The 55,221-nt window shown below is 73.3% G+C and carries 53 protein-coding genes and 2 pseudogenes (2 of these 55 cut by a window edge); 18 read left to right on the plus strand and 37 right to left on the minus strand.

Annotation, left to right across the window (positions count from 1 at the left end; translation table 11 throughout):
- Together ACZ7LK_RS18480 and ACZ7LK_RS18485 are read right to left on the minus strand one after the other, a co-directional pair.
- Window positions 1-32, minus strand: the beginning of a protein-coding gene (locus ACZ7LK_RS18480; RefSeq protein WP_392274093.1) for a nitrilase-related carbon-nitrogen hydrolase. It extends 811 nt beyond the left edge of the window; the window shows 32 of its 843 coding nt (coding positions 1-32); its start codon is at window positions 30-32; the stop codon falls past the left edge of the window.
- Window positions 33-212: 180 nt separating this feature from the next.
- Window positions 213-602: a PPOX class F420-dependent oxidoreductase gene (locus tag ACZ7LK_RS18485; protein WP_471142230.1), complete on the minus strand. Its 390-nt coding sequence runs from the start codon at window positions 600-602 to the stop codon at window positions 213-215.
- 132 nt (window positions 603-734) lie between these two features.
- Here ACZ7LK_RS18485 and ACZ7LK_RS18490 point away from each other — a divergent pair, with 132 nt between their 5' ends.
- Window positions 735-1,100: a hypothetical protein gene (locus ACZ7LK_RS18490; protein ID WP_471141901.1), complete on the plus strand. Its 366-nt coding sequence runs from the start codon at window positions 735-737 to the stop codon at window positions 1,098-1,100.
- Between the two features lie 163 nt (window positions 1,101-1,263).
- Here the strand turns inward: ACZ7LK_RS18490 and ACZ7LK_RS18495 are convergent, their stop codons facing one another.
- On the minus strand, window positions 1,264-2,121 hold the full coding sequence (locus tag ACZ7LK_RS18495; protein WP_469461502.1) for a GNAT family N-acetyltransferase: 858 nt from the start codon (window positions 2,119-2,121) through the stop codon (window positions 1,264-1,266).
- A 378-nt stretch (window positions 2,122-2,499) separates the two neighbouring features.
- A complete protein-coding gene (gene ggt, locus ACZ7LK_RS18500) occupies window positions 2,500-4,302 on the minus strand; it encodes a gamma-glutamyltransferase (RefSeq protein WP_392274096.1) in 1,803 nt (600 codons plus the stop codon).
- Between the two features lie 104 nt (window positions 4,303-4,406).
- Between ggt and ACZ7LK_RS18505 the strand changes: the two genes are divergently transcribed.
- Window positions 4,407-5,186 carry a hypothetical protein gene (locus tag ACZ7LK_RS18505; protein WP_471141905.1) on the plus strand — a complete coding sequence of 260 codons (780 nt, stop codon included), beginning with the start codon at window positions 4,407-4,409 and terminating at the stop codon, window positions 5,184-5,186.
- Between the two features lie 75 nt (window positions 5,187-5,261).
- On the opposite strand, the gene ACZ7LK_RS18510 is transcribed toward ACZ7LK_RS18505, so the two are convergent.
- Complete coding sequence (locus ACZ7LK_RS18510) at window positions 5,262-5,777, minus strand: DinB family protein (RefSeq protein WP_469461499.1); 516 nt, start codon at window positions 5,775-5,777, stop codon at window positions 5,262-5,264.
- Window positions 5,778-5,947: 170 nt separating this feature from the next.
- On the opposite strand from ACZ7LK_RS18510, the gene ACZ7LK_RS18515 reads away from it, so the two are divergent.
- Both ACZ7LK_RS18515 and ACZ7LK_RS18520 read left to right on the plus strand, forming a co-directional pair.
- Window positions 5,948-7,132, plus strand: coding sequence for a L,D-transpeptidase (locus tag ACZ7LK_RS18515; RefSeq protein WP_392274099.1), 1,185 nt, complete (start codon window positions 5,948-5,950; stop codon window positions 7,130-7,132).
- A 132-nt stretch (window positions 7,133-7,264) separates the two neighbouring features.
- Entirely contained in the window at window positions 7,265-8,902 is a 1,638-nt protein-coding gene (locus tag ACZ7LK_RS18520) for an alpha/beta fold hydrolase (RefSeq protein WP_471141910.1), read from the plus strand.
- Window positions 8,903-9,066: 164 nt separating this feature from the next.
- On the opposite strand, the gene ACZ7LK_RS18525 is transcribed toward ACZ7LK_RS18520, so the two are convergent.
- From ACZ7LK_RS18525 to ACZ7LK_RS18570, 10 genes are all read right to left on the minus strand, one after another.
- Window positions 9,067-9,498, minus strand: coding sequence for a DUF6278 family protein (locus tag ACZ7LK_RS18525; RefSeq protein ID WP_392274101.1), 432 nt, complete (start codon window positions 9,496-9,498; stop codon window positions 9,067-9,069).
- A gap of 48 nt (window positions 9,499-9,546) precedes the next feature.
- Complete coding sequence (locus ACZ7LK_RS18530) at window positions 9,547-10,326, minus strand: exodeoxyribonuclease III (protein ID WP_392274102.1); 780 nt, start codon at window positions 10,324-10,326, stop codon at window positions 9,547-9,549.
- A gap of 80 nt (window positions 10,327-10,406) precedes the next feature.
- A complete protein-coding gene (locus ACZ7LK_RS18535) occupies window positions 10,407-11,039 on the minus strand; it encodes an MBL fold metallo-hydrolase (RefSeq protein ID WP_469461495.1) in 633 nt (210 codons plus the stop codon).
- 78 nt (window positions 11,040-11,117) lie between these two features.
- The gene (gene pcaC / locus ACZ7LK_RS18540; protein ID WP_471142233.1) at window positions 11,118-12,752 is read right to left on the minus strand and encodes a 4-carboxymuconolactone decarboxylase; all 1,635 of its coding nucleotides are present in this window, start codon (window positions 12,750-12,752) and stop codon (window positions 11,118-11,120) included.
- 27 nt (window positions 12,753-12,779) lie between these two features.
- Entirely contained in the window at window positions 12,780-13,343 is a 564-nt protein-coding gene (locus ACZ7LK_RS18545) for a hypothetical protein (RefSeq protein WP_392274373.1), read from the minus strand.
- 11 nt (window positions 13,344-13,354) lie between these two features.
- Complete coding sequence (locus tag ACZ7LK_RS18550) at window positions 13,355-14,527, minus strand: ROK family glucokinase (RefSeq protein ID WP_469461493.1); 1,173 nt, start codon at window positions 14,525-14,527, stop codon at window positions 13,355-13,357.
- 183 nt (window positions 14,528-14,710) lie between these two features.
- A complete protein-coding gene (locus ACZ7LK_RS18555; RefSeq protein WP_392274106.1) occupies window positions 14,711-15,490 on the minus strand; it encodes an ATP-binding cassette domain-containing protein in 780 nt (259 codons plus the stop codon).
- Complete coding sequence (locus ACZ7LK_RS18560; protein ID WP_392274107.1) at window positions 15,487-16,542, minus strand: ABC transporter permease; 1,056 nt, start codon at window positions 16,540-16,542, stop codon at window positions 15,487-15,489. The genes ACZ7LK_RS18555 and ACZ7LK_RS18560 overlap by 4 nt, the downstream gene beginning before the upstream one ends.
- Complete coding sequence (locus ACZ7LK_RS18565) at window positions 16,539-17,564, minus strand: sugar ABC transporter substrate-binding protein (protein ID WP_469461490.1); 1,026 nt, start codon at window positions 17,562-17,564, stop codon at window positions 16,539-16,541. Before ACZ7LK_RS18565 ends, ACZ7LK_RS18560 begins: the two co-directional genes overlap by 4 nt.
- Before the next feature lie 287 nt (window positions 17,565-17,851).
- The gene (locus ACZ7LK_RS18570; protein WP_392274374.1) at window positions 17,852-18,571 is read right to left on the minus strand and encodes a GntR family transcriptional regulator; all 720 of its coding nucleotides are present in this window, start codon (window positions 18,569-18,571) and stop codon (window positions 17,852-17,854) included.
- 165 nt (window positions 18,572-18,736) lie between these two features.
- Between ACZ7LK_RS18570 and ACZ7LK_RS18575 the strand changes: the two genes are divergently transcribed.
- Window positions 18,737-19,744 (plus strand): Gfo/Idh/MocA family protein, encoded by a 1,008-nt coding sequence (locus tag ACZ7LK_RS18575; RefSeq protein WP_392274109.1) that lies wholly within the window; start codon window positions 18,737-18,739, stop codon window positions 19,742-19,744.
- Here the strand turns inward: ACZ7LK_RS18575 and ACZ7LK_RS18580 are convergent.
- From ACZ7LK_RS18580 to ACZ7LK_RS18595, 4 genes are read right to left on the minus strand one after another with little or no spacing between them, the layout of a single operon-like run.
- Complete coding sequence (locus ACZ7LK_RS18580; RefSeq protein WP_471141917.1) at window positions 19,733-20,161, minus strand: PaaI family thioesterase; 429 nt, start codon at window positions 20,159-20,161, stop codon at window positions 19,733-19,735. The two genes, ACZ7LK_RS18575 and ACZ7LK_RS18580, sit on opposite strands and share 12 nt — an antisense overlap.
- Before the next feature lie 4 nt (window positions 20,162-20,165).
- On the minus strand, window positions 20,166-21,344 hold the full coding sequence (locus tag ACZ7LK_RS18585; RefSeq protein ID WP_469461486.1) for a cytochrome P450 family protein: 1,179 nt from the start codon (window positions 21,342-21,344) through the stop codon (window positions 20,166-20,168).
- A 9-nt stretch (window positions 21,345-21,353) separates the two neighbouring features.
- Complete coding sequence (locus ACZ7LK_RS18590; protein WP_392274112.1) at window positions 21,354-22,034, minus strand: response regulator transcription factor; 681 nt, start codon at window positions 22,032-22,034, stop codon at window positions 21,354-21,356.
- Window positions 22,031-23,293: a sensor histidine kinase gene (locus tag ACZ7LK_RS18595; RefSeq protein ID WP_469461484.1), complete on the minus strand. Its 1,263-nt coding sequence runs from the start codon at window positions 23,291-23,293 to the stop codon at window positions 22,031-22,033. The genes ACZ7LK_RS18590 and ACZ7LK_RS18595 overlap by 4 nt, the downstream gene beginning before the upstream one ends.
- A 146-nt stretch (window positions 23,294-23,439) precedes the next feature.
- Here ACZ7LK_RS18595 and ACZ7LK_RS18600 point away from each other — a divergent pair, with 146 nt between their 5' ends.
- Window positions 23,440-23,658, plus strand: a complete 219-nt coding sequence (locus tag ACZ7LK_RS18600) for a hypothetical protein (RefSeq protein WP_392274114.1) — start codon at window positions 23,440-23,442, stop codon at window positions 23,656-23,658.
- Between the two features lie 67 nt (window positions 23,659-23,725).
- Here the strand turns inward: ACZ7LK_RS18600 and ACZ7LK_RS18605 are convergent.
- Window positions 23,726-24,344 (minus strand): annotated as a pseudogene (locus ACZ7LK_RS18605) (dihydrofolate reductase family protein).
- A 203-nt stretch (window positions 24,345-24,547) separates the two neighbouring features.
- On the opposite strand from ACZ7LK_RS18605, the gene ACZ7LK_RS18610 reads away from it, so the two are divergent.
- Entirely contained in the window at window positions 24,548-25,282 is a 735-nt protein-coding gene (locus ACZ7LK_RS18610; RefSeq protein WP_469461479.1) for an SDR family oxidoreductase, read from the plus strand.
- Between the two features lie 99 nt (window positions 25,283-25,381).
- Here the strand turns inward: ACZ7LK_RS18610 and alc are convergent, their stop codons facing one another.
- The gene (alc, locus tag ACZ7LK_RS18615; protein WP_392274117.1) at window positions 25,382-26,494 is read right to left on the minus strand and encodes an allantoicase; all 1,113 of its coding nucleotides are present in this window, start codon (window positions 26,492-26,494) and stop codon (window positions 25,382-25,384) included.
- Between the two features lie 5 nt (window positions 26,495-26,499).
- Complete coding sequence (gene allB, locus ACZ7LK_RS18620) at window positions 26,500-27,828, minus strand: allantoinase AllB (protein WP_471142238.1); 1,329 nt, start codon at window positions 27,826-27,828, stop codon at window positions 26,500-26,502.
- A 420-nt stretch (window positions 27,829-28,248) separates the two neighbouring features.
- Between allB and ACZ7LK_RS18625 the strand changes: the two genes are divergently transcribed.
- The gene (locus tag ACZ7LK_RS18625) at window positions 28,249-29,058 is read left to right on the plus strand and encodes an IclR family transcriptional regulator (protein ID WP_392274118.1); all 810 of its coding nucleotides are present in this window, start codon (window positions 28,249-28,251) and stop codon (window positions 29,056-29,058) included.
- 84 nt (window positions 29,059-29,142) lie between these two features.
- Here ACZ7LK_RS18625 and ACZ7LK_RS18630 read toward each other — a convergent pair whose 3' ends face one another.
- Entirely contained in the window at window positions 29,143-29,820 is a 678-nt protein-coding gene (locus ACZ7LK_RS18630; RefSeq protein WP_471141924.1) for an ABC transporter ATP-binding protein, read from the minus strand.
- Window positions 29,817-30,881, minus strand: a complete 1,065-nt coding sequence (locus tag ACZ7LK_RS18635) for an FtsX-like permease family protein (RefSeq protein ID WP_469461474.1) — start codon at window positions 30,879-30,881, stop codon at window positions 29,817-29,819. The genes ACZ7LK_RS18630 and ACZ7LK_RS18635 overlap by 4 nt, the downstream gene beginning before the upstream one ends.
- Before the next feature lie 111 nt (window positions 30,882-30,992).
- Here ACZ7LK_RS18635 and ACZ7LK_RS18640 point away from each other — a divergent pair, with 111 nt between their 5' ends.
- Both ACZ7LK_RS18640 and ACZ7LK_RS18645 read left to right on the plus strand, forming a co-directional pair.
- Window positions 30,993-32,171, plus strand: a complete 1,179-nt coding sequence (locus tag ACZ7LK_RS18640; protein WP_392274121.1) for a sensor histidine kinase — start codon at window positions 30,993-30,995, stop codon at window positions 32,169-32,171.
- Window positions 32,168-32,788 (plus strand): response regulator, encoded by a 621-nt coding sequence (locus tag ACZ7LK_RS18645; protein ID WP_471141927.1) that lies wholly within the window; start codon window positions 32,168-32,170, stop codon window positions 32,786-32,788. Before ACZ7LK_RS18640 ends, ACZ7LK_RS18645 begins: the two co-directional genes overlap by 4 nt.
- Window positions 32,789-33,025: 237 nt before the next feature.
- Here the strand turns inward: ACZ7LK_RS18645 and ACZ7LK_RS18650 are convergent, their stop codons facing one another.
- Window positions 33,026-33,337 carry a DUF5955 family protein gene (locus tag ACZ7LK_RS18650; RefSeq protein WP_392274123.1) on the minus strand — a complete coding sequence of 104 codons (312 nt, stop codon included), beginning with the start codon at window positions 33,335-33,337 and terminating at the stop codon, window positions 33,026-33,028.
- Between the two features lie 92 nt (window positions 33,338-33,429).
- Window positions 33,430-35,406: a serine/threonine-protein kinase gene (locus tag ACZ7LK_RS18655; protein ID WP_471141930.1), complete on the minus strand. Its 1,977-nt coding sequence runs from the start codon at window positions 35,404-35,406 to the stop codon at window positions 33,430-33,432.
- Between the two features lie 153 nt (window positions 35,407-35,559).
- Between ACZ7LK_RS18655 and ACZ7LK_RS18660 the strand changes: the two genes are divergently transcribed.
- Both ACZ7LK_RS18660 and aceB read left to right on the plus strand, forming a co-directional pair.
- Window positions 35,560-36,186: a nucleotidyltransferase family protein gene (locus ACZ7LK_RS18660; RefSeq protein ID WP_471141933.1), complete on the plus strand. Its 627-nt coding sequence runs from the start codon at window positions 35,560-35,562 to the stop codon at window positions 36,184-36,186.
- Window positions 36,187-36,415: 229 nt separating this feature from the next.
- Window positions 36,416-38,038, plus strand: a complete 1,623-nt coding sequence (aceB, locus tag ACZ7LK_RS18665; RefSeq protein WP_469461465.1) for a malate synthase A — start codon at window positions 36,416-36,418, stop codon at window positions 38,036-38,038.
- 69 nt (window positions 38,039-38,107) lie between these two features.
- Here the strand turns inward: aceB and ACZ7LK_RS18670 are convergent, their stop codons facing one another.
- Together ACZ7LK_RS18670 and ACZ7LK_RS18675 are read right to left on the minus strand one after the other, a co-directional pair.
- Window positions 38,108-39,070: a fibronectin type III domain-containing protein gene (locus tag ACZ7LK_RS18670; protein WP_469461462.1), complete on the minus strand. Its 963-nt coding sequence runs from the start codon at window positions 39,068-39,070 to the stop codon at window positions 38,108-38,110.
- Between the two features lie 66 nt (window positions 39,071-39,136).
- Entirely contained in the window at window positions 39,137-41,329 is a 2,193-nt protein-coding gene (locus tag ACZ7LK_RS18675) for a hypothetical protein (RefSeq protein WP_469461460.1), read from the minus strand.
- Between the two features lie 157 nt (window positions 41,330-41,486).
- Here ACZ7LK_RS18675 and ACZ7LK_RS18680 point away from each other — a divergent pair, with 157 nt between their 5' ends.
- The 3 genes from ACZ7LK_RS18680 to ACZ7LK_RS18690 all read left to right on the plus strand — a co-directional run bounded on the left by ACZ7LK_RS18680 (window position 41,487) and on the right by ACZ7LK_RS18690 (window position 43,524).
- The gene (locus ACZ7LK_RS18680; protein WP_471141937.1) at window positions 41,487-42,239 is read left to right on the plus strand and encodes a hypothetical protein; all 753 of its coding nucleotides are present in this window, start codon (window positions 41,487-41,489) and stop codon (window positions 42,237-42,239) included.
- Between the two features lie 66 nt (window positions 42,240-42,305).
- Window positions 42,306-42,884, plus strand: a complete 579-nt coding sequence (locus ACZ7LK_RS18685; RefSeq protein WP_471141939.1) for a TIGR03086 family metal-binding protein — start codon at window positions 42,306-42,308, stop codon at window positions 42,882-42,884.
- A gap of 52 nt (window positions 42,885-42,936) precedes the next feature.
- Window positions 42,937-43,524, plus strand: coding sequence for a 3'-5' exonuclease (locus ACZ7LK_RS18690; protein WP_471141941.1), 588 nt, complete (start codon window positions 42,937-42,939; stop codon window positions 43,522-43,524).
- A gap of 65 nt (window positions 43,525-43,589) precedes the next feature.
- Here ACZ7LK_RS18690 and ACZ7LK_RS18695 read toward each other — a convergent pair whose 3' ends face one another.
- From ACZ7LK_RS18695 to ACZ7LK_RS18730, 8 genes are all read right to left on the minus strand, one after another.
- On the minus strand, window positions 43,590-45,065 hold the full coding sequence (locus ACZ7LK_RS18695) for a nucleobase:cation symporter-2 family protein (RefSeq protein WP_469461453.1): 1,476 nt from the start codon (window positions 45,063-45,065) through the stop codon (window positions 43,590-43,592).
- 274 nt (window positions 45,066-45,339) lie between these two features.
- Entirely contained in the window at window positions 45,340-46,740 is a 1,401-nt protein-coding gene (locus ACZ7LK_RS18700; protein ID WP_392274133.1) for an 8-oxoguanine deaminase, read from the minus strand.
- A gap of 75 nt (window positions 46,741-46,815) precedes the next feature.
- A complete protein-coding gene (locus ACZ7LK_RS18705; RefSeq protein WP_392274134.1) occupies window positions 46,816-48,216 on the minus strand; it encodes a nucleobase:cation symporter-2 family protein in 1,401 nt (466 codons plus the stop codon).
- A gap of 70 nt (window positions 48,217-48,286) precedes the next feature.
- Window positions 48,287-49,210, minus strand: coding sequence for a factor-independent urate hydroxylase (pucL, locus tag ACZ7LK_RS18710; RefSeq protein WP_392274135.1), 924 nt, complete (start codon window positions 49,208-49,210; stop codon window positions 48,287-48,289).
- Window positions 49,211-49,217: 7 nt separating this feature from the next.
- Complete coding sequence (uraH, locus tag ACZ7LK_RS18715; RefSeq protein WP_392274136.1) at window positions 49,218-49,622, minus strand: hydroxyisourate hydrolase; 405 nt, start codon at window positions 49,620-49,622, stop codon at window positions 49,218-49,220.
- A complete protein-coding gene (gene uraD, locus ACZ7LK_RS18720; RefSeq protein WP_392274137.1) occupies window positions 49,619-50,164 on the minus strand; it encodes a 2-oxo-4-hydroxy-4-carboxy-5-ureidoimidazoline decarboxylase in 546 nt (181 codons plus the stop codon). Before uraD ends, uraH begins: the two co-directional genes overlap by 4 nt.
- Window positions 50,165-50,316: 152 nt before the next feature.
- On the minus strand, window positions 50,317-50,694 hold the full coding sequence (locus ACZ7LK_RS18725; RefSeq protein WP_392274138.1) for a helix-turn-helix domain-containing protein: 378 nt from the start codon (window positions 50,692-50,694) through the stop codon (window positions 50,317-50,319).
- Entirely contained in the window at window positions 50,691-50,972 is a 282-nt protein-coding gene (locus ACZ7LK_RS18730) for a YkoF family thiamine-binding protein (protein WP_471141944.1), read from the minus strand. The genes ACZ7LK_RS18725 and ACZ7LK_RS18730 overlap by 4 nt, the downstream gene beginning before the upstream one ends.
- 394 nt (window positions 50,973-51,366) lie before the next feature.
- Here ACZ7LK_RS18730 and ACZ7LK_RS18735 point away from each other — a divergent pair, with 394 nt between their 5' ends.
- The 3 genes from ACZ7LK_RS18735 to ACZ7LK_RS18745 all read left to right on the plus strand — a co-directional run bounded on the left by ACZ7LK_RS18735 (window position 51,367) and on the right by ACZ7LK_RS18745 (window position 54,769).
- Window positions 51,367-52,206, plus strand: coding sequence for a TIM barrel protein (locus tag ACZ7LK_RS18735; protein WP_471141945.1), 840 nt, complete (start codon window positions 51,367-51,369; stop codon window positions 52,204-52,206).
- Between the two features lie 34 nt (window positions 52,207-52,240).
- On the plus strand, window positions 52,241-53,131 hold the full coding sequence (locus tag ACZ7LK_RS18740; protein ID WP_471141947.1) for a 2-hydroxy-3-oxopropionate reductase: 891 nt from the start codon (window positions 52,241-52,243) through the stop codon (window positions 53,129-53,131).
- 180 nt (window positions 53,132-53,311) lie between these two features.
- A complete protein-coding gene (locus tag ACZ7LK_RS18745) occupies window positions 53,312-54,769 on the plus strand; it encodes a catalase (RefSeq protein WP_471141949.1) in 1,458 nt (485 codons plus the stop codon).
- A gap of 355 nt (window positions 54,770-55,124) precedes the next feature.
- Here ACZ7LK_RS18745 and ACZ7LK_RS18750 read toward each other — a convergent pair.
- Window positions 55,125-55,221, minus strand: a pseudogene (locus ACZ7LK_RS18750) (flavoprotein); its annotated part runs 26 nt beyond the window's last position; the annotation flags it as partial.

A 55,221-nucleotide genomic window follows, 5' to 3' on the forward strand; every position in this document is an offset into this window, starting at 1 on the left:
TGGACGAGGGCGGCGCGCACGATGTGGGACATGAGCTGCTCCTTCGGCACGGCGTCAGAGCCTCTACGCACGTAGACGAGGTGCGTAGAAAGCGAACGTAAGCCTCGTCACACCCCTGGGCAAGACCGCCGCCAGCAACCGCCGGAGTCGATCATGTTTCGTACCCGAGTGGTCCACACCGGGCAGGGAAGCGGCCCGGACCGGACAGCGGATTACCGGGGACTTTCGTCCGGGAACCGCACCGCTATCCCGACGTGCGGCCGCCTGCCCCGCCGCACCAGCGCGGCCGGCAGGTCGACGAGCCAGAACTGCACGCCGTACTTGCGGGCCAGCAGCCTGCGCACGCCTTTGACGTCGTCCAGCAGCCGCGCCGTGCCCTCGGCGCCCGCCGCGCCGTCCGCCACCCGGCCGCGCACGTCGCAGGGGGTGACGACGACCCGGCTGTTCCGGCGCAGCCGTTTGACCTTCCAGGAGTCCTCGCGGGTCCAGACGTACAGTTCACCCCCGTCCACCGCGTACCAGACCGGTGTGGCGACCGGCGTCCCGTCCTTGCGGAAGGTGGTCAGGCTGACGTAGCGGCCGTGCCGCAACCCCTCGGGCATCACGGCCGCGAGCCTACGGGACCGGCGCGCCGCGCCACAGCGGGTCCGGCGAAGAGGCCGGGGCGTCGCCGGGCGCTGTCCACTTCACGACGGGCCGGTTCCCGGACGGCTCCGGGCGGGCACCCCGCGGGCATGACACCACCGTGCCGCATCCCTCCCGACCGGGACCCCGAGGTCACCAGGACGGTGTACGCCGTGGGCCGCGACCTCGGCGTATCGGAGAAGGTCATGCCGGCCGCCTTCGAGGCCGGCTGGGTCGAGTCGCACATGAACAACCTGGACTGCGGCGACAAGGACTCGCTGGGCGTGTTCCAGCAGCGCCCCAGCCAGGGCTGGGGAACCCCCGAGCAGATCATGCGCGTGCCGTACGCGGCGGAGCGGTTCTTCCGGCGGGCGGTCGACGTCGAGCGGCGCGCGCCCCACCTCACCGCGGGCGGCACGGCGGAGGAGGTGCAGCGCTCCGGACACCCGGACCGCTACGACGCGGCGGAGGCGTAGGCGCGGGCCCTGCTGGAGGAGGCGATGGCCCCGCCCGGCGGCCGCTAGGGAGTGTCCGGAAAGTATCGGCGTCCGCCCGGAGGGCGGGGGCCGCGGTGTACGGACGGGGGCCCGCGCGTGCTGACGGCCCTGTGAGCCCGTCGTACGGCGTGGGCGCGGGCCGTCAGTAGAGGATGGACGGCAGGTAGGCCCCGGCCGGCTCGTTGTAGAGGCCGACGGTCATCAGGCTCATGAGCTGCTGGACCTTCAGTCCCTTGCCGAGGCACCACTGCAACAGGGCGCTGTCCCGCGCCGGTACGAGGATGCCGGGACCGCCGAAGGAGGGCGCGGCCGCGATGAGCGCCCGGACGTCCTCGGTGGTCTCGCCGACCGCGTGGGCGAAGAACGACAGGTCCGTGGCGTACCCGGTGATCCGGCCGCCGTGCTCGGTCACCCGTGCCGTGCCCGCCGTGACGGCGTCGGCCAGTTCACCGCCCCGGTCGACGCCGTGGACGCGGCGGCACAGGTCGTCGCAGGCCGCCAGGTCCGCCTCGGTGGCCGCGCGCACCTCGTAGCCGGGCACCACCCCGCCGATCGGCGGGCCCTGGAGGCAGGCCACCGTCTCGCGGAACACGAACCCGAGCCCGGCGTACAGCGCGAACGAGCGGCAGTGGTAGCCGCTCTGCAACAGCCGGATGCCCGGCGCCCGGCGCTCGGCCGCGCGCCGCAGGACGTCCAGCATCAGCAGGCGCCCGATGCCCCCGTCCTGGACGACCGGGTCCACGGTGATCGGCCCGACGCCGGCCACGGGGGACCGTTCGTCGAGGCAGTTGCTGCCGACGATCCGGCCGCCGGACTCGGCGACGACGGTGTAGAAGCCGGGGTGGCCGAGCACCGTACGGAACATGTCGGTGGCCGGTCGGGCGCCCGGCATGTCGGACGCGAAACCGTGCGCGCGGGCGATGCCGTCGAAGGCCTCGAAGCAGATCCTGCCGCACTCCTCGGCGTCGCCCGGCCGTCCGGGCCGCAGTACCACGTCCATGACCACCGCTCCTCCCGCCCGCCGACGGCCCGGTGGGCTCTCCTTCCATCCAACGGGTCCCTCACCGCTCCGGCAAGACGACCATGAGCCGACGAGACGCACGCGGTGCTCCGGGGCGTGGGGGCCGGTGGTCCGGGACACCGCGGACCGGTGGTCCGGGGCGCGGGCCGGCGGAACCGGACCGTACGCCTCGCTCGGCGCGATGGCTTGCTCCCCGCCCACCTCCGCGAGCGGGGCGCCCGGCACCCGGCCTGCTCATCGGCGCCGGATCACGGCACTCGGCCGTCGGCGCCCGCACCTCGCCGCGGCCACGTCGGCGATCGCGGCGAGGCGCGGTGCCGGGCGTCGAGAGCCCGGCAGGATCGGCCGGATCACCCCCTACGGGCGGCCGGCCGGGTGGACGACCATGGCCGAGCCGCCGCCGCGGCGGGTCTTCTCGGCGGCGGCGAGCCACCGGCCGTCGGGGAGGCGCTGGACGCCGGTGGCGGCGCCGATCTCGGGGTTCTCGCGGAAGGCGTGGCCCAGGGCCTCCAGCCGGGCGCGCACCGGGCCGGCGTAGAGCGCCGGTTCGAGTTCCGTGGTCGGCTGGTTGCGCTGGCTGGCGCGCGGGGCGGCGATGGCCTCGACGAGCGGGAGGTCACGGTCCAGGACGCCCGTCAGGGTCTGGAGGACGGTGGTGATGATGGTCGCGCCGCCCGGGGAGCCGAGGGCCAGCACGGGCCGGGCGTGGTCGTCGAGGACGATGGTGGGCGACATGGAGGAGCGGGGCCGCTTGCCGGGACCGGGGAGGTTCGGGTCGTGGACGGCCGGGTTCGCCGGGGCGAAGGAGAAGTCGGTCAGCTCGTTGTTGAGCAGGAAGCCGCGCCCGGGCACGGTGATGCCGCTGCCGCCGGTGGACTCGATGGTCAGGGTGTACGCGACGACGTTGCCCCACTTGTCGGCCACCGTCAGGTGCGTGGTGTTCTCCCCCTCGTACGTCGTCGGCGCCGCCGTCCCGCCCGTGGCGCACGGCTCGGGGTGGCGGGGGTCGCCGGGGGCGAGCGGGCTGGTGAGCGCCGCGTCGTCGCGGACCAGGCAGGCGCGCGAATCGGCGAACCGCTGGGAGAGCAGCCCCTTGACGGGGACGTCCTCGAAGGCGGGGTCGCCGACCCAGCGGCCCCGGTCGGCGAAGGCGATGCGGCTGGCCTCGATGAACCGGTGCAGGTACTGGGCCTCGGTGAGGGACGACAGGTCGGTGCGTTCGAGGATGTTGAGCGCCTCGCCCACGGTCGTGCCGCCCGACGAGGAGGGCGCCATGCCGTACACGTCCAGGCCGCGGTAGGAGAGCTTGGTGGGCTTGCGCCGCACCGTGTCGTACCGGGCGAGGTCACGCTCCGTCAGGTCACCGGGGCGGACCTTGCGGGTGGCGCCCTGCCGGACGGGCGGCTCCTGAACGGTGCGGACGATGGCACGGGCCAGCTCGCCCCGGTACAGCGCCCCGGAGCCCTGGCGGCCGAGCTTCTCGTACGTCCGCGCGAGGTCGGGGTTCTTGAAGACGGAGCCGACGGCGGGCAGCCGGCCGCCCGGCAGGAACAGCTCCGAGGAGGCGGGGAAGTCCCGGAACCGGGCCTCGTTGGCCTGGGTCTGCGCGCGGAAAGTGGCGTCGACGGTGAACCCGTCGCGCGCCAGCCGTTCGGCGGGCTTGAGCAGTTCCCGCAGCGACTTGCTGCCCCAGGCGTCGAGCGCGGCCTCCCATGTCGCGGGCGTGCCCGGGGTGCCGACGGACCGTCCGCTGGTCATGGCCTCGTCGAAGGGGATGGGCTTGCCGTTCTCCACGAAGAGCGAGGCGTCGGCGGACAGCGGGGCCGTCTCGCGGCCGTCGATGGTCCGCACGGTGCGGGTCCTGGCGTCGTAGTGGACGAAGTAGCCACCGCCGCCGATGCCCGCCGAGTAGGGCTCGGTGACGCCGAGGGCCGCCGCGGTGGCGACCGCCGCGTCGACGGCGTTGCCGCCGCGCCGCAGCACCTCGATGCCGGCGGCGGAGGCGTCCGGGTCCACGCTGGAGACGGCCCCTCCGTAACCGGCCGCCACGGGTTGCTTGACGGGAGCGGTGCTCTCCGTCGGCGGTGCCGCGGCACCGACCGACAGGACCGTGGCGGCGACAGTGGCGAGCGAGACGTTACGTACGTGGGACCGACGCATCCGTACCTCCAGTCAACGACCGTCCGGGCAGCCTAACTTCGCGGACAGCCCGTCGCCAGGACCGCCTCGAACGACGTTTCGCTCCCCCGCTACCATGCGCGCCCATGTATGAAGACCTGCTCAACATCCTGCTCGGCGTCATCGCCACCGGGGTCAGCGCGTCGCTCGGCTGGATCGCCCGCACCGCGCTGTGGCGCCGCAAACTCCGCCGTAAGCAGGCCTTCTACGGGCTGCCGGGGAACGCCGAGTGCCTGCTGGTGGTCAACCGCGACTCGGGCAGCGACGGCGCCGTGCGCCGCTTCGACGTGTTCGCGCTGCTGGAGCTGTCGGCCCTCATCAAGGACTGCGGCGCGCACGCGCGGATCGTCCCGCACGACGTGGCGCAGCAGGGCTTCGGCGAGCGCACCGAATTCTGCCTCGGGGGGCCGGCCTCGAACAGACGCATGGCCGCGCACCTGGCGACCCTGCTCCCCGGTGTGCACGTCAACGTGGACGTGGAGCCGAGCCCCGAGCGCGGCGCGTTCAGGATCGGCCCGGACCTGTACCCGGTGGACGGGGGGACGACGGAGTACGCCATCGTGGCCCGGCTCACCGCCGGGGAGGGCGCCCGGCCGGTGTTCCTCTTCTGCGGCCAGCGCGCGATCACCAACCAGGCGGCCAGCCGCTACCTGGTCCGCCACCAGGAGAAGCTGGCCCGGAAGTACGGGACCGACGGCGCCTTCGTCCTGCTGCTGAAGGTCGTCAATTCCGAGGCGTACGGTCCCGACGTCGTCGAGCTGGTCGCCGACGTGACCCGGGCGGCGCGGTCGGCGCCCACGCCCACGGCCACGCCCGCGTCGGCAACGGCACCGCTGCCGGACGCCGGTGAGCGGCGGCGCGGTTAGCGGCGGGCGCGGGCGGCCGACCGACCGGCCGGCCGTCCGGGGCCGAACGGGCGGGGGCGGGGGCGGGGCCGGGGGTCAGACGCCCGTGCGGCCGTCGAGGAGTTCCCGGAGGACGTCGAGGTGGCCGTTGTGGCGGGAGGTCTCCTCGATGAGGTGGAGGAGGATCCAGCGGAGGTTCGGGTGGCGGCCGTCGCGGATGGAGCGCCGGGCCGTCGCGTCCAGGTCGTGTTCGGCCACGAGGCGGCGGTAGCGGGCGCTCTGCTCCTCGTACTCGGCCAGCAGCGTGGGCAGCGGGACGTCGACCGCTGTCCGCATCTCGGGGTCCGGGTCGTCGTCCGTGGCCTCCGTGAGCGGCCCCTCGGGCTCCTCGCCGAGGAACACCACCTGGATCCAGTGGTGCTCCACCCAGCGGAGGTGGCTGATCAGCCCGCACAGCGTCATCAGCGGTGAGCCGGGGAGCGGAGCCTTGCGGGCGTCCTCGGCACGGACGCCCTCGCACTTGGCGAGCGCCGTGGCACGGGCGTAGTCGAGGAAGGTGGCCAGCTGCGTACGCTCGTCCCACGCGGGAGGCGTATCGGTTCGTGGTGTCATCGCGGGAAGTGTCCAGCACCCGCACGGGGGTGTCGAGCGATTAAGCGCGGGAGCGGGCCGGGCGGCGCGCAATACGGCACGAGGGGAAATTTCCGGCACCCTCCGGGCAACCCGCGGCCTCCGATCACCCTCTCAGCAGGGGACGAGCAATCGCATCGGAGGTTTTCCAGGTGACCCGCACACGCCCGCGCAGCCCCTTCCGCACCGCCGCCCTGTCCGGCACCGCGGTCCTCGCCGCGGCCGCCCTGACCGCGTGCTCGGGCGGCTCCGGGACGGCGGAGGCCGACGGCAAGGACGCCCGGCCGGAGACCCGGATCTCGGTGAACCTGTCCGGCAAGCAGGCCAGGGCGGGCGAGCCGGTGAAGGTGACCCTCGCCGAGGGCCGGCTCCAGCAGGTCACCGTCACCGACTCGAAGGGGGCCACGCTCAGCGGCTCGGTCTCCGCCGACGGGCGGACCTGGACCTCTGCCCGCGCGGCCGCGCCCGGCACCGGGTACACGGTGGAGGCGCGGGACGCGGAGGGCGGCAGCGCGAAGGCGGAGTTCGCGACGGCCGCGCCCGCCAAGGTGAACAAGCTGACGCTGGCGCCCGGCAAGAACAGCACGGTCGGCATCGCGCACCCGCTGTCGGTGGTCTTCGACCACCCGGTGAAGAACAAGGCCGAGGTGGAGAAGCACCTCAAGGTGACCACGTCGGACAACACGGCCGGCTCATGGGGCTGGATGGAGGACTGGTCCGGCAAGGACCGGGTCGACTGGCGGCCCCGCGCGTACTGGAAGCCCGGCACCAAGGTGACCCTCCGGGCGGAGCTGAACGGCGTCGACTCGGGGGAGGCGGGCGGCTGGTTCGTCCGCGACTACACGACCACCATGACGATAGGGAAGAACCAGGTGGTCAAGGCCGACCTCGACACGCACCGGCTGACGCTGCTGCGCGACGGCCGGGAGATCAGGGACATCCCGATGTCGGGCGGCACCCCGGGCGGCGACAAGGCCTCCTGGCGCGGGAAGACGGTGCTGATGTCCAAGGAGGGCACGATCAACATGCGCTCCGAGACCGTGGGCCTGGGCGACGCGTACGACAAGATGGTCGACTATTCGATGCGCCTGACCTGGTCCGGGATGTACGCGCACGCCGCGCCCTGGAACGCCCGTTACATGGGCAGCGCCAACAAGAGCTCCGGCTGCCTGGGCATGGACACCCCGGACGCGCGCTGGGTGTACGAGCAGGTGCAGGTGGGCGACCCGTTCGAGGTCACCGGGGGCGACGCCAAGGGCACCCAGGCGCTCAACAACGGCTACGGCGAGTGGAACCTGTCGTGGGCGGAATGGCAGGCGAAGAGCGCGCTCCGCTGACATCTCGTCCCACGACCACGCGACCCACAATCGTTACCGGCGCGTAACTTACCCATGGGTTACCTCCGGTAAGTCCCCTGTGTTTTCCTTCGGTTGACCATTCAAGCGATCACCGCGACGGGGGAACGAACCGTGGGCAAGCAGCGCGCATTCCTGCGTACGACGACGACCGGCGCCGTTTCGGCCGCCCTGCTGGCCGGGACGGCCCTGGGGTTCGCCCCCGCCGCCGCGGCCGGAGAGTCCGGCGCCACGACGGCGACGGGCGCCACGACGGGCGGCGCCACGGTGGCCGGCGCCACCGGGACGACCGGCGGGATCCGGTTCGTCGACATCCTCGGCGACGGCGGCACCGTACTGAAGGCCAACGTCGTCACCCCAGCGGACGCCGACGGGACCCGGCGGTACCCGGTGATCGTGCTGCCCACCAGTTGGTCGATGCCGCAGATCGAATACGCCGCCCAGGCCAGGAAGCTCGCCGACGCCGGCTACGTCGTCGTCAGCTACAACTCCCGTGGCTTCTGGCAGTCGGGCGGGAACGTCGAGGTCGCCGGTCCGCCGGACGTCGCCGACGCCTCCAAGGTCATCGACTGGGCACTGGCCCACACCCCCGCCGACCCCGAGCGGATCGGCATGGCCGGCGTCAGCTACGGCGCCGGCATCAGCCTGCTCGCCGCCGCCCACGACCCGCGCGTCAAGGCGGTCGTGGCGATGAGCGGCTGGGCCGACCTGATCGAATCGATCTACAGCGGCCGTACACAGCACCTCCAGGCGGCGGCGATGCTGGGCGGCACCGGCTACCTCACCGGGCGGCCGAGCCCCGAACTCCAGCAGACCCTCAAGGACTTCCTCGCCTCCAACCTCGACAAGGAGGAGGAGATGATCGCGTGGGGCGCCAAGCGCTCCCCCGCCTTCCAGCTCGACCGGATCAACGCCAACGGCACGGCGGTCATGCTGGGCAACGCCTGGGGCGACACCATTTTCCCCCCCAACCAGTACGCCTCCTTCTACGAGAAGCTGACCGGCCCCAAGCGCCTGGAGCTGCGGCCCGGCGACCACGCCACCGCCGAGGCGACCGGTCTGCTCGGCCTGCCCAACGACACCTGGACCAGCGCCCACCGCTGGTTCGACCACCACCTCAAGGGCGTCGACAACGGCATCGACCGCGAGCAGCCGGTCCAGCTCGCCCCACGGACCGCCGGCGGCTACGAGGGGTATCCCGACTGGAAGTCGGTCGGCGCGGCCGAACGCAAGATCGCGCTGGGCGGGACGAAGAAGGTGTACGCCAACGTCGACTCGGGCGCCAACGGCGGCATCGTGATGCTCTCCAGCATCCTCGACCAGTTCCTGAAGCTCCCGCCCACCGCCTCCATCCCCCTCCTCCCCCGGCCCTTCGCCGCCGTGTGGCAGTCCGAGCGGTACGGCTCCGCGCAGCGGGTGCGGGGAACGGCGAAGCTGCACACCACCGTCACCAGCACCGACTCCAGCGGGACCCTGGTCGCGTACCTCTACGACGTGGGCCCGCTGGGCATCGGCAAGCTGGTGAGCAACGCGCCGTACACCTTCCACGGCAAGACGCCGGGCCGGCCGTTCGCCGTGGACCTGGAGCTGTTCTCCACCGCCTACGACGTCCCGGCCGGGCACCGGCTCGCCCTGGTCGTCGACACCGTCGACCCGCTGTACATCGAGCACAACCCGTCCGGCGCGCGGCTGACCTTCTCCTCGCCGGCGTCCGACCCGTCGTACGTGTCGGTCCCGCTGCGCGAGGAGTGATCTCCGGCCGCCACCGGGCGGGCCCGGCCCATCGGGTCCGCCGGCGCCGCCCTGCCCCCTTCTCCGCTGTGTCGAGGTCAGCGCAAACTATCCAGCCCGAAAAGGGACTTAACCTCTCGACACGCATAAAGGCGGCATAAGCCGTATAACCACCCTGTCACGGGTCAGCCCTCGGCGGCCTCCCCGTACATCTGGGACAGCTCCGGAGAACCGCTGATCGCCCAGTCCAGACCGGCCTCGACGACATGGATCTCCCGGCCGGAGACCAGCCGGACGACGGGGTGGCCGCTCGGCCGCAGGTGCCACTGCGCGCCCGGCACCGTCCGTACGATGACCGTACCGAGGTACAGGCCCGCGTCGTTGCCCAGCCAGGGCAACTCCTCCGGGTCGTCCCGCCAGCGGGGCAGGAGCTGGTCGATGGCCTCCAAGGAGCGGGGCGTGTCGTCCAGTTCGACCCCGAACGCCTGCATCCGCGCGCGCAGCAGGTCGCACTCGGCGAGCATGTCGGCCACCGCCTCCGGGTCGCGCTCCACCGCGGAGGGGGCGTGCCCACCGCCGTACCGCTTGCGCCAGGCGTCCAGGAAGGGGATGTTCATACCGCCCAGCGTCGCACCGAACCCACCGGGCGCACTACAGGACACCCCCTAGACGTCGAGGTCGACGACGACCGGGGCGTGGTCGGAGGCACCCTTGCCCTTGCGCTCCTCGCGGTCGACGTAGCTGTCCTTGACCGCGTCGGCGAAGGGCTTGTTGCCGTAGACCAGGTCGATGCGCATGCCCCGGTTCTTGGGGAAGCAGAGCTGGCGGTAGTCCCAGTAGGTGAACGGGTGGTCGTACTTCAGCGGACGCGGCACCACGTCGGCCAGCCCGGTGTCCCGCAGCCCGGCGAGCGCTGCGCGCTCCGGATCGGTGACGTGCGTGGAGCCCTCGAAGAAGGCGCGGTCGAAGACGTCGTCGTCGGTCGGGGCGATGTTGAAGTCGCCCAGCACCGCGAAGGGGCGGGGCCCGGCCGCGTCCTCGGCGACGGCCGTCTTCAGCGCCTCCAGCCAGCGCAGTTTGTAGGCGTAGTGCTCATGGGCCACCTCACGTCCGTTGGGCACGTACACCGACCAGGCCCTGAGGGGGCCGCAGGTCGCGGAGATGGCCCGCGGCTCGGCCACGCCGTCGTACTCGGGACCGCCGGGCAGGCCGTGGACGACGTCCTCAAGGCCGACGCGGGAGACCAGGGCCACGCCGTTCCACCGGCCGGTGGCGTGCACCGACGAGGCGTACCCCAGCTCGCGCAGCTCGTCCGTGGGGAACTGCTCCGCGGTGCACTTGGTCTCCTGGATGCACAGCACGTCCGTGCCGCTGCTCTCCAGCCAGGCCAGCAGCCGCGGCAGCCGGGCGGTGATCGAATTGACGTTCCAGGTGGCGATGCGCATGCCCCACAGCCTAATGCGGCCCTGTGACAACCACGGGCCGTACGCCCGGCGCGGCCGGGGCTCCCGGAGGGCCGGGGGCGTCAGACGTCGCGGGAGTCCCCGGGGGTGAGCCGGCCGTGGTCGGCGCCGCCCAGTGCGCCGATCTGGCGGTCGTAGATCGGCCGGGCGAGGTCGGTGAGCAGCGCGTCGTGGATGTCGATGGCGCGCCGCGGCTTCACCTCGCGCACGTAGTCGATGACCTCGGAGATCTTGTTCCAGGGGGCCATCACCGGGAGCATCAGGGTCTCGACCGGGTGGTCGGGGACGGTGAGCGCGTCACCGGGGTGGAAGAGGGAGCCGTCGACCAGGAAGCCGATGTTGGTGATCCGGGGGATGTCCGGGTGGATCACCGCGTGCAGTTCGCCGTGCACCTGGACGTCGAAGCCGGCCGCCGAGAAGGTGTCGCCGTGGCCGACCGTGTGGACCCGGCCGGGGAACGCCGCCGAGAGCTGCTCCGCGACGCTCCGCAGCGTCCAGACCTCGACGGCGGGGTCGGCCTCCAGGGCGGCCCGCAGCCGCCCCTCGTCGAAGTGGTCGGGGTGCTCGTGGGTGACCAGGACGGCGTCGGCGCCCAGGGCCGCGTCCTGTTCGCTGAACCCCCCGGGGTCCACGACGAGGGTGCGCCCCTCCTTCTCCAGCCGGATGCAGGCGTGGGACTTCTTGGTCAGCTTCATGGGGCGTCCTCTCGTCAGGGAGTGTCCGCGAAGTGTCGGCGTCCGCCCGGAGGGCCGGCGAGACTGTGCGGGCACCCCCTAGGCCTCGGGGGTGGTCTCCTCCAGGATCACCTTCCGGGCGACCGCGAACGCCGAGTTGGCGGCCGGGACCCCGCAGTAGACCGCCGTCTGGAGGAGGACTTCCTTGATCTCGGCGGGTGACAGGCCGTTGCGCAGGGCGGCGCGGGTGTGGAAGGCGAGTTCGTCCAGGTGGCCGCCGGCGACCAGGGCGGTCAGGGTGACGGCGCTGCGGGTCCGCCGGTCCAGGCCGTCGCGGGTCCACACCTCGCCCCAGGCGTAGCGCGTGATCAGCTCCTGGAAGTCCCCGGTGAAGTCGTCGGCGGCGGCCAGGGCGCGGTCGACGTGGGCGTCGCCCAGCACTTCGCGCCGGACCTTCATCCCGGCGTCGTACGGGTCGGGCCGCCCGCCCGGGACGGGCCCGCCCGCGCCGGTGGCGGGCGGTACGACACCGGTGGCGGGACCCGGCGGTACGGCACCTGTGGCGGGGCCCGGCGGCACGGTACCCGCAACGGGGCCCGGCAGGACGGCGCCGCTCGGGACGGGGATCCGGGGTACGGGGCCGTGCGGGGCGTGGGCGTCGGACACGGCGCCGTGCGGGACGTGGCCGTTGGACGCGGCGCCGTGCGGGGCGTGGACGCCCGGGACCGGGCCGGGCGCGGTGGGGTCGGCGGACGGGCCCGGCGGCACCGCGACCGGCGCGACGGGATGCGCGGCGGGGGCGGCGGGGCCCGGGGCGACCACGGCCGGAGCGGCGGGCCCCTGCGGGACCGCGGCGGCGATGGCGGGGACCACGGGCGGCGCGGCGAGGGCGGCCATCCCGGTCGAGGAGTCGGACGCGGCCTGCCAGGAGGTGGTGAAGTGCCGTACCAGCAGGTCGGTGACGGCCCCGGGCTGCTCCACCGGCGCGAGGTGGGACGCCCCCGGCACCACGGCGAGGCGGGCGTCGGGGATGCCGGCCACCAGGTGGCGGGCCTCGGCGGGGCCGGTGACGCGGTCCTCGGAGCCGACCAGGACGAGGGTGGGGACGCCCACGCGGCCGAGGTCGGCCCGGACGTCGAAGGCGGCGAGCGCCTCGCAGGCGGCGACATAGGCGCCCGCGTCCGTCGTGCGGACCATCTGCACGGCCCATTCGACGATGGCGGGCTGCGCGGCGGCGAACCCGGGGGTGAACCAGCGCTCGGGCGCGGTGCGGGCCATCGGGTCCAGCCCGTTGGTGCGGACGATCACGCCGCGCTGGCGGAACTCGTCGGCGGTGCCGAAGCGGGGCGAGGAGGCGATCAGGGCGAGCGAGGCGAGCCGGTGCGGGGCGCGCAGCGCCAGGTCGGTGCCGATGGCGCCGCCGATGGAGCAGCCGGCGTACCCGAAGCGGTGGACGCCGAGGTCGTCGAGGGTGGCGAGGAGCCGGTCGGTGAGCTCGGCGACGGAGGTCGCCGGGTGGGCCGGGGCGCCGCCGTGGCCGGGGAGGTCGAAACGGATGACCCGCCACTGCCGGACGAGTTCGGGTATCTGGCGGTCCCACATGTGCCAGGTGGTCCCGAGCGACGGGCCGAGGATGAGGACGGGTGCGTCGTCGGGGCCGTCGGACCGGTACTGGAGGGTGAGGGGGCCGGCGGGCTGCGGGTCGGTCGTCTGCGTCTGGCTCACTCGCTCCAGGGTAGCGAGCGGAATGACCCCCTCCGGTCAGGGGGTCGCGGTCGAGACGACGTACACGCGCGGGGCCGCGGGGTCGCTGAGGTCGACGGTGATGTCCTGGGTGGGGCGGGGGTCCTTCTGCCGGTGCGTGGTGGCGGACCAGTCGCGACCGGCCGGGAACTCCCAGCCCACGGTGCGGGCGTCGCGGTGGCTGATGCTGACGTCCCGGGCGTCCAGGGCGGCCCGGGACGTGCCGACGTCGTTGAGGAAGTCGTCCAGCCCCGTGCCGCTGGTGGTGAACTCGACGTACAGCCGGCTGGACTTCCAGTTGCTCGTCTCGAAGTAGGCGACCTCGGTGGAGCCGCCCGGGATGGGGACCTCGAAGACCCGGCGCTTCATCTTGGACGGCCAGCTGTCCTGGAGGCCGGTGACGGAGGACTCGGCCTCCTTGTCCCGGCCGCTGGCACGGCTCTGCTGGGCGGAGATCACCAGGTAGCCGGCCGGGATGCCGATCAGCAGGACGATGACGACGGCGGTCAGGACGCGCCGGCGGATCATGCGCCTGCGCTCCTCCGGGGACGCCGGGCGGTTCAGTACGGACATCGCTGACATCACTGGCATGACTAGGGTTCCTGGGGGGTTCGGGTACCGCGGCCGGTGACGCCGCCGTTGCGGATGGCCTGCGCGTACCGCTCGTACTTCTCGTAGCGCTCCAGACGGCGGCGGTTGGCGCGGCGGAAGCGGCGCGCGACGAGCCGGGCGAGGTCGGCGGCGCCGACCATGCCGGCCTCGGGGCCGAGCTGGGCCTTGGCGATACGGGCCTCGGGGCGGTAGCCGCGGCCGGTGAGATGGCGGCGGAAGGCGTCCCGGGCCGGGCCGATGAGCAGGTCGTCGGCGGCGCTGACGCCTCCGCCGACGACGAAGCAGGACGGGTCGAGGGCGGCGGCCAGGTTGGCGATGCCGACGCCGAGCCACTGGCCGATGTCCTGGAACAGTTCGATGCACATGGCGTCGCCCTCACGGGCGAGCTCGGTGATCAGCGGGCCGGTGATGTCCGGGACGCTGCCCTTGACGCGCTCGATGATGTTGTACGCCACCGGCGAGTCGGCCGCCGCCAGCTCGCGGGCCTCGCGCACGAGGGCGTTGCCCGAGCTGTACTGCTCCCAGCAGCCGCGGTTGCCGCACGGGCAGCGGTGGCCGCCCGGGACGACCTGCATATGGCCGAACTCGCCGGCGACGCCGTACTTGCCCCGCTTGACCTGGCCGTCCTCCAGGATGGCGCCGCCGATGCCGGTACCGAGGGTGATCATGACGAGGTGGTCCTCGCCCCGGCCGGCGCCGAAGCGCCACTCGGCCCAGGCGGCGGTGTTGGCGTCGTTGTCGACCATGACCGGGACGGCGAGCCGGGCCTGGAGCGAGTCGCGCAGCGGCTCGTTGCGCCAGGCCAGGTGCGGGGCGAACAGGACGCGGCTGCGGTCGGCGTCCACCCAGCCGGCCGCGCCGATGCCCACGGCGTGCACGTCGTGCCGGTCGGAGAGGTCCAGGACCAGCTCCGTGATGGTGTCCTCGACGACCTTGGCGCTCTTGGACTTGTCGGGCGTCTCGGTCTTGATCTGCTCCAGGATCTGTCCGTCGGCGTCGACGACGCCCGCCATCACCTTCGTCCCGCCGATGTCGATGCCGACGGTCGGGACGCGGGGCGCGGTCAGGTGCGAGCGGCGCTCGCGGGCCGAGACGGTCCGCAGGACGGTGGCGCGGGCGGAGCCCCGGTGGGGGTAGTCGCGGTACGTGCTCACGAGTCCTGTCGTCCCTGGTGGTGGGGGGCCGGGGGTGGGGCTCCGGCGGCGGACGGCGCCCGCCGCCCTCGATTCTGCCAGGTACGGGGCGGGCGGCGGTGGCGCGGCGGGGTCGGGTGGCCGGGTCCGGCCGCCCCGGGGGGCCGCCGGCCGGTGCGGGGGCGCGGCGGTCCCGGGAGGTGCTCAGCCGGATCTTTCCAGCTCGTGACGGAGGTCCTCCAGCTCGCTGCCGCCCGCCATCTGGCGGGTGAGTTCGTCGAGCGTGACGGAGTCCTTGGTGTGGCTCGCCGCCATCACGCCGCGCTTCAGCAGCACGAACCGGTCGCCGACCAGATAGGCGTGGTGCGGGTTGTGGGTGATGAGCACCACCCCCAGGCCGGCGTCGCGGGCGGCCGCGACGTACTTGAGGACCACCCCGGACTGCTTGACGCCGAGGGCGGCGGTGGGCTCGTCGAGGACGAGGACCTTGGCGCCGAAGTGGACGGCCCGGGCGATCGCCACGCACTGGCGCTCGCCGCCGGACAGGGTGCCGATCGGCTGGTCGACGTCCCGCAGGTCGATGCCCATGCGCAGCAGCTCGGCGCGGGTGGTCTCGCGCATCAGGTCGACGTCGAGGCGCTTGAAGGGGCCCGCGCCCTTGGTGGGCTCCGAGCCGAGGAAGAAGTTGCGCCACACCGGCATGAGCGGGACCACGGCCAGGTCCTGGTAGACGGTGGCGATCCCGCGGTCCAGGGCCTCGCGCGGGGAGGAGAGGGAGGTCTCCTCGCCGTCGACGCGGAAGGTGCCGCCGTCGTGGGCGTGCAGCCCGGCGATGATCTTGATGAGGGTGGACTTGCCGGCGCCGTTGTCGCCCAGGACGCAGGTGATCTCCCCCGCCCGGACCTCCAGGGAGACGCCCTCCAGGGCGCGGATGTTGCCGTAGTACTTGCTGACGTCGTCGAGCTCGACCAGTGGCTCGCTCATGTCGTTGCCTCCGCGCGCTTGCGGACCCAGGCGTTGAGCAGGGTCGCGAGAAGGAGCATCGCCCCGAGGAAGAACTTGAACCAGTCGGGGTTCCACTCGGCGTACACGATGCCCTTGCTGGTCATGCCGAAGATGAACGCGCCGACCGCCGAGCCGATCGCCGAGCCGTAGCCGCCGGTGATCAGGCAGCCGCCGATCACCGCCGCGATGATGTAGATCAGTTCGTTGCCGACGCCCTCGCCGGACTGGACGACGTCGAACGAGAACAGCAGGTGCTGTCCCGAGACCCAGGCGCAGAACGCGACGCCCATGTAGAGGCCGATCTTCGTGCCGCGGACCGGGACGCCGACCGCGCGGGCCGCGTCCGCCCCGCCGCCCACCGCGAAGATCCAGTTGCCGAAGCGGGTGCGCAGCAGGATCCAGGTGGCGACGGCCACCAGGGCGAACCACCACAGGATGGTGACCTTGATGTCGATGCCGCCCAGGGAGAACTGGGAGGCGAACAGGGTCCGGGCCGAGGAGAAGCCCTCCATGTCGGCGATGGTCTTGGTCGACACGGTGCCGCTGATCAGCTTGGTCAGACCCAGGTTGAGGCCGGTCAGCATCAGGAACGTGCCGAGCGTGATGATGAAGCTGGGGAGCTTGGTACGGGTGAGCATGACGCCGTTGAAGGCGCCGATGGCCAGCGTGACGAGCAGCGAGACCAGGACGCCGACCCAGGCGTTGGCGGTCATCTGGAAGCTGAACATCGAGGAGACGAGCGCCGCGCTCGTCACCATCACACCGGCGGACAGGTCGAACTCGCCGCCGATCATCAGCAGGGCGACGGGGACGGCCATGATGCCGATCGTCGAGGCGGCGTACAGGACGGTGCCGAAGCTGGAGGCCCGCAGGAAGCCGTCGGCGACGACCGCGAAGAAGAGGAAGACGGCGGCGGCCCCGACGACGGACCCGAGTTCCGGGCGGCCGAGCAGCTTGCGCAGCGGCGAGGTGCGCAGCAGGCGCTCGTCGCCGGGGGCGCCGTCCTTGGCGGGTGGTGCGGTCGTGGTCACCGGGTACCCCGCTCCGTGAATTCCGCGAGGGCGGCGGCGTCCTTCTCGGTGATGATCTGCGGCCCGGTGAGGACGGGCCGGCCGCCGCCGAGCATGTCGGCGTTGTAGCGGTACAGCCACAGCAGGTCGACGGCCTCGTAGCCCTGGAGGTAGGGCTGCTGGTCGACGGCGAAGCCGAGCTGCTTGCCCTTGAGGCCGGCGGCGACCTTGGCGTTGAGGTCGAAGGTGTCGATCTCCGCGTCGGACCCGGCGGTCTTCCTGGCCTGGACCGCCGCGTCGGCGAACGGCGCGCCGAGGGTGACGACGGCGTCGATGGCGGGGTCGGTCTGGAGCTTCGCCTCGATCGAGGCCTGGACGTCGGGCATGTTGGTCCCGTCGACGTACAGGTTCTGGAGGGTTCCGCCGAAGGTCTTCTTCACCCCGGCGCAGCGCTGCTCGTGGCCGACGTTGCCCTGTTCGTGCAGCACGCACAGGGCCTTCTTGCGGCCCCTTCGGTCCAGCTCGTCGCCGACCGCCTCGCCGGCGATCGTCTCGTCCTGCCCGATGTGCGTGAGGGCGCCGAAGGCCTTGGACTGATCGGATCCGGAGTTGACGGTGATCACCGGGATGCCGGCCTTGACGGCCCTGGCGACGGCGGCCTTCATGGCGTCGGGCTTGGCGAGGGTGACGATCAGCCCGTCGACCTTCTTGTCGACGTAGGAGTCGACGAGCTGCGCCTGCTGCTGGCCCTCGTCGCTGTGGGCGTACAGGAAGTTGATGTTGTCCTTGACGGCGGCCTGCTTGGCGCCGTTCTGGACGATGTCCCAGAAGGTGTCGCCGTCACCGGAGTGGGTGACCATCGCGATCGTCCACTTCGGGGTGTTCACCGCCGCCCGGCCCTCGGCGGCGGCGGCCTTGCGGGCGTCCTCGGCCCGCTTGCCGCCCGTGGCGCTGCATCCCGCCACGGCTCCCGCGAGGGAGATACCGAGCACCGTCGCCAGCACCGCGCGGAACGCGCGTGCCCCTGTCCGAACCCTTGCCACGACGCCGTGCCCCTCTTGATCTGCCGGTGTGCCTGCTGTGGTCGCTGTGCCTGCCGGTCGTGCTCGCGCACGACCGGCCCAGTATCGGTCATGGTGATGTGCCCGGTTTTCACCGGGTACCGGCGGGCCGCCGGACGGGCCGCCCGCGGCCGTTTCTACGGGGGCGGGGCGGCCACGTCAATGGTTTGTCCGAACATCCTTACGCAATGACGTGAAGACGTAAGGGCATTGGCGGGATGCCGTCACGGTGACATCGCCGCGCCACGGCCCTTCGGGTTTTACGGGCGCTACGGCCGGACGAGGAGCTGGAACTCGAACGCGTACCGCGACGCCCGGTAGACGTGGGAACCGAACTCCACCGCGCGGCCGGTGTCGTCGAACGTGGTCCGTTCCATCGTCAGCAGGGGGGCGCCCTGCGCCTCGGTGAGCAGCTCCGCGTCCAGCCCCGTCGCGGCGCGGGCCCCGACCTTCTGGCGGGCGCTGTGCAGGGTGATGCCCGCGCCGCGCATCAGCCGGTACAGGCCGGTGCCCTCCAGCAGCTCGGTGTCCAGGTCCAGCAGGCCGAGCGGGAGGTGGTTGCGCAGCCGCGCCATCGGCTCGTCGTGGGCGAACCGGAGCCGTTCCACGTACCGCACGTCGGTGCCCTCCGGGAGGCCCAGCGCGGCGGCGACCTCGGCGGGGGCCGGCTCGACGCGGTTGGCGAGGACGAGGGTGGCGGGGCGCTGGCCGGCCGCCTCCAGGTCGTCGTAGAGGCTGCTGAGCTCCAGGGGGCGCTTGACCTGGCTGTGCACCACCTGCGTACCGACGCCCCGGCGGCGCACCAGCAGGCCCTTCTCGACGAGGGCCTGGATGGCCTGGCGGACGGTCGGCCGGGACAGGCCCAGGCGGCCCGCCAGCTCGATCTCGTTGCCGAGGAGGCTGCCGGGGGTGAGCGTGCCGCGCTCGATCGCGGCCTCCAGCTGCTGGGAGAGCTGGAAGTAGAGCGGGACCGGGCTGGTGCGGTCCACGCTCAGCGGCAGGCGCACGACGGAACCGGTCTCTTCTCTGGCTGCTCGGGTCTGCTTGGGCACGGGCCGAGCCTATCCACCGGGAATGATGACGGGAAGTTGTGAAGTCCTGTTGTCAGGACAAAAGCTTGACATGATGACGGCCCCGGCATCACCTTGGGGGCCATGCGCATCGGACTCATCGGAACGGGACGTATCGGGAGCTTCCACTCGGGCGTGCTCAGCCGCCACCCGGAGGTGGGGGCCCTCGTGGTCGCCGACGCCGACCCCGGCCGGGCGGCCCAGGTCGCCCGTCTCACCGGCGCCACGGCCGCGCCGACCGTCGACGACGTCTTCGCCTGGGGCGTGGACGCGCTGGTCATCGCCTCGGCGACCGCCTCCCACGCCGAGCTCATCGGCCGCGCCGCCCGCGCCGGGCTGCCCACCTTCTGCGAGAAACCCATCGCCCTCGACCTGCCGGGCACCCTCGGCGCGCTCCGCGAGGTGGAGGCGGCCGGCACCCCACTCCAGCTCGGCTTCATGCGCCGCTTCGACGCCGGCTACCGGGCGGCCCGTGACGCCGTCCGCTCCGGGCGCATCGGCCGGCTGCACACCGTCCGGACCATCACCTCCGACCCGGCACCGCCGCCCGCCGCCTACCTCCCGCTCTCCGGCGGCCTCTACCGCGACTGCCTGGTGCACGACTTCGACATCCTCCGCTGGGTCACCGGCCGCGAGATCACCGAGGTGTACGCGACCGGCGCGGACGCCGGCCCCGCGATGTTCCGCGAGGCCGGCGACGTCGACACGGCCGCCGCGCTCCTCACCCTCGACGACGGCACCCTCGCCACCGCGACCGCCACCCGCTGCAACGGCGCCGGCTACGACGTACGGATGGAACTGGCGGGCGAGCGCGACCAGATCGCGGTGGGCCTCGACGACCGGACGCCCCTCACCTCCACCGAACCGCTGGGCCCGCCCGCCGCCGACAAGCCGTGGCCCGGCTTCCTGGAGCGGTTCGCCCCGGCGTACGAGGCGGAGCTGGACGCCTTCGTGCGCCTCGCCCGCGGCGAGCAGGCCAACCCCTGCGACGGCCGGGAGGCCCTCCAGGCGCTGCGCGTGGCCGAGGCGTGCGAACGATCACGCCGTGAGCGCCGCCCCGTCCGGCTGGACGAGGTGCCGTCAGCCCTCTGAGGCGCCCGGCGCCGACAGGACCGTGCCCTGGGCGACCGCGCACAGGGTCTCGGTCCCGTCGGCGTCCACGGTCAGCAGATCGCAGCGCACCACGGCCTGCCGCCGGCCCGCGTGGACCACCGACGCGCGGGCCCGCAGCGCGAGGCCGGTCGCGGGGCGGACGTACTGGATGGAGAACCCGGCCGTCAGCACCGCCTGCCCGAGGGCGCTGCCAGCGGCGAAGGTGATCGCGTTGTCGGCGGCGTACGAGAGGACCCCGCCGTGCAGGAAGCCGTTCTGCTGGCGCAGGTCGTCGCGGACGTCCACCTCCAGGAGGGCGCCGCCGTCACCGAAGGCGGTGAGGCGGGCGCCGACGAGCCGGCTGAAGGGCTGGTCGTCGAGGACCGCGCGGGCGCGCGCGAGGTCGAAGCCGGTCATCGGGTCACCACCTGACGGGAAGGCGGCGGACGCCGCGGATGAGGAGGCCGGGCAGCCAGTCCAGCGGGCCGGCCGAGGGGTCGAGGGACAGGCCGGGGAAGCGTTCCAGCAGGGAGCGCACCGCGACGCGGCCCTCCAGGCGGGCCAGCGGGGCGCCGAGGCAGTAGTGGATGCCGTGCCCGAAGGCCAGGTGCCCGCCGGTGTCGCGGCGGATGTCGAACCGGTCGGGGTCCGGGAACCTGGCCGGATCCCGGTCGCCCGCACCCAGCCCGGCCAGCACGGCGGCACCCCGCGGGATCACCGTGTCGCCCACCGGGACCGGTTCGAGGGCGAACCGCACGGTGGCGGTCTCGACGGGGCCGTCGTAGCGCAGCATCTCCTCGACCGCGCCGTCGAGCAGGCCGAAGTCGGCCCGTAGGGCGGCGAGTTGGTCCGGGTGGGTGAGCAGGGCGCGGACGCCGTTGGAGATCAGGTTGACCGTCGTCTCGTGCCCGGCGATCAGCAGCAGGTAGGCCATGGCGCACAGTTCCGCGGCCGACAGGCGGTCGCCGTCCTCCGCCCGGGTGCGCAGCAGGGCGGAGAGCAGGTCGTCGGCGGGCCCGGCCCGGCGTTTGTCCTCGACGAGGGCTTCCAGGTAGCCGCCGAGCGCGTACACGGCGGCGTTCCCCGCCTCGGTGCTCGTCGGCGCGACGATCTCGGTGGACCAGGTGCGGAAGGTGTCCCGGTCGGCGGTGGGGACGCCCAGCAGCTCGCAGATCACCGTGATCGGCAGCGGGAAGGCCAGCGCCTCCACGAGGTCGGCGTGGCCGTGCGGTTCCATGGCGTCGAGCAGTTCGTCCGTGATGGCCTGGACGCGCGGGCGGAGGGCCTCCACGCGCCGGCCGGTGAACTCGCGGGCGACGAGCTTGCGCAGCCGGGTGTGGTCGGGCGGGTCGACGACCAGCAGGTTGGGGCCGATGACCTCCTCGTCGAGCATCTGGACTCCGGCCGCCGCGGGCGACTTGGACAGCCGCGGGTCGGCGAGCGCCGCGCGCGCCTCGGCGTGACCGACGACGATCCAGAGCTCGTCCCCGAGGGGGGTGCGTACGTGGTGGACGGGTCCGCTCTCGCGGAGCTTGGCGTAGTACGGGTAGGGGTCGGCGGTGAAGTCCTCGCCGTACTCGCTCAGTTCGACCGTGATCATCGGCTCAGCCTAAGCTCCTTCCTCCCCGTCGAGCAGCCCCGAGTCCTGTACCAGGAGGGCTATCTGGACACGGTTGTTGAGGCCGAATCCGGCCAGGATGCGTGAGACGTGCGTCTTGACGGTCGGCACGCTCATGTACAGGTTCGCGGCGATCTCGGCGTTGGACAGGCCCCGGCCGACGGCGAGGGCCACCTCCCGCTCGCGCGCGCCGAGTCCGGCGAGCCGGGCGGCCGCCGACGCCCGCCGGCCGGTGCGGTGGTCGTCCGCGTGGTGTGCCACATGGGTCATCAACTGGCGGGTGACGGCCGGGGAGAGCACCGGGTCGCCGGCCGCCACCCGGCGTACGGCGTCGACGATCCGGTCCGGCGGGGTGTCCTTCAGGACGAACCCGGCGGCACCGGCCCGCAGCGCCCGCAGCACCTGTTCGTCGGCGTGGAACGTGGTGAGGACGACGACCTCGGGGGCCCCGGGGCGGGCGCGGAGCCGTTCGGTGGCGGTGAGTCCGTCGACGTGCGGCATACGGATGTCCATGAGGACGACGTCGGGGGCGGTACGGGCCACGAGCGCGGGGACGTCGGCGCCGTCGGCGGCCTCCCCGACGATCTCGATGTCGTCGGCGCCGCCGAGCATGAAGGTGAGTCCCGCGCGGACGAGGGGGTCGTCGTCGACGAGGAGCAGCCGGATGGTCATGAGGGCCACGGTAGCCAGGCGTGGAGCCCGAACCCGCCGCCGGGCAGGTGCCCGTGGGTGAGGCGGCCGCCGGCGAGGGTGGCCCGTTCGGTCAGCCCGATGAGTCCCTGGCCGGATCCGGGCACGTGGGGGACGGGGCCGGTGGGGGCGGGGTTGCGGACGTCGACGGTCAGCCCGTCCCCGGGGCGGCCGCGGACGGTGACGGTGACCCGTGTGCCGGGGGCGTGCTTGCGGGCGTTGGTCAGGCCCTCCTGGGCGATGCGGTAGACGGTGCGGCCGGTGGCGGCGGGGACGCCGGCCGGGTCGTCGACGGTGGTGTCGAGCGTGACGTCCATGCCGCCCCGGCGGGACTCGCCGACCAGGGTGCCGAGGGTGGCGAGGGTGGGCTGCGGGCGGTCGCCGTCCTCGCGGTCGCCGGGGGCGCGCAGTACGCCGATGATCTCGCGCAGGTCCTGGAGCGCCTCGTGGGCGCTGTCGCGGATGACCCCGGCGGCACGGGCGACCTGGGGCGGGGGCGCGTCCGGCCGGAACTCCAGGGCACCGGCGTGGACGCTGAGCAGGGTGAGGCGGTGGGCCAGGACGTCGTGCATCTCGCGGGCGATGGCCTCGCGGGCGGCCCGCTGGGCACGTTCGGCGCGGAGCCCGGCCTCGGCCTCGGCGCGCCGGGCGCGTTCCCGCAGGGCGACGACGAGTTGGCGCCGCGAGCGGACGAGCATGCCCCAGGCGGTGACCAGCAGGACCAGGACGACACCGACGGCGATCCCCGCGAGGGGGTGCAGGGTCGGGTCGGGGCGCACGAACACCTGGACGACGCCGCAGACGAGGGCCAGACCGCCGACGTACGCGAGGCGCCGGAACGGCACCCGTACGGCGACGCCGAACAGGGCCACCAGCAGGGCCCCGCCGGCGGTGGGCGCGACCGTGCTCAGTACGGACAGGGCGACGGCCAGGCCCACGGGCCACCGGCGGCGCAGCCAGAGCGCGCAGCAGGCGGCGGCGCCGAGGAGCTGGTCGGCGACGACGGCGGCGGGCGCGTTGCCCAGCGCGCTGGAGGCCTCGGCGGCGAGGACCCCGACGAACGCGGCGAAGAGGAAGGCGGTCGTGTCGACGACCCAGTCCCGTACGGTACGCCGGTGCCGCGCCGGGCGGCCCTGCCCGCCGCCGGGGCCCTCCGGGCCGCCGGGCCCGTCCGTGAGCGCCGGGCCGGCGGGTTCGGCCAGGTCGGAGGGGAGCAGCCAGGGGTAGTCCGCACGCGTCATGCCGCCCAAGTTATGCGGGCGCCGGGCGCCGCGCGGCCCGGGAGGGGCGGTCCGCTACCGAAGTCGCCGAGACCGATACTTCCGGACCCGGCGCCCATACCGAGGGGGGAGGCGGTGGTCCGGCGGCGGGGCCGAGGCTTCCCGGTATGAAGAAGATCCTGGAAGTCATCGGCACCCTGTCCCTCGTCGTCGGCGTGTGCGGGGTGCTGCGTGAGCTGACCGGCTGGTTCCGGTTCCTGGGGTTCACGCGGTACCTGACGGACCGTGTGGGGATCCTGCACGGGCGGGAGCTGTTCGCCCACATCGTGCTCGCGGTGACCGGGTTCGCCGTCCTGATGATCGCGGACCGGCTGCGGCGGGCGTAGGGGGTGGGCGGACGTCCCGGGCCGGGGGGTGCCCGGCCGCCCGGGGCCGGTCGGGTGCCCCGGGTCGTCAGTCGCCGGGGGCGAAGGTGCCGAACCGGGCGGGGCCGGCGACGCGGTAGGTCTGGATGGTGACGCCGGTGGTCGTGGCGCGGTGGCCGGTCAGCTCGAAGGCGGTGGGCGCCGCCGTCGGGGAAGAGGCGGCGTCCCTTGCCCAGGAAGACCGGGTAGACCAGCAGGTTCAGCTCGTCGACCAGGCCCAGGGCGATGAGGCTCCGGGCGAGCCGGGCGCTGCCGTGGACCTGGATCTCGCGGCCGGGCAGCCGCTTGAGGCGGTCGACCTCCTCGGCCAGGTCGCCCGTGAGGACGGTGGAGTTGTGCCACTCGGCCGTGCCGAGGGTGCGGGACACCACGTACTTGGGCAGGGAGTTGAGCCGGCCGGCGACCGGATCGTCCTCGTCGGTGACGTGGGGCCAGTACGCGGCGAAGATCTCGTACGTCCGGCGGCCGAGCAGGAAGCCGTCCACCCGGCCGAACACCTCGTCCATGAACCGGCCGAACTCCTCGTCCACGTAGGGGACGCTCCAGCCGCCGTACGCGAAGCCGTCGGTGCGGTCCTCGTCGGGGCCGCCCGGAGCCTGCATGACTCCGTCGAGCGTCATGAAGGTGGTGACGGTGAGCCTGGCCATGGCCGGCGCCTTCCTCCGGGAGCGGTCGGTCTCCTTCATCGTGTGCCACGACGACGGACCGTGCCTCCGCACGGAACGCACCCGGGCGCGGGCCTCCCGGTCTCGGGGTCCGATTCCCGCCAGCGCCCCGGCCGCCCCTCCGATGTCATTGAACCCGCAACCACTTTGGACGTACCACGGTGGACGAAGGCTCGGAGGGGCACATGAACGGCAGGACAGCTCTGGTCACCGGCGGCAGCCGCGGCATCGGGGCGGCGGTCGCGCTGCGGCTGGCCCAGGAGGGCGCGGACGTCGCGATCACCTACGTGCGGGGCGAGGAGCAGGCCCGGGAGGTCGTCGCCAAGATCGAGGCGACCGGGCGGCGCGGGGTCGCGCTGCGCGCCGATTCCGCGGACGCGGCCGAGGCGGCGGGCGCCGTGGAGCGCGCGGCGGGCGCCCTGGGCGGGCGGCTGGACGTGCTCGTCAACAACGCCGGCATCGGGGTGCTCGCCCCGCTGGAGGACCTGACGGACGGCGATGTGGACCGGGTGCTGGCGGTGAACGTGCGCGGCGTGTTCCTGGCGTCGCGGGCGGCCGCGGCGCGCATGGGGCGGGGCGGGCGGATCATCACCGTCGGCTCGTGCATGACGCAGCGCGTGCCGGGCCCCGGCGGGACGCTCTACACGATGAGCAAGTCGGCGCTGACCGGCCTGACCAAGGCACTCGCCCGGGAGCTGGGCGGGCGCGGCATCACGGCGAACATCGTCCACCCGGGGCCGGTCGACACCGACATGAACCCGGCGGACGGCCCGTACGCGGACGGGCAGCGCGCGCTGACGGCACTGGGCCGCTTCGGCGTGCCGGACGAGGTGGCGTCGATGGTGGCGTTCCTGGCCGGTGAGGAGGCGGCGTTCGTGACGGGCGCCGAGTTCGCGGTGGACGGCGGGCACGCCGCGTAGGGCGTGCGCGGACACGCGGGGGGAGGGCGCGAGGGCGCACCGGTGCTGTCGGGCCGGGGCGCCCCCGCGTACGGGCAGGTGTCGTACTGCCCGGGTCGGTCAGCCCAGCTCGTCGTGGCGGGCGGCGAGGCGCTTGGCGCCCAGTGCCGTCAGCGAGCCGAACAGGCGGAGGCGGGAGATGCCGCCGTCCGGGTAGATGTCGACGCGGACGTGCGTGCCGACCGCCGGCTCCGGCAGGACGAACCGGTGGTTGGTGTCCGGCTGGAGGCGGGTGCGCGGCAGGACCTCGGTCCACTCGCCGCCCTCGCCGTCGCGTACCGAGAGGGCGGCCCAGCCGGCGCTGTTGCCCTTCAGGTAGGCCGTGTCGATCTCGACCGCGCGGACGGCGGACTGCTCGACGAGCCGGTAGCGGATCCAGTCGTTGCCCTTGTCGCGGCGGCGGCGGGTCTCCCAGCCGTCGTCCATCTTGCGGGAGCGGCCCGGCTGGATGGTGTTGGTGGCCGGGGAGTAGAACCGGTCGGAGGCGTCCTCGACGTGGCCGCCGTTCTCCAGCGCCACGACGTCGAAGGTGCCGAGCACGCCGAGCCAGGCCGGGTCGGGGGCGACGTCGCCGTACACGCGGAGGCGGGCGATGCCGCCGTCCGGGTGCTGCTTGACCCGCAGGTGCGTGAAGCGCCGCTCGACGTCGACGGCGAAGCCGTTGGCCGCGTGGCCGCCGATGGCGGTGCGCGGGACGAGGGTCGTCCACTCGACGTCGTCGGCGAGGAGCTGTTCGGGCGACGGGGAGCCGGCCGCCGCGGTCGCCTCGACGGAGACGGCCTGCGGGTAGTTGCCGCGGAAGTGGGCGGTGTCGACGACGATGCCGCGGACGACGCCGGGCGCGCCGAGGCGCACCAAGGCCCAGTCGTGGTCCTCGTCCGTCGGGTGGGGCTCGGTGGCGGAGACGCCGCGGCGGCGGCGCGTCTCCCAGCCGTCCATGATCTTGCCCTTGTGGCCGAAGTGCTCGGGGTCGAACTCGGCGGGCTCGGGCTTGAGCATGTTCTCGCGCTCGGCGAAGAACTCGTCGTTGGCGGCGATGACGCCCGCGCCGAGGCGGCGGTCGGCCAGGTCGACCAGGCCGGTGAAGGGGAAGTCCGCGGTGCGGTAGTCGGCGTAGGGGTCACCGCCGCCGTACGGGCTGGCGTCGCCGGTGAAGGACGGTATGGCGGTCACGGGTGTCACTTGTTCCTTTCGAGCAGCCGGCCGGTGGGCTCGGCCGGGATGCCGTTGTCGGCGATGCGCACGCCGCGCAGCCAGGTGGACCTGACGACGCCGTGCAGGGTCTTGCCGGCGTACGCGGTGACCCGGTTGCGGTGGTGCAGCTCGGCCGGGTCGACGGTGAAGCTCTCGTCCGGGTCGAGGACGGCGAAGTCGGCGTCGCGGCCGGCTTCGATGGCGCCCTTGCGGTCGAGGCCGGCGAGGCGGGCCGGGCCGGCGGACATCCAGCGGACGACGTCCTCCAGGGTGTGTCCGCGGCGGCGGGCCTCGGTCCAGACGGCGGGCAGGCCGAGCTGGAGGGAGGAGATGCCGCCCCAGGCGGTGGAGAAGTCGGGGGTCTTGAGGTCGGCGGTGGAGGGCGAGTGGTCGGACACGATGGCGTCGATCGTCCCGTCGGCGAGGCCCTCCCACAGCGCGTCCTGGTTGGACGCCTCACGGATGGGCGGGCAGCACTTGAACTCCGTGGCGCCGTCCGGGACCTCCTCGGCCGTGAGGGTGAGGAAGTGCGGGCAGCTCTCGACGGTGATCCGCACGCCCTCGCGACGGGCGGCGGCGATCATCGGCAGCGCGTCGGCGGAGGACAGGTGGAGCACGTGCACGCGCGCGTCGAGCCGCCTGGCCTGGTTGATGAGGTTCTCGATGGCGGTGTTCTCGGCGTCGCGCGGCCGGGAGGCGAGGAAGTCGGCGTACTTCGGCCAGCTCTTCTGCGGGGCGGCGTCCAGGTGGTGCGGGTCCTCGGCGTGCACGATCAGCAGGCCGCCGAAGCCCGCGATCTCGGCGAGGGACGCGGTGAGCTGCTCCTGGTCGAGCGAGGGGAACTCGTCGACGCCGGAGGGCGACAGGAAGCACTTGAAACCGAAGACGCCCGCGTCGTGCAGCGGCCGGAGGTCCTTGACGTTGTCCGGCAGGGCGCCACCCCAGAAGCCGACGTCGATGTGCGCCTTGGCGCGGGCCACGTCCTGCTTGGTGCGCAGGTTGCCGACCGTGGTCGTGGGCGGCAGCGAGTTGAGCGGCATGTCGATGAGGGTGGTGATGCCGCCGGCGGCGGCCGCGCGGGTGGCGGTCCAAAAGCCCTCCCACTCGGTGCGGCCGGGGTCGTTCACATGGACGTGGGTGTCGACGAGGCCGGGGAGGACGACGTGGTCGCCGACGTCCTCCAGCCGGGCGCCGGCGGGCACCTCGGCGTCGTGGGGCAGCACCGCCGCGATGCGGCCGCCGGCGACGGCGACCGAGGCGGGGCGGGTGCCCTCGGGGGTGATCACGCGCGTCGAGCGCAGTACCAGCGTCACCTCCGCGTCCGTGTCGACGCCGGCGACGTCGACGTCGCCACCCTGTTGCGCGTTGCCGTTCAGGTCCACGTTCCCGTCCACATCGCCTTCCACATCGCCGGTCGGATCATCGTTTTCACGAGTTTTTCAACGAACTGTTGAAGGAGTCTTCACTCCGGACCCCACCTCGTCAAGGGTCCCCCGGTTCCTCGCCGGGTGGCGGACGGGCGGCTTGGATGTTTCCATGAAGTGGAAACATAATTTCACCCAGGAGAACGTAGCTCTCCACATGAGGAGCACCGGCAGACCTTCGCGCACCCCCGCGGACACCCGGACAAACAGCGCCTGACCGGCCAAGACGTCCCACCGAGGGCGATGTGCCCGGAGGAAGGGCCCGGTAGGCTGCTGACTTGCCGCATCCGCCTCGAAAGGACCGTTGACGTGCCGACGTCCAGCGCCAGCACCACCGACGCCGCCAAACCCGCCGCCGCGACCGGCGGTGTCCAGTCCCTGGAGCGTGCCTTCGACCTTCTGGAGCGGATGGCCGATGCCGGGGGCGAGGTCGGGCTGAGCGAGCTCTCGTCCAGCAGCGGACTGCCGCTGCCCACCATCCACCGCCTGATGCGCACGCTGGTGGCCTGCGGTTACGTACGCCAGCAGCCCAACCGCCGGTACGCGCTGGGCCCCCGCCTCATCCGGCTCGGCGAGTCCGCCGCCCGGCTGCTGGGCACCTGGGCCCGCCCCTACCTGGCCCGGCTGGTCGAGGAGACCGGCGAGACCGCGAACATGGCGCTGCTCGACGGCGACGAGATCGTGTACGTGGCCCAGGTGCCGTCCAAGCACTCGATGCGGATGTTCACCGAGGTCGGCCGGCGCGTGCTGCCGCACTCCACGGGCGTGGGCAAGGCGCTGCTGGCGCACACCCCGCCCGAGGAGGTCCGGGCGCTGCTCGCCCGCACCGGCATGCCGGCCGCGACGGAGAAGACGATCACCACGCCCGACGGCTTCCTGCACGCCCTGGAGCAGGTGCGTTCGGCGGGGTACGCCGTGGACGACAGCGAGCAGGAGATCGGCGTCCGCTGCATCGCGGTGTCGGTGCCCGACTCCCCCACCGCCGCCGCCATCTCCATCTCCGGCCCGGCCGGCCGGGTCACCGAGGCCGCGACGGAGCGGATCGTCCCGATCCTCCAGGGCATCGCCAAGGAACTGTCCACGGCGCTGGCGAACCCCGCCAACAACGGCCAGGCCTGACCCGGACCCGGACCCGCCGGTACCGCCCGGCCTCGCCCCCGGGCCGGACCCGGGGCAGCCGGGGCGCGCCCGGAAGCGGGTGGGTCAGGGTGCCGGGCGGGGGGCCGAGAGCTTGCCGTCCTGGACGGTGACCGTGCGGTCCGCCCGGTCCGGATGGGCGCGGTCGTGGGTGACCAGCACCGTGGCCGTGCCGCGCTCCCTGGTCAGCACCGCCAGCAGGTCGAGGACCGCCGCCCCGCGCTCGTGGTCCAGCGCGCTGGTCGGCTCGTCGACCAGCAGCACGGCCGGGTCGTTCATCAGCGCCCGCGCGATGTTGACGCGCTGGCGCTGACCGCCGGAGAGCTGGTGCGGGCGCCGCCCGGCGAGGTCCGCCAGGCCGACCGCGTCGAGCAGGTCCATGACCCGCCCTCCGGCCGGCCGGCGGCCCGACAGGTGCGCCATCACCCCGAGCTGCTCGGCGGCCGTCAGCGACGGCAACAGGTTCGGCTGCTGGAAGACGATCCCGATCCGCTCGCGCCGCAGCGCCGCCCGCCCCGCCGCGTCCAGCGCGCCGGTGTCCGTACCGGCCACCACGACCCGTCCCCGCTCGGGCGTCACCAGGGTCGCCGCCACGGCGAGCAGGCTGGACTTGCCGGAGCCGGAAGGGCCGACGACCGCCGTGAGAGTGCCCGGCGGGACCGTCAGGGAGACGGCGTCCAGCGCGGTCAGCCGCCCGTCACCGTCCGGGTAGGTCAGGGTGACGTCGTCGAGGTGCAGGCTCATCGGACGCTCCCGAGCGCGGTGAGGGGGTCGACGGCGGTGATCCGCCGGATGGACAGGGCCGCGCCGAGCATCCCCAGCACGACCATCACGGCGGCCGGGACCAGCACGGTCGGCGGTTCGAGGACGAACGGCACGTCACCACCGCCCACCAGCGCGCCGACACCGACCGCGAGACCGCTGCCGAGCAGGATCCCGCCGCCCAGCATCAGCGCCGCCTGCCCCAGCGCGTCCCCGAGCAGGTAGGGCGTCGAGGCGCCGAGCGCCTTGAGCACCGCCACGTCGGCGCTCCGCTGGATCGTCCACACCGTGAAGAAGGCCCCGATGACCAGCGCCGAGATCACGAAGAGGAAGCCCCGCATCAGTTGCAGGCTGCCGTTCTCGGCCCGGTAGGACCCGATCGCCGTGAGGGCCCCGTCGACGGTCGTGCTCCGCGTCCCGGCGGCCCGGTCCCCCGCCGCCGCGTCGATGCCCTCGCCCCGCAGCACGACGACCGTCGCCCCGGTGTGCCCGAGCGCGCGCCAGTCGGCCAGCGACGTCCACACCACCGGGGTGTGGCTGTACGAGGCGTCGCCGGCGACCGCGGCAACCGTGACCTCCAGCCGGCCCAGCCGCAGCCGGTCGCCGGCCCGGACGCCCAGGTCATCGGCGGCCGGGCCGGCGAGCACCACCTTCCCGGGGCGCAGTTCCGCGCTGCGCGGGCCGATCCCGGCGCCCGGCTCGGCGGCGAACACCGAGAGCGCCGCCGTACGGTCGCCGGCCACCGCGTCGAGCGTGCCGATGCCGAGCGGCCGGGCGGCGGTCACGCCCGGTTGCCGCGCCCAGGTCCGCCACGCCTCCTCGGGCAGCACCGAGTCGGTGAACGACACCGGCCGGCCGGGCGGCGGGGCGGCGAAGGCCAGCCGGTCGGCGGGCAGACCGGTGACCGCGGAGACGTTCTCCCGCGCCAGCCCGGCCGTCAGCCCCGACAGTAGTCCCACCAGCAGGGTGATCAGCACGATCACCGTGCCCATCAGCGCGAACCGCCCTCGGGCGAACCGCAGGTCTCTCCATGCGACGAACATGCGGCCAGCCTGCCGAGGGGCGGCCCGCCGGGGCATCGCACGCCGGATGGGCCCGTCATCCAACTTTCGGTTGAGTCCCCGGACGCCGGGCCCGCCTACGCTGGACGCGACATGGATCCACGCTCGCTCACCCCCGCCCTGCGCGTCCTGCGCGTCTGCCTGCACCTGCTGGTGGCCGGACTGCTGGTGCTGGCCGCGCTGCGCTCCCCCAGCCCGGCCGCCGTCGCCGCGGCGGTCGCGACGGGCGGGGTGTACGCGGCCGGGTCGGCCCTCCGGGCGGTGCGGGAGTCCCGGACCGCCGCCGCGGTCTGGCTGGGCGCCCTGTCCGCCTCCTGGCTGGTCCTGCTGGCCCTGACGCCCGACGGACTGTGGCTCGCCTTCCCGCTGTACTTCCTGCTCCTGCACCTGCTGCCCGCCCGCTGGGCCCTGCCGGCCGTCGCGGCCACGGCGGCCGCCGCGATCATGTCGTACGTACGCCATGGCGCACCGCTGAACCCCGGCGCCGTCATCGGCCCGCTGCTGGGCGCGGCCGTCGCCGTGGCGACCGTCCTGGGCTACCAGGCGCTGTACCGGGAGAGCGAGCGGCACCGGAGGCTGGCCGAGGAGCTGACCTCGACGCGGGCGGAGCTGGCCGCCGCGGAGCGGCACGCGGGGACGCTGGCCGAGCGGGAGCGGCTGGCCCGGGAGATCCACGACACGCTCGCGCAGGGCCTGTCGTCCATCCAGTTGCTGCTGCGGGCCGCCGGGCGGGCCCTGCCGGACGGCTCCCCGGTGGCGGCCGGCCACATCGAGCGGGCCCGGTGGACCGCCCAGGACAACCTCGCGGAGGCGCGGCGGTTCGTCCGGGCGCTGGCGCCGGCCGACCTGGAGCGCGGTTCGCTGGCGGCGGCGCTGGAGCGGCTGTGCGACACCGGTGGGCCAGGCCCGAGGGCACGGTTCTCGGTGAGCGGCACGCCGGTGCCGCTGCCCACCCCGTACGAGGTGGCGCTGCTGCGGATCGCCCAGTCGGCGCTGGCCAACACCGTGCGGCACGCGGAGGCCGCGCGGGTCGAGATCACCCTGACCTTCATGGACGCGTCCGTCAGCCTGGACGTGGTGGACGACGGCAAGGGCTTCGACCCCGGCTCCCCGGCACCCTCGCCGGGCAGCGGCTTCGGGCTCCGGGCGATGCGCTCGCGCGCACGGTCCCTGGGCGGGACGTTCACCGTCGAGTCGTCGCCCGGCCAGGGGACCGCCGTCGCGGCGGCCCTTCCGCTGCGTACGCTCCGGACGGAGGACCAGCCGCTGTGACCATCCGTCTGCTGCTCGCCGACGACCATCCCGTCGTACGGGCCGGGTTGCGCGCCGTCCTGGACACCGAGCCGGACTTCACGGTGGTCGCCGAGGCCGCCACCGCGGAGCGCGCGGTGGAACTCGCGCACGGCGTGGACGTGGTGCTGATGGACCTCCAGTTCGGCTCCGGCATGCACGGCTCGGAGGCGACGGCCGCGATCACCGCCCGCCCGGGAGGACCGCGGGTGCTGGTGCTCACCACGTACGACACGGACGCCGACATCCTGGCGGCCGTGGAGGCGGGCGCGAGCGGCTACCTGCTCAAGGACGCCCCGCCGGAGGAGCTGTCGGCGGCGGTCCGGACGGCCGCGGCCGGCCGGTCGGCGCTCGCCCCGGCGGTGGCGCACCGGCTGATGGACCGGATGCGGACGCCGGCCGAGGCGCTGACCAAACGGGAGCTGGAGGTGCTCCAGCTTGTCGGCGAGGGGCTGTCGAACCAGCAGATCAGCAAGCGGCTGTTCCTCAGTCAGGCGACGGTGAAGTCCCATCTGGTGCACGTGTTCGCGAAGCTGGGCGTGGACTCGCGGACGGCGGCGGTGGCGGCGGCGACGGCCCGCCGTCTGATCCGCCGCTGACCGCCCCTCCTGTCCGGCCCGTACCGCTAGGGAGTGTCCGGAAAGTATCGGCGTCCGCCCGGCGGGCGGGCGGGGGCCGCGGTGTCCGGTGCGTGCGATCGCAAGGCGGAGGGTGGGGGCACCTCCCGCGCCGCCAGGCGCAGGGGGAGAGAGCGCAGCGGGCTGCGCCGACGACCGACAACGCGGCGAGCGGGCGTGCCGGACGCCCCCGGCCAGACGGGAATTTCGACACACGCCCTAGCGGGGCTGTTCGGCGAACAGCTCCACCGCGTGGCGCAGGCCGGTGAGCGCGGCGCCCAGTGCGCTCACCGAGCCGATCGCGCCCGCGATGAGCAGTAACGACCGGCGCAGCCGGCGCACTTCGGGCACGCCGGTGAGGGTCATCGCGGCGAGCGCGGCCAGTTCGTCGTCGGCTATGCCCCGGTCCGCGAAGTCGGCCGGATGGCCGGCGAGTTCGCGGCGGAGGCGGGCGACGGCGGCGCGCAGCTCCGTCACCCTGGGGTCCTCGCCGCCGTCGGCCGCGTGCCTTCGTCCGATGCTTCGCAACAAAAGCTCTCCCGCCCCTCACCCGCACTACGTTGTGCGCCCGCCCCTGTACTTAACGCCATCACGGGCGGGGAGCGCCACTCCTCCGACGAAAGTCAGGAGGTGCCTTCCGGGGCGATCGCGCCCCGCCATACGGTCACGTCGAGCGTGACGTAGTGACTGGGGTCGGACTCCGGCGACTTGCCCTGGTACGTGACGAGGCCGACGTGGCCTCCGTTCGTCAGGACGCAGAGCTGGGACCCCTTGGACAGGGAGTCGAGGTCGACCCGGTCGGCGTACCGGGTCTCGGTGCGGCAGGTCTCCAGGTCGCCCTTCTGACCCGCCCGGAGGAGGATGAGGCGGCCGTCCTCGACGTGGATCTTCTCCAGGTTCCAGTTGTAGGCGATGTCCACGTTGGCGTCGTCGGCGAGCGGCTTGACGGGATCGTCCGCCAGCGTCAGGTGGTAGCCGTCCGTGAGGTCGATGCCCTGGTAGGTGGCGGGTTCGGGGTTGGCGACCGGCTCCGGGGGCCGCTCGGAGGAGGGCGTGTCGGGCGACGCGGTGGCCTGGTCCTGGCCCTGGTTCTGGTCCTGGGTGCCGTCCGCGGAGCCCTCGGGCGCGGGCGTGGAGCCGCTCGTGGTCCGGCCGCCGCCCTGCGCCCGGCTGCCGCCCTTGTCGTCGTCGCCCGACATCAGGACGTACACCCCGCCGCCGGCGAGGGCGGCCACGAGGAGCGCGGCGGTGAGGCCGAGCAGCAGGTTCCGCCTGGTCTTCCGGCGGGGCTGCGGGGTGGGCACGGAGGCGGTGACCGGGGCCGGTCCGGCGTGCGGGGGCGGGGTCGCGTGCGGGGGCGGGGTCGCGTGCGCCTGCGGGTAGCCGTACCGCGGGGTGGGCGCGGGGACGGGCGCCGGGGTGTGGGCGGCGCTCTGGGTGGGCGGCGGGCCGAAGCCGGGCGGCGGGGTCGACGGAGCCGCGTGGGCGGTCGGGGGGTGGGGCGCCGGGGCGGGCTGCTGCGGGTACGCGGCCGGTGCCTGGGCGGGCGGCGTGTGGCCGGGCGCGTGGGGGTGGGCGGCGGCCTGGCCGTGCGCCTGCGCCGGGAAGGGCGGGGGCGTCGCCGGGGCGGCCGGGGCGGCCGGGGGCTGTGCGGGCGGCGGGGGCGTGGTGGCCGCCGCCGGGGCGGGCGCGGCGGCGCGGGTGGTGATGTCCGCGGCGACGGCGCCGGGCAGCCACTCCTCCGGGCGGCGCAGCGCCGTCTGGTCGCTGGCCGTCTGACACAGGGTCAGGATGTCGGCGACGGAGGGCCGGCCGGCCGGGTCCTTGGTCAGGCAGCGGGTCACCAGCTCCCGCAGCCGGTCGGGGAGCCCGTCGAGCCGCGGCTCCTCGTGGACGATCCGGTACAGCACGCCGTGGGAGGTGCCCTCGCCGAACGCCGGGCTGCCGAGGGCCGCGTACGCGGTGACCTGGCCCAGCGCGAAGATGTCGGTGGCCGCGGTGACCGTGCGGCCGGCCGCCTGCTCGGGGGACATGAAGGACGGGGTGCCGATGGTCACGCCGCTGCCGGTGAGCGAGGTGGCGTCGGCGGCGCGCGCGATGCCGAAGTCGATCACGCGCGGTCCGTCCGCGGCGAGCAGGACGTTGGCGGGCTTGAGGTCGCGGTGCACGATGCCGGCGCCGTGGATGACCTGGAGGGCCTCGGCGATGCCGGCGACGAGCAGCAGCACCGTGTCGACGGGCAGCCCGCCGTGCGCCTGCACGGCGTCGGCGAGGGAGGGGCCGGGGACGTACGCGGTGGCCAGCCAGGGCTGGCGGGCGTCGGTGTCGGAGTCGATGACGGGCGCCGTGTACAGGCCCTGGACGCGCTGCGCGGCCTGGACCTCCTGGGCGAACCGCCGCCGGAACTCGGCGTCTTCGGCGAAGTCGGGACGGATCACCTTGATGGCGACCGGCCGGCCGCCCGGGGTGTACGACAGGTACACCTTGCCCATGCCACCGGCGCCGAGCCGGGCGGCGAGCCGGTAACCGGCCACCGAGCGCGGATCGTCGTCCTCGAGCGGCTGGAAGACCGTTCCCTGGCGTGCCGGACCACCACTCATCAACCCATGTCCCCCGTAACGGACTTCATACTGTCCTTGCTGATCACCGCGGATCACCGTCGGATCGCTTCGATCCCGGACCCGCACCTTATCCAAGGCGGAGCCCCGTCTTCACCCGCGCGCGGGAGTCCGCGCATGCGGTATGCACTCCACATGGGACATACGACGACAGACGCACCACGGATCGCCGGACTCCTCCTGGCGGCGGGCGGCGGGCGGCGGCTCGGCGGCCGCCCGAAGGCGCTGCTGGAGCACCGGGGCCGCCCGCTGGTCGAGCACGCGGTGGGCGTGCTGCGGGCGGGCGGCTGCGCGGTGGTGCACGTGGTGCTGGGCGCCGCCGCCGGGGCCGTCCGCGAGCGGGCCGCGCTGGAGGGGTGCGTCCTGGTGGACAACCCGGACTGGGAGGAGGGCATGGGGTCGTCGCTGCGCGCGGGCCTGGCGTCCCTCGCCCCGGCGGGCGGCGCGGGCGAGAGCGGCGCGGACGCGGTCGTCGTGGCGCTGGTGGACCAGCCCGGGATCGGGCCGGAGGCGGTACGGCGGGTGGCCGCCGCGTACCGCTCGCGCGACGCGCTGGCGGCCGCCGCGTACGACGGGAGGCGCGGCCATCCGGTGCTGATCGGGGCGGACCGCTGGGCGGACGTGGCGCGGAGTACGGAGGGCGACCGGGGGGCACGCGCCTATCTGAGGGAGCACGAAGGGGCGATCGTCCTCGTCGAGTGCGGGGACGTGGCCGAGGCGTACGACATCGACCGGCCGGAGGACCTGGCGCACCTGGAGTGAACGGCGTGGCACCGAGCGCCATGTTCTGTCGACCCGGAGAATCTCGACATCAACAAACCATTGAACTTCCACCATGAGGAAACTAGTATCCACTGTTCAGAAGCACCCGATCGTCAGAAGGCGCCCGTGACCGTATCTCGGCTCCCGCGGCACTCAGTGCCGCGCGCGTACGCCCGGCGGCCGCTGCACGGCGCCGTGCCACAGTCCCCGCTGAAGGAAGTGACAGCTCATGTCCGCACCAGCGCCGTCCCCGCTGGCCATCGTCGAAGCCGAGCCCCTGCCCCGGCAGGACGAGGTCCTCACCGACGCGGCCCTGGCCTTCGTGGCCGAACTGCACCGGCGCTTCACGCCGCGACGTGACGAACTCCTCGCCCGCCGCGCCGAGCGCCGTGCCGAGATCGCCCGCACCAGCACGCTCGACTTCCTCCCGGAGACCGCACAGCTCCGCGAGGACGACGGCTGGAAGGTCGCGCCGGCTCCGGCCGCGCTGAACGACCGCCGCGTGGAGATCACCGGTCCGACCGACCGGAAGATGACCATCAACGCCCTCAACTCGGGCGCCAGGATCTGGCTCGCAGACTTCGAAGACGCGTCCGCCCCCACCTGGGAGAACGTCGTCCTCGGCCAGCTCAACCTGATCGACGCGTACGAGCGGAAGATCGACTTCACCGACCCGCGCACCGGCAAGTCGTACGCCCTCAAGCCCGCCGACCAGCTCGCCACCGTCGTCATGCGCCCGCGCGGCTGGCACCTGGAGGAGCGCCACCTGCGCTTCGACGGCCGCCCGGTCCCCGGCGCCCTGGTCGACTTCGGCCTGTACTTCTTCCACAACGCGCGGCGCCTCATCGACCTCGGCAAGGGCCCGTACTTCTACCTCCCGAAGACGGAGTCGCACCTGGAGGCCCGCCTCTGGAACGACATCTTCGTCTTCGCCCAGGACTACGTCGGCATCCCGCAGGGCACCGTCCGCGCGACCGTCCTGATCGAGACGATCACCGCCGCGTACGAGATGGAGGAGATCCTCTACGAGCTGCGCGACCACGCCTCGGGCCTGAACGCCGGCCGCTGGGACTACCTCTTCTCCATCGTCAAGAACTTCCGCGACGGCGGCCGCAAGTTCGTCCTCCCGGACCGCAACGCGGTCACGATGACGGCGCCGTTCATGCGCGCGTACACCGAACTGCTGGTGCGCACCTGCCACAAGCGCGGCGCCCACGCGATCGGCGGCATGGCGGCCTTCATCCCGTCTCGCAAGGACGCCGAGGTCAACAAGGTCGCCTTCGAGAAGGTCAAGGCGGACAAGGACCGCGAGGCGAACGACGGCTTCGACGGCTCCTGGGTCGCCCATCCCGACCTGGTCCCGATCGCGATGGCCTCCTTCGACGCCGTGCTGGGCGACAAGCCGAACCAGAAGGACCGCCTCCGCGAGGACGTCTCGGTGGCCCCCGGCGACCTGATCGCCATCGACTCGCTCGACGCCGAGCCGACGTACGAGGGTCTCCGCAACGCCGTCCAGGTCGGCATCCGCTACATCGAGGCCTGGCTGCGCGGCCTCGGCGCCGTCGCCATCTTCAACCTGATGGAGGACGCGGCCACCGCCGAGATCTCCCGCTCGCAGATCTGGCAGTGGATCAACGCCGGTGTCGTCTTCGAGAACGGCGAGCGGGCCACCCCGGAGCTGGCCCGCGAGGTCGCGGCCCGTGAACTGGCCGCCATCCGCGCCGAGATCGGCGAGGAGGCCTTCGCCGCCGGCCGGTGGCAGCAGGCCCACGACCTGCTCCTGAAGGTCTCGCTGGACGCCGACTACGCGGACTTCCTCACCCTCCCCGCGTACGAGCAGCTCGTCGGCTGACCCGCCCCGCACCCTCCCCGCGGACCACCCCCGCCCCCGGCGTCGCACTGCGCCGGGGGCGGGGGCGTCTCAGCGGGTCACCACGGTGCGCTGGGCGGAGAAGTCGCCCCAGGTGCCGTCCGGGAGCCTGGCGCGGAGCTTGACGGTGTAGCGGGTGCCGGGGCGGTCGGTGACGGTGAAGGTGTAGTGCACCGGGCCGGGAGGTGGCTGGGCACCCCAGACGATGGTGGTGGCGAGGGCGCCGTCGAGGAAAAGCTGGTGCTCCTTCACGGGGGCGCCGGTGGCGGGCGGGGTCCAGGACAGGGCTACGCCGCCCGGGCGGGCCGTGGCGGTCAGGCCGGTGGGGGCGGTGCTGGGGCCGGAGCCGGCGGCCGGGGCGGTGGTGAGGTCCACGGAGGGGCTGTCGGGCGAGGAGTTGTCCGCCGCGTCCCGGGCGCGGACCGTGAAGGTGTAGACCGTGCCCGGCCGGAGGTGGGTGACCCGGGCGGTGGTGGCCCTGCCCGGGACGCTGTGGACGCGGGAGTCGGCCTGGTAGACGTCGTAGGCGGTGACGCCCGCCGCGTCGGCGGCCCGCCCCCAGGTGAGGGTGACCGCCCCGGTGCCCTCCACCATGCCGCGGAGGGCCGGCGGGCGGGTGGGCGGGGTGCGGTCGTCCGGCACGGACGGGGGTGTGGTGACGGACACGGCGGCGCTGGGCGCGGACAGGTTGCCGGCGGCGTCCCTGGCGCGGACCGTGAAGCGGTACGCGGTCGAGGGGGCGAGCCGCTCGACGTCGACCATGTTCCGGGCGGCCGGCACCGACGCGACCCGCCGCCCGTCGTGGAGCACCTCGTACCCGGTGACCGCCGTGTCGTCCGTCGAGCGCTCCCACATGACGTGCGCGGACGTGGCGCTGCCGGCCTGGGCGGTCACCCCGGTGGGGGTCGTGGGGCGCGCGGTGTCCTTGGCCCGGTCCGCGTCCGGGCCGCCGCACGCGGTGAGCAGGAGGGCGGCGGTCACGCTCAACGCGGCGGCGGTCGGGGGACGGTGCACGATCGGCCTCCACACGGACGGCTGGGAATTGGTCCAGACCTGTATGGCACACCGGGAGGGGACGCTTCAAGAGTGGGGACGATCCCGGCTGGTGCGGTTCCGGCGGAGGCGGTTTCCGGAGGATCCCCGCGGGGCCGTCCGTGCGGCCCCTTTCGCCGCGGCCCGCGCGGCCCGTGAGGCGAGGGCCGCCGTCCCCGGGTCCGGGTGGTGGCCGGCGAGGGACTGGAGGACCCGCAGGGCGGTGGCACGGTCGGTCCCGGTCAGGGCCCGGACCAGAGCGGGCGCGCCGCCGGGCCAGGCCGAGGAGGCGGCGTCGAAGGCGCCGGGGAGCGCCGGGACGCCCGCGTCCCCGTGCTCGGCGGTCGTGCGCCGGTCCCGGGCCCGGAGCTCCTCCAGCGTCTCCAGGGTGAGGACCGCGCGGGCGCTCTCGGGGACCCGGTCGGCGTCGGCGGGGGTGGCCTCGCCCCGGGTCGTCAGCAGCCGGTGGGCGTGGGCGCCGACGGCCGGGTGGGTGAGGGCGGCCCGCAGGGCCTCGGCCGGTACGGAGGCCAGGTCGAGACGGGCGAGGAGCGCGGCGGTGTCGAGCCCCTGGAAGTCGGCGGCCTTGGCCGCGCCCGCGGCGTCGAGGAGCTCGCTCCAGGCGGCGACGCCCCGGCCGGCCGTCCACCGGGTCAGGGTGCCGGCGGCGGTGTCGGCGGGCCAGCTCTGGACGGCGGTGACGACCTCGGCGGCCTCCCACTCGGAGACCTCCTCGTCCCCGGGGGCCGCGACATGACCGGCGGTCAGGACGTGGCGGAGCACGGCACGGCCGAGCGGGGTGAGGCCGTACGCGTCGCCCGCGCGGAAGACGCAGCCCGTCGCGGCCAGCCGGTCGACGACCTCCGCCAGGGCGTGGGCGTGCGTCTCCAGTCCGGCCCGGTCCTCCTCGGTGAGGGAGGGCATGCCCAGGAGGGCGGGGAGCCGGTCCGGGGACGGCATGGCGTACGGCCGGTACGAGGTGTCCTCCGGTAGCGGTACGGGCGCGTCCTCCAGGTCCGGGTCGACCGGCAGGCCTCCGCTCTCGGCCGCCTTGCGGACGACGGAGTCGGCCGTGCCGCCCCGCTCGTACAGCGCGTAGAGCAGGTGGGCGGCGTCCTGCGCGTACTCCGATGCGGAGGTGGAGCCGATGCTGTCGACGACCGCCGCCAGGACGTCCGCGGCGAGTTCGGTGAGTTCGGCCGGCGTCCCGTCGGCCCAGACGGCGGCCGCCGGGCCGGGGAAGCAGCGTTCGGCCAGTTCGGGCGGGACGTCCGCGGAGCCCGCGGCGAGGGCGGCGGGGAGCGGGGCGGCGTGCAGCAGTTCCTTGATCGCCTCGGGGGCGGGCAGTGCGGGCGGCGGGGGGAGGGGACGTGCGGCGTCGCCGTAGTAGTCCAGGTGTTCGCCGAGCAGCCGGTCCGCGAGGGCGAAGTGCGGGATCGACTCCGGTCCGGGCGCGAGGGAGGCGTGCGGGCCGTCCGGCTCGGCGAGCGCGGCGGCCAGGCCGGCGGCCGTCCAGCGGTCGACGAGCTCGTCGGCGAGCCGCTCCAGCCCGGCGGGCACGTCCTCGTCCGGGCGGCCGGCGGGCCGTGGCGGGACGGGCAGCAGGGGGCCGGCCGGCGAGGGGGCCTCGGCGTCCCGGGCGGAGGCGGCCAGCAGCAGCTCGTCCAGCCGCGCCCGGACGGCGAAGGTGCGGGCGGCGACGTCGGAGCGGTGCAGCGGCGCCGGGAGGGCGGGGCGCTCGGCGCGCGGGGTGTTCTCGTGGGCGGCGAGCCAGGCCCGTACGGCGCCGGGGTCGTCGGCGTCGACGCCGTCGGAGCGCAGCAGGGAGGCGTACCAGCGCGGCCAGGTCAGGTTCCACGGGTCGGCCATGGCCCGGCGGTGTTCCGGCACCGCCTCGTCGAGCGCGGCGAGCAGCCGGGCGTGCCGCTTGGCGTTCAGGCGGCCGGACGCCCGCGCGAGGTCGGCGAGCGCGGCGACGACCTCGGGCACGGCGTCGGCCTCCGGCGGGGAGCCCCACAGCAGTACCGGCAGGTCCTCGTGGAGCACCGGGCCCAGCAGCCGCGCGGTCGGCTCGGGCACCCCGGTCCGGCGGTCGGCCCCGTGCAGGGCGAACAGGGTCAGGACGGCGTCCGCGGTACGCACGGGGAGGGGGGCCTTCCCGCGGGCCTCGCGTTCCTTGCCGGCCCAGGCCAGGAAGGTGTCGAGTCCGGTGTTGGGGGCGGGGGTACGGATCACGGTCACTCGGGGAGCGTATGGGCCGCGCCCGGGGTGCGCGGGGGTCGGCGCGGCTCGCGCCCGGGCGGGTAGCCCGATCAGGGGACGCCGGGGCGGGGCGCCGTTGTCAGTGGGGTGCGCTTCACTGGTTCCATCACTCTCCGTGACGAGTGCTGGGGGGATCATGACGGAGCGTTTGACGTACCTGACGCCGACCGGGCTGCGGCAGCGCGGGTGGACCGACGCGATGGTGCGGCAGTTGCTGGGTGAGCCGGACGTGCAGGGGCGGGACCCGCGGCGGTGGTCAGTGGCGCCGGTCCGGCTGTACCTGCTGGCCAGGGTGGAGGCGGTGGAGCGGACACCGGAGTTCGCGGCGTGCTCCGCCTCGGCGGGGCGCAGCCCGGCGGCCGTGCGGGCCGGGGCGGAGCGGCGGCGGGCGGCCGTGCTGGCGGCGATCCGGGCGGAGCCGATCCGGGTGCCGCTGCTGCCGGAGGCGGAGCTGGAGCGTCGCGCGGTCCGGCACCGGCGGTCGACGGGCGCCGGTGCGGGCGGGGGCTCGGGTGCCGGTGCGGGCGGGGGCGGCGGGCCGGGGAGCGCGGGTGCGGGCGCGGGAGGTCCGGGGGCCGGCCGCCCGGTGGGGGCCGGCCGCCCGGGGGCGGAGGCACCGGGCCAGGAGGCGCCGGGCCCGGGGGCGCCGAGCCCGGGGGCGCCGAGGGCGGGGGCGCCGGGCCCGGAGGCGCCGAGGGCGGGGGCGCTGGTGCGGTGGCAGGTGGACTACCTGCGGTACACCCTGCGCCGGTACGACGCGCTGCTGGACGGGCTGTACGGGGCGACCGGGCGGGCGGAGGCCGAGCGGCTGCTGCGCGAGCGGGTGTACGGGGCGATCGCGCGGGCGTACCCGCGGCTGGCCGACGAGTGCGCGCGGCGGCGGAAGTGAGGGGGCACGATGAGTTTCCGGGCCGCCGGCGGTCTGCCCCCCATGGACGTACACACGGAGGAGCGCATGCTCGATCTGGGACCCGCGACCCGCGGTGTGGCCCGGCTGCTGGACGGGATCGGTGACGACCGGCTCGGCGACCGGACGCCCTGCCCCGAGTACGCGGTACGGGACCTGCTGGCCCACCTGCTGGGACTGGCGGTCGCGTTCCGGGACGCCGGGCGGAAGGACCTCGGGCCCACCACGGACACGGACCCGCGGGCGGGGCTGCCGCCGCTCGCCGAGGACTGGCGGGCCGCGCTCCCCCGCCGGCTGGACGAGCTCGCGGCCGCCTGGCGGGACCCGGCGGCGTGGCAGGGCACCACCCGGGCCGGGGGTGTCACCCTGCCGGGCGAGGTGGCCGGGCTGGTCGCGCTGAACGAGGTGCTGCTGCACGGGTGGGACCTGGCGCGGGCGACCGGCCAGGAGTACGCGCCGGACGAGACCTCCCTGGCGGCGTCGTACGCCCTGCTGGCCCCCACCGCCGACGACCCGGAGCAGCGGGGCCCGTTCGGCCCGCCCGTACCGGTACCCGAGGGTGCGCCGCTGCTCGACCGCGTGGTCGGCCTCGCGGGCCGCCGCCCCGACTGGCGGCCGGGGGCGTGACGGGGGAAAAGCCGGGTGACCCGGACGGCCCGGTGTGTCATGCTCGCGGCCCATGACGCGCCGTGTTCGCCCCAGCCTGTACATCTCCGTCGACGTCGAGGCGGACGGGCCCATTCCCGGGCCGTACTCGATGCTCAGCGTCGGCGCGGCGGTGGCCGGGCGCCAGGACGCGGACGGGTACACGGCGGCAGACCCGGAGGCCGACACGTTCTATCGCGAACTGCGGCCGGTGGGCGAGGCGTTCGTCCCGGAGGCGCTCGCGGTGAGCGGGCTCGACCGGGACCGGCTGGCGGTGGAGGGCAGCGAGCCCGCCGTGGTGATGGGCGAGCTGTCCGCCTGGGTCCGTGAGGTGAGCGCGGGCGCCCAGCCGGTGATGTGCGGCTATCCGGCTTCGTACGACTGGACGTTCCTGTACTGGTACCTGATCCGGTACACGGGTGAGAGCCCGTTCGGGCACTCGGGCTGCATGGACATGAAGACGCTGTACGCGACCAAGGCGCGGGTGCCGCTGCGGGCGGTCGCCAAGGGGACGATGCCGCCTGAGCTGCTGTCCCGTCGCCCGCACAGCCACCACGCGCTGGACGACGCGATCGAACAGGCCGAGCTGTTCAGCAATCTGATGGCGTGGCCGGGGGCCTGAAAGGAGAGCGGGCGCGTACGGCACCGGGCGTGCCGCACGCGCCCGCCCCCGGCGGGTCCGGTCCGTCAGTGGGCCGGGGCCGCCTTGGTGGCCCTGGTCCCGGAGATCTCCTCGCCCGGTTCCATGGGGGCGGTGACCTCGTCGGCGTCGCGTCCGCCGTTGCCCAGGTGGTTGAAGACCAGGTTGAGCAGGACGGCGGCGACACAGCCGGTGGAGATGCCGGAGTCCAGGATGATCTTCGCGGTCTCCGGGAAGGCGTGGTAGAACTCCGGCGCCGTGATCGGGATGATGCCGACGGCCAGCGAGACGGCGACGATCAGGACGTTGTTGTCCTTCTCCAGGCCGGCCTTGACCAGGGTCTGGATGCCGCTGGCCGCGACCGACCCGAAGAGCACGACGCCCGCGCCGCCCAGGACCGGGCGGGGCACCACCGAGATCAGCGAGGCGGCGACCGGGGAGAGGCCCATCAGGACCAGGAACCCGCCGCCGCAGGCGACCACGAACCGGCTGCGGATCCTGGTCATGGCGACCAGCCCGATGTTCTGGGCGAAGGCGCTGCACATGAAGCCGTTGAAGAGGGGGCTGAGGGCCGAGCCGAGGGTGTCGGCGCGGAGTCCCGCCGCGATGGTCCTTTCGTCGGCCGGCCGCTCGACGATCTCGCCGAGCGCCAGCATGTCGGCGGTCGACTCGGTCATCGACACCAGCATCACCACGCACATCGAGACGATCGCGGCGAGGGCGAACTGCGGGGCGCCGAAGTGGAACGGCGCCGGGAAGCCGACCACGTCCGCCTCGGTGACCGGGCTGAAGTCGGTGACGCCGAACGGTACGGCGACGAGGGTGCCCAGCACCAGGCCTATGAGGACGGCGATCTGCTTGACGAAGCCCCGGGTGAACCGCCGCAGCACCAGGACCAGGACCAGCGTGATCGCGGCCAGGGTGAGGTAGGTGGTCGAGCCGTAGTCGTCGGCGGCGGGGTTCGGCCCCTGGGCCCATCCGAAGGCGACGGGCAGGAGGGAGACGCCGATCAGGGTGATGACGGTGCCGGTGACGACGGGCGGGAAGAAGCGGACCAGTTTGCTGAAGTAGGGGGCGGCGATGAAGCCCAGCAGACCGGCGACGATGATCGCGCCGAAGATGACCGGCAGGGCGTCGGCCTTGTCGTCAGTGGTGTCGACGATGGCGAGCATGGGGGCGACCCCGGCGAAGGTGACGCCGTTGACGAACGGCAGCCTGGCGCCGATCTTCCAGACGCCGAGGGTCTGGAGGAAGGTGGCGAGCCCCGCGGTGAACAGGCTGGCCCCGGTGAGGAAGGTCAGTTCGGTGCCGGACAGCCCCACGGCCGCGCCGACGATGAGCGGCGGGGCCACGACGCCCGCGTACATGGCGGCCACGTGCTGGAGGCCGCTGGTGAACATCTTGAAGGGCGGGAGCTTCTCGTCGACCGGGTGCTTACGGTCGTCGGGCGCGGCTCCTGCGTCGGCGACGTCGGTGGCGTCGGTGGCATCTGCGTCGTTGCGAAACCTGGGCTTGGCGGCCACGTGGGTTCCTCCGGTCGGTTACACGTGCTCGGGGACGTGGGTTTCATGGAGGTGTTGCAGGTGTTGCGCCCGGGGGGTGTGTCGTCAGGGTGGGGGTGCCGACATCCTTCACCGTTCCGGGGGGCGCGGTACCTCCTTGCGGTACGGCGCCCCCCGGTCCGGCTGCCGCGGGCCCCGCTCGGGTCCGCGGCGACCGGTCGAGGGCCGTCCCCCTCGACCGGACTTCGTGGATCGCCCGGCCGCGGCGTGCGCGGCCGGCGATGTGGCCCGGGGGTCAGCCCTGGGCGGCGATCCGGGCGAGGCGCTGGGCCTCTTCCCGGGTGGTACGGGCGATGGCGTCCTCGTCGACCGTCAGCAGGCGGTTGTCCTCGACGATCTGCTTGCCGTTGACGAACGAGGCCGTGACCGGGGCCGCCGCGCCGAAGACGAGGGCGGTCACCGGGTCGGCGATGGAGGCGTGGGCGAGCGTGTCCAGCTTCCACAGCACCAGGTCGGCGAGCTTGCCCGGCTCCAGGGAGCCGATCTGCCCGGCGCGGCCGAGGACCTGGGCGCCGCCGTAGGTCCCGAGGCGCAGGGCCTGGCGGGCGTTGAGGGCGGCCTCGCGGTGCTCGCGGTTGAGGCGGTTGATCAGCAGGGCGTTGCGCAGCTCGGTGTGGAGCTCACCGGACTCGTTGGAGGCGGTGCCGTCGACGCCCAGGCCGACGGGGACGCCCGCCTTGAGCATGTCGGGGACGCGGGCGATGCCGGCGGCGAGGCGGGCGTTGGACGACGGGCAGTGCGCGACGCCGGTCCTGGTACGGGCGAAGGCCTCGATGTCGGAGTCGTTCATGTGGACGCAGTGCGCCATCCACACGTCCTCGCCGAGCCAGCCGGTCGACTCGAAGTAGTCGGTCGGGCCCATGCCGAACAGTTCCTTGCAGAACTGCTCCTCCTCCACGGTCTCCGAGCCGTGCGTGTGCAGGCGCACCCCGAGGCGGCGGGCCAGTTCGGCGCCCTGCTTGAGCAGTTCGGTGGAGACGGAGAACGGGGAGCAGGGCGCCACGGCGACCTGGGTCATGGCGTCGAAGGAGGCGTCGTGGTGCTTCTTGACGGTCTCCTCGGTGGCGGCGAGGGCGCCGTCGAGGGTCTCGACGGCGAAGTCCGGCGGCAGGCCGCCGTCCTTCTCGCTGCGGTCCATGGAGCCGCGGGCCAGGGTGAAGCGGACACCCATCTCGGACGCGGCCCTGATGATGGCGCCGGACAGGTCGCCGGAGCCCTTCGGGTAGACGTAGTGGTGGTCCATGGCGGTGGTGACACCGCCACGGGCCATCATGGCGAGGGAGCCCTGGGCCGCCGTGTAGCCCATCCGCTCGTCGATGCGCGCCCAGGTCGGGTAGAGGGCGACGAGCCAGTTGAAGAGGTTGTGGTCGGTGGCCAGGCCCCGGGTGATCCACTGGTAGAAGTGGTGGTGCGTGTTGACCAGGCCGGGGGTGACGAGGTGGCCGGTGGCGTCGATGCGCCGTACGACACCGTCCAGGCCCTCGGGGGCCTTGCCCGCTCCGATGGACTCGATCCTGTTGTCCGCGATGACCAGGTGACCCGAGGCGTACTCGGTGTCGTCGGCGTCGACGGTCGCGATCGCGCAGTTCTCGATCACGATGCGCCGGGGGGCGCTCTGGGCTGCCGAAGGTGCCATGGTGCTTCCTTCTTCTTTCGGTGGTGGCTTCGGGTTCCCCTGGACGGAGTCCGTGGGGGAGGGCACGGCAGGACCCTAGGAGGATTTGAGTGCCGGGACCGTGTGACGGCTCCGGGTGCCGAGATGGTGGAAGAACAGGTTGAGCAGGACCGCCACGAGTGCTCCGGCGCTGATGCCGGAGCCGAGCACGGTCTGTGCCCAGGCCGGGAACTCCGCGTAGAAGGTGGGAGCGGCGAGCGGGATGATGCCCGCTCCGAGGGCGACGGCCACCAGGATGATGTTGGAGCTGTCGTCGAGGCCCGCCTCGGAGAGCGTACGGATGCCGCTGACCGCGATCGAGCCGAACAGAACGATACCGGCGCCGCCCAGGACGGGCATCGGGACGAGGGAGACGACCGCTCCGAGCGCCGGGAAGACCCCGAGCACCAGGAGCACGCCGCCGGCGACCGCGACGACGTACCGGCTGCGCACCCGGGTGAGGGAGACGACGCCGACGTTCTGGGCGAAGGCCGAGGTGGGGAAGCCGCCGAAGACGGGGCCGACCAGGGTGGCGATGCCGTCCGTGCGGAGGCCACGGGTGATGGTCCTGCCGTCGGTGCGGCGCTCGCAGATCTCGCCGAGGGCGAGCATGCCGGCGCTGGACTCGGTCATCAGCACCAGCATCACGATGCACAGGGAGAGGATCGCGGCGGGCTGGAACTCGGGGGCGCCGAAGGCGAAGGGCGAGGGCAGCGCGGCGAGGGGCGCCTCCCGCAGGCCGGCGAAGTCGGCCATCCCGAAGGGGATCGCGGCGAGGGTGCCGATGAGGAGGCCCAGCAGCAGGGCGATCTGCTTGACGAAGCCCTTGCCGAAGCGCTGGAAGAGCAGGATCACCACGAGGGTGAAGGCGGCGAGCGCGAGGTACCGCATGGCGCCGAAGTCGGCGGCGTCCTTGTCACCGCCCTGGGCCCAGCTCACCGGCACGGGCATCAGGGTCACCCCGATCAGGGTGATGACGACTCCGGTGACGAGGGGCGGGAAGAAGCGCAGCAGCCGGCCGAAGAAGGGACCGACGGCGAGGCAGAAGACTCCGGCGACCATCACCGCGCCGTAGATGGCGGGCAGTTGCCGGCCGGGCGCGCTGGTCTCGGCGATGGCGAGCATCGGCGCGATGCCGGCGGAGGAGGCCGCGTTGACGAACGGCAGCCGGTTCCCGGCGACGCCGGAGACGCCGAGGGTCTGGAGGAGGGTGGCGAGGCCCGCGATGAGCAGGCTCGCCGCGATCAGCCGGGTCATCCCGGCCGCGTCCAGGCCGACGGCCTGGCCGATGATGAGCGGAGGGGTGACGACGCCCGCGTACATGGCGGCGATGTGCTGGAGTGCGGCGGGGACGAGCCGCGAGAAGGGGAGCTTTTCGTCCACCGGGTGACAGGGGATCTTCTCCGGTGGGGTGGAACACGGGCCTTCTGGTGCCGGCCCCGATGCAGGCTGTGCCATTGCTGGTCCCTCCGGTCCGGTGCCGCCCCGTCCTCCGTGAGGGCGGGCGGGGCGGTCATCGGCCTGGCAATCAGAGGTTGGTCATGTCGACCGGGATCTTGGGCTCCACACCGTCCCGGAGGATGGTGGCCTCGATGAGGCCGTAGGGGCGGTCGGCCGCGAAGTAGACCTCGTTGTCGTTCTTCAGCCCGAACGGTTCGAGGTCGACCAGGAAGTGGTGCTTGTTCGGCAGGGAGAAGCGCACCTCGTCGATCTCCGACCGGTTGTTGATGATGCGCGAGCCCATCTGGTACAGCGTCTGCTGGAGCGACAGGGAGTACGTCTCGGCGAAGGCCTGGAGCATGTGCTTGCGCACCTGCTCGTAGGACTTCTCCCAGTTGGGCATCCGCTGCTCGTCGTCGGTCCAGTTGAACCGCCAGCGGCCGGAGACCTGGGTGGCCAGGATGCGGTCGTACGCCTCCTGGAGGGTGGTGTACTTGTCCTTCACGTACCCCCAGAACTCGGAGTTCGTGGAGTTCATGACGACCAGGTCCTTCAGGCCGGATATGACCTGCCAGGCCTCACCGTCGTAGGTGATCTCCGTGACGCGGGTCTCCTGGCCCTTGCGGACGAAGGAGTGCTTGACCTCGTCGGCGCCGATGAACTTGGAGTTGGCGTCGGAGGTCTCGATGCGCTCCCAGGCGTACTCCTCGATGCGGATGCGCGCCCGGTGGATCGGCTCCTGCGAGGTCACGAAGTGACGGGCGAGGTGGATGCCGAACTGCTCGGCGGACTCGATGCCGTACTCCTTGGCGAACGCGTACACCGTGTTCTTGGTGGTGTCGGTCGGCAGGACGTTGGCGTTCGAGCCGGAGTAGTGGACGTCGTCCATGTCGCCGGAGAGGGCGACCGAGACGTTCAGGTCCTTGATGTGGTGGGTGTCGCCGTCCCGCGTGATCTTGACGACGCGGTTCTCTGCTTTGCCGTACTGGTTCTGGCCGAGAATCGTGGGCATGTGTCTGCTAGCTCCCTCGGTAAACGGAGTAGCCGAACGGGTTGAGCAGCAGCGGTACGTGGTAGTGCTCGCCCGGGACGACGGCGAACGTGATCGCCACCTCCGGGAAGAACGCGCCGCTGTCCCTTACGCGGGGGGCGTCCTGCTGCGCCTCGGCTTGCTTCACTGTGGTGTTCGAACGCGTGAAGTACGCCTCGGTCTCGAAGCCGAGGCGTACGTGTGTGGTGCCTTCCGGCAGGGCCGGCAGGTCCTTGCAACGCCCGTCCGCGTCGGTCGCCGAAGCCCCGAGCGCCACCCATTCCGCGCCGGACCCGCTGCGGGCCGACAGGGAGACGGCGACGCCCTCGGCGGGGCGTCCGATGCTGGTGTCCAGGATGTGCGTGGACACCGACGCGGTGGTCTCGGTGCTCATGCGGCGCTCTCTTCCTCTACGAGACGGGTCAGCCGGATGCGGTTGATCTTGCCCAGTTCGGTGCGGACGATCTCCCGCTCCCGCTCGGGCGAGTTCCCGATCCGGGTCCGGACCGCGTCGCGCATCTGCTCGCCGGTCCTGCCGGTGGCGCAGATCAGAAAGACGTGGCCGAACTTCTCCTGGTAGGCCAGGTTCAGTTCGAGCATCTCCGCCTTGAGGTCCTCGGAGGCGCCGGCCATCCCGCTCTGTTCGCGGGACGACGTCGGATCACCGGGCTTGGGGCGGCCGATCGGCGGGTGGCCCGCCATCGCCTCGGCCAGGTCCTCCGCCGTCAGTTCGGCCATGGCGGCGTCGCTGGCGAGAAGGAGGGCCTCGGTGGTGGCGTACGGGCGCCGGGCGAGCAGTTTGCTCCCCCACGCCGAGCTGGCGCACACCTCGTGCAGGGCGGCGAGCGCGTCGCCGTCCGCCGAGGTGTTGAACCGGGTGAGGCCCGTGGTGGGTTCGGGGGTCTCCCCCGAAAGGCGCTGTGTACTCGAAGTCACGGGAGCCTCCGTGGCTGTTTTCCTGTGCTTGGACGGGCTGCGGATAGCTAACGCCCTGGCGCGACGCCCCGTCAACAGTTTGTTGAAACTTCGGTGACACAAAAGCCGCCGTCCCGACATGCGGACGGCGGCCGGCTGCGCACTGTGCTCAGCTACTCACCCTTCGCGGCATTCTCCCTGTTCAGGTAGTTGTAGACGGTGAACCGGCTGACACCGAGGGCGCCCGCGACCGTCTCGACGCCATGCCGGACGGAGAACGCACCACGTGCTTCCAGCGTACGCACGACGGCCTGTTTGGTCTTGCGGTCCAGCTCCGAGAGCGGCTTGCCGTGGCGCCGCTCCATCGCCACCAGGATGTGGTCCAGCGAGTCGGCGAGCTGCGGCAGCCGTACGGCGAGGACGTCCTCGCCCTCCCAGGCGAGGACGACGTCGTCGTCGGTGGCCTGCTCCGGCCCCAGGATCTGTGCGCCCATCGCGTCCACCAGCGGCTTCACCGCGGTGACCAGGGGGTGGTCCGCCGGCTCGGTCACTTGTCGCCCTCCTGGGTCGTCGCCACCGCGCCGGTCCCGCCGATCACGTTGACCTGCAACGACACCCGGGTGGCGCCCGCGCCGAGGGCCTGCCGGAGAAGGGCGTCGACCGCGGTGAGCACCGCGTCCGCGCCGCCTTCGGCCGTGTTGCCGAACGGGCCCACGTCCACGGCGTCCAGATCGGCCGCCCGGAGGACCTCGCGGGCCACCACCGCATGGGCGGGTGCCTCGTCGAGATCGAAGGGCTCTGTCGTGAACTCCACTCTCAGTCGCTGCATGCCCCCACGGTAAGCAATGCCGGCTCCGGCCCGCGACGGACGCCCGCCCTTCCCGCGCGGGGGAAGGGCGGGCGGGAGGGCGGGTCGCCCGGGCCGGTCGCCCGGCGGGCCGCGGCGCGGACACCGGAGGACGAGCCGGGGGTGGAGGGCAGGGCCCTGGTCCTGGACGCGGACCCGGGTGACCCCGCGCACGGAGCGAGGCGAACGCGCAGGTCACGGAGGTGGTGGGCGGCGGGCGACTGTAGCGCCGTACAAGCGCGCCGGGTGCGTTTCGGGGCATCGCCCGGAAGGCGCCTTTTTTGAGCGGCGCTCTTGACAGCCTTCCCCGGCGCCAGGCAATCTTCCGTTAAGCAGAAACGAACTTCCGCAATACGGAAGGAGCGCCGAACCCCTCATGGGATACACGGACCAGCGCTTCAATGTGAACCTGTCGATCCTCTTCACCGAACTCCCGCTCCTGGAGCGTCCCGCGGCCGCCGCCGCGGCGGGCTTCACCGCGGTCGAGCTGTGGTGGCCCTGGATCGAGACGCCGACGCCCGACCGGAGCGAGCTCGACGCCCTCAAGAAGGCCCTGGACGACGCCGGCACCCGGCTGGTCGGCCTGAACTTCTACGCCGGACAGTTGCCCGGCCCGGACCGCGGCGCCCTGTCCGTCCCCGGCGAGGAGTCGGAACGCTTCCGCGCCAACATCGACGTGGCCGCGGACTTCGCCGCCTCCGTCGGCTGCAAGGCGCTCAACGCCCTGTACGGCAACCGCGTCGACGGCGTCGACCCGGCCGCCCAGGACGAGCTGGCCCTGGAGAACCTGGTCCTGGCGGCCCGCGCGGCCGACCGGATCGGCGCGATCCTGCTGATCGAGGCCCTCAACAAGCCGGAGTCGCCGCGCTACCCGCTGGTGAGCGCCCCGGCCGCGATCGAGGTCGTCGACAGGGTCAACGAGGCCACGGGACTCGGCAACGCCAAGTTCCTGCTGGACCTCTACCACCTGTCGATGAACGGCGAGGACCTGCCCGAGGTCATCGAGAAGTACACCGCCAGGACCGGTCACGTCCAGATCGCCGACAACCCGGGCCGCGGCGCGCCGGGCACCGGCGACCTCGACCTCGCCGACCTGCTCGGCCGCCTGAAGAAGGCCGGATACGAGGGCTGGGTGGGCCTGGAGTACAAGGCCGGCGACCGCCCGAGCGCGGAGAGCTTCGAGTGGCTCCCGCGGCCGCAGCGCGCGGCCAACTGACTTCACGTACAACAGTTTTGAGAGAGGTACCCTCATGAGCACGCTCCCCAGGATCGCGTGGATCGGTCTCGGCATCATGGGCTCGCCCATGTCCGAGAACCTGCTGAAGGCCGGCTACCCGGTCACCGGCTACACGCTGGAGCAGGACAAGCTGGACCGGCTGGCGAAGGCCGGCGGCACGGCCGCGGGGTCGATCGCCGAGGCGGTCGCCGACGCGGACGTGGTCATCACCATGGTCCCCGCGTCCCCGCAGGTCGAGGCCATCGCCTACGGACCCGAGGGCATCCTCGAGAACGCCAAGCGGGGCGCCCTGCTGATCGACATGTCCTCGATCACCCCGCAGACCTCCGTCGACCTCGCCAAGGCCGCGGCGGACAAGGGCATCCGGGTGCTCGACGCCCCGGTGTCCGGCGGTGAGGCCGGCGCGATCGAGGCCGTCCTGTCCATCATGGTGGGCGGCGAGCAGGCCGACTTCGACGCGGCGCTGCCGATCCTGGAGGCGCTCGGCAAGACCATCGTCCTGTGCGGTCCGCACGGCTCGGGCCAGACGGTCAAGGCCGCCAACCAGCTCATCGTGGCGGTCAACATCCAGGCGTGCGCCGAGGCCGTGGTCTTCCTGGAGAAGTCGGGCGTGGACCTCACGGCGGCGCTGGACGTCCTCAACGGCGGTCTGGCCGGCTCGACCGTGCTGACCCGCAAGAAGGACAACTTCCTGAACCGGGACTTCGCCCCCGGCTTCCGGATCGACCTGCACCACAAGGACATGGGCATCGTGACCGACGCCGCCCGCAACGTCGGCGCGGCCCTTCCGGTCGGAGCGGTGGTCGCCCAGCTCGTCGCCTCCCTGCGCGCCCAGGGTGACGGCGGCCTGGACCACTCCGCGCTGCTGCGCGCCGTCGAGCGCCTCTCCGGTGCGCAGGTCTGAGCCTGCCGGCTCCCCAGATCTCCGGGCGGTGTCGTCGCTGACACCTGTCCTGTCGCGCCCAGGCGACGGCGCCGCCCGGAACACCACAGCTTCACTTTCAACAAACTGTTGACGTGAGCTCGAGGGCCTCCTTACGCTCCTCGCACCGCCAGCAGCTCCCGTACGTATCGGAAGGTCACGATGTCGAAGCGCGTGCTTACGACCGAGTCCGGCGCCCCTGTCGCCGACAACCAGAACTCCGCCACCGCCGGCGTCGGTGGCCCGCTCCTCCTCCAGGACCAGCACCTGCTGGAGAAGCTCGCCCGCTTCAACCGTGAGCGCATCCCGGAGCGCGTGGTGCACGCCCGCGGTTCCGGTGCGTACGGCTACTTCGAGGTCACGGACGACGTCACCGCCTACACCAAGGCGGACTTCCTGAGCGAGGTCGGCAAGCGCACCGACCTGTTCCTCCGCTTCTCGACCGTCGCGGACTCGCTGGGTGGCGCGGACGCGGTCCGCGACCCGCGCGGCTTCGCGGTGAAGTTCTACACCGAGGAGGGCAACTACGACCTCGTCGGCAACAACACCCCGGTGTTCTTCATCAAGGACCCGATCAAGTTCCCCGACTTCATCCACTCCCAGAAGCGCGACCCGTTCACGGGCAAGCAGGAGCCGGACAACGTCTGGGACTTCTGGGCGCACGCCCCCGAGGCCACGCACCAGATCACCTGGCTGATGGGCGACCGCGGCATACCCGCCTCGTACCGCCACATGAACGGCTACGGCTCGCACACCTACCAGTGGACCAACGAGGCGGGCGAGGCCTTCTTCGTCAAGTACCACTTCAAGACGAACCAGGGCATCCGCTGCCTGTCGTCCGAGCAGGCCGCCGAGGTCGTCGGCAAGGACGCCAACTCGCACCAGACCGACCTGCTCCAGGCCATCGAGCGCGGCGTGAACCCCTCGTGGACCCTGTACGTGCAGATCATGCCGGCGCACGAGGCGGCGGACTACCGCTTCAACCCGTTCGACCTCACCAAGGTGTGGCCGCACGCCGACTACCCGCTCCAGCGCGTCGGCCGCCTGGTCCTCGACCGCAACCCGGACAACGTCTTCGCCGAGGTCGAGCAGGCCGCGTTCTCGCCGAACAACTTCGTCCCCGGCATCGGCCCCTCCCCGGACAAGATGCTCCAGGGCCGCCTCTTCGCCTACGCGGACGCCCACCGCTACCGCCTCGGCGTCAACCACACCCAGCTCCCGGTGAACGCCCCGAAGGCCACCGTGGCGGACAACTACGGCCGCGACGGCTTCATGGCCACCCGCAACGGCTCGCGCCACGACAAGAACTACGAGCCCAACTCGTACTCCGGCCCGGCGCAGACCGACGCGGCGCTCTCCGCCCCGCTGGCCGTCGCCGGCTACACCGGCGCCCACGCGGCGCCGCTGCACGTCAAGGACGACGACTTCTTCCAGGCGGGCGAGCTCTACCGCCTGATGTCGGAGGAGGAGAAGTCCCGCCTCGTGGCGAACATCGCCGGCGGCCTGTCCCAGGTCTCCCGCGAGGACGTCGTCGAAAAGAACCTCGCTCACTTCCACGCCGCCGACCCGGACTACGGCAAGCGCGTCGAGGAAGCCGTCCGCGCGCTCCGCGAGGACTGAGCACCAGACCGCGTACGGCTCCGACGGGAGGTCGGCAGCCGTACGCAGTCCGTACCGCGGGCCCGGATGAGGGGTGGCCAACGGTACGGACGGCGTGAGGACCGCGGCGGCGAGCGTGCCAGTGCGGTGGTGAGGACTTCCGGCCCCCTTCTTGACCTGAAGGAAGGCCGGGCCGGAACTCCGTCGCCCGCCGCCGCGGTCCCAGCGCGACACCTCCCCCACAGACCCCCGTCCGGCGGCGCGAACGTCCTGTCGCGCCAGCCTCGCGCCGTCGGACGGCCACAACCGCACACCGAGGAATGAGCCAGAGCGCGGAGTCGGGGTTTACGGCCCCCCGACTCCGCGCTCTTCTTTACCACTTCGAGGTCAGCCCAAGCGCCCACTCGTCGACCGAGTTGAAGGTCATCGGCGCGAACAGGACGGCGTCCGCCCTGGGCCACACGTCCGGCTCC

Source organism: Streptomyces sp. NPDC039423 (assembly GCF_055598725.1).

Excerpts from the sequence above, each read along its gene's own strand:
- ACZ7LK_RS18485 (WP_471142230.1), bottom strand. The coding sequence starts at position 602 with ATGCCCGAGGGGTTGCGGCACGGCCGCTACGTCAGCCTGACCACCTTC.
- ACZ7LK_RS18490 (WP_471141901.1), top strand. The coding sequence starts at position 735 with ATGACACCACCGTGCCGCATCCCTCCCGACCGGGACCCCGAGGTCACC.
- ACZ7LK_RS18495 (WP_469461502.1), bottom strand. The coding sequence starts at position 2,121 with ATGGACGTGGTACTGCGGCCCGGACGGCCGGGCGACGCCGAGGAGTGC.
- ggt (WP_392274096.1), bottom strand. The coding sequence starts at position 4,302 with ATGCGTCGGTCCCACGTACGTAACGTCTCGCTCGCCACTGTCGCCGCC.
- ACZ7LK_RS18505 (WP_471141905.1), top strand. The coding sequence starts at position 4,407 with ATGTATGAAGACCTGCTCAACATCCTGCTCGGCGTCATCGCCACCGGG.
- ACZ7LK_RS18510 (WP_469461499.1), bottom strand. The coding sequence starts at position 5,777 with ATGACACCACGAACCGATACGCCTCCCGCGTGGGACGAGCGTACGCAG.
- ACZ7LK_RS18525 (WP_392274101.1), bottom strand. The coding sequence starts at position 9,498 with ATGAACATCCCCTTCCTGGACGCCTGGCGCAAGCGGTACGGCGGTGGG.
- ACZ7LK_RS18530 (WP_392274102.1), bottom strand. The coding sequence starts at position 10,326 with ATGCGCATCGCCACCTGGAACGTCAATTCGATCACCGCCCGGCTGCCG.
- ACZ7LK_RS18535 (WP_469461495.1), bottom strand. The coding sequence starts at position 11,039 with ATGAAGCTGACCAAGAAGTCCCACGCCTGCATCCGGCTGGAGAAGGAG.
- ACZ7LK_RS18545 (WP_392274373.1), bottom strand. The coding sequence starts at position 13,343 with ATGTCAGCGATGTCCGTACTGAACCGCCCGGCGTCCCCGGAGGAGCGC.
- ACZ7LK_RS18555 (WP_392274106.1), bottom strand. The coding sequence starts at position 15,490 with ATGAGCGAGCCACTGGTCGAGCTCGACGACGTCAGCAAGTACTACGGC.
- ACZ7LK_RS18575 (WP_392274109.1), top strand. The coding sequence starts at position 18,737 with ATGCGCATCGGACTCATCGGAACGGGACGTATCGGGAGCTTCCACTCG.
- ACZ7LK_RS18580 (WP_471141917.1), bottom strand. The coding sequence starts at position 20,161 with ATGACCGGCTTCGACCTCGCGCGCGCCCGCGCGGTCCTCGACGACCAG.
- ACZ7LK_RS18585 (WP_469461486.1), bottom strand. The coding sequence starts at position 21,344 with ATGATCACGGTCGAACTGAGCGAGTACGGCGAGGACTTCACCGCCGAC.
- ACZ7LK_RS18590 (WP_392274112.1), bottom strand. The coding sequence starts at position 22,034 with ATGACCATCCGGCTGCTCCTCGTCGACGACGACCCCCTCGTCCGCGCG.
- ACZ7LK_RS18595 (WP_469461484.1), bottom strand. The coding sequence starts at position 23,293 with ATGACGCGTGCGGACTACCCCTGGCTGCTCCCCTCCGACCTGGCCGAA.
- ACZ7LK_RS18600 (WP_392274114.1), top strand. The coding sequence starts at position 23,440 with ATGAAGAAGATCCTGGAAGTCATCGGCACCCTGTCCCTCGTCGTCGGC.
- ACZ7LK_RS18610 (WP_469461479.1), top strand. The coding sequence starts at position 24,548 with ATGAACGGCAGGACAGCTCTGGTCACCGGCGGCAGCCGCGGCATCGGG.
- ACZ7LK_RS18630 (WP_471141924.1), bottom strand. The coding sequence starts at position 29,820 with ATGAGCCTGCACCTCGACGACGTCACCCTGACCTACCCGGACGGTGAC.
- ACZ7LK_RS18635 (WP_469461474.1), bottom strand. The coding sequence starts at position 30,881 with ATGTTCGTCGCATGGAGAGACCTGCGGTTCGCCCGAGGGCGGTTCGCG.
- ACZ7LK_RS18640 (WP_392274121.1), top strand. The coding sequence starts at position 30,993 with ATGGATCCACGCTCGCTCACCCCCGCCCTGCGCGTCCTGCGCGTCTGC.
- ACZ7LK_RS18655 (WP_471141930.1), bottom strand. The coding sequence starts at position 35,406 with ATGAGTGGTGGTCCGGCACGCCAGGGAACGGTCTTCCAGCCGCTCGAG.
- ACZ7LK_RS18660 (WP_471141933.1), top strand. The coding sequence starts at position 35,560 with ATGGGACATACGACGACAGACGCACCACGGATCGCCGGACTCCTCCTG.
- aceB (WP_469461465.1), top strand. The coding sequence starts at position 36,416 with ATGTCCGCACCAGCGCCGTCCCCGCTGGCCATCGTCGAAGCCGAGCCC.
- ACZ7LK_RS18680 (WP_471141937.1), top strand. The coding sequence starts at position 41,487 with ATGACGGAGCGTTTGACGTACCTGACGCCGACCGGGCTGCGGCAGCGC.
- ACZ7LK_RS18685 (WP_471141939.1), top strand. The coding sequence starts at position 42,306 with ATGCTCGATCTGGGACCCGCGACCCGCGGTGTGGCCCGGCTGCTGGAC.
- ACZ7LK_RS18690 (WP_471141941.1), top strand. The coding sequence starts at position 42,937 with ATGACGCGCCGTGTTCGCCCCAGCCTGTACATCTCCGTCGACGTCGAG.
- ACZ7LK_RS18700 (WP_392274133.1), bottom strand. The coding sequence starts at position 46,740 with ATGGCACCTTCGGCAGCCCAGAGCGCCCCCCGGCGCATCGTGATCGAG.
- ACZ7LK_RS18705 (WP_392274134.1), bottom strand. The coding sequence starts at position 48,216 with ATGGCACAGCCTGCATCGGGGCCGGCACCAGAAGGCCCGTGTTCCACC.
- pucL (WP_392274135.1), bottom strand. The coding sequence starts at position 49,210 with ATGCCCACGATTCTCGGCCAGAACCAGTACGGCAAAGCAGAGAACCGC.
- uraH (WP_392274136.1), bottom strand. The coding sequence starts at position 49,622 with ATGAGCACCGAGACCACCGCGTCGGTGTCCACGCACATCCTGGACACC.
- ACZ7LK_RS18730 (WP_471141944.1), bottom strand. The coding sequence starts at position 50,972 with ATGCAGCGACTGAGAGTGGAGTTCACGACAGAGCCCTTCGATCTCGAC.
- ACZ7LK_RS18735 (WP_471141945.1), top strand. The coding sequence starts at position 51,367 with ATGGGATACACGGACCAGCGCTTCAATGTGAACCTGTCGATCCTCTTC.
- ACZ7LK_RS18740 (WP_471141947.1), top strand. The coding sequence starts at position 52,241 with ATGAGCACGCTCCCCAGGATCGCGTGGATCGGTCTCGGCATCATGGGC.
- ACZ7LK_RS18745 (WP_471141949.1), top strand. The coding sequence starts at position 53,312 with ATGTCGAAGCGCGTGCTTACGACCGAGTCCGGCGCCCCTGTCGCCGAC.